General features: G+C 69.5%; 37 protein-coding genes and 1 riboswitch. Of the genes, 18 read left to right on the top strand and 19 right to left on the bottom strand.

Annotated elements, in window-relative coordinates; translation table 11 throughout:
• Positions 1-73: 73 nt before the first annotated feature.
• From AB0I69_RS41375 to AB0I69_RS41350, 6 genes are all read right to left on the bottom strand, one after another.
• Entirely contained in the window at positions 74-1,435 is a 1,362-nt protein-coding gene (locus tag AB0I69_RS41375) for an aminotransferase class V-fold PLP-dependent enzyme (RefSeq protein ID WP_363100953.1), read from the bottom strand.
• Positions 1,436-1,600: 165 nt separating this feature from the next.
• A riboswitch (SAM riboswitch) is annotated at positions 1,601-1,717 on the bottom strand.
• 75 nt (positions 1,718-1,792) lie between these two features.
• A complete protein-coding gene (gene trpD / locus AB0I69_RS41370) occupies positions 1,793-2,857 on the bottom strand; it encodes an anthranilate phosphoribosyltransferase (RefSeq protein ID WP_363100952.1) in 1,065 nt (354 codons plus the stop codon).
• 134 nt (positions 2,858-2,991) lie between these two features.
• A complete protein-coding gene (locus AB0I69_RS41365; RefSeq protein WP_363100951.1) occupies positions 2,992-4,623 on the bottom strand; it encodes a cytochrome bc complex cytochrome b subunit in 1,632 nt (543 codons plus the stop codon).
• Complete coding sequence (locus AB0I69_RS41360) at positions 4,620-5,675, bottom strand: Rieske 2Fe-2S domain-containing protein (protein ID WP_363100950.1); 1,056 nt, start codon at positions 5,673-5,675, stop codon at positions 4,620-4,622. The genes AB0I69_RS41365 and AB0I69_RS41360 overlap by 4 nt, the downstream gene beginning before the upstream one ends.
• Complete coding sequence (locus AB0I69_RS41355; RefSeq protein ID WP_363100949.1) at positions 5,672-6,481, bottom strand: c-type cytochrome; 810 nt, start codon at positions 6,479-6,481, stop codon at positions 5,672-5,674. The genes AB0I69_RS41360 and AB0I69_RS41355 overlap by 4 nt, the downstream gene beginning before the upstream one ends.
• A gap of 80 nt (positions 6,482-6,561) precedes the next feature.
• Positions 6,562-7,182 carry a heme-copper oxidase subunit III gene (locus tag AB0I69_RS41350; RefSeq protein WP_019062389.1) on the bottom strand — a complete coding sequence of 207 codons (621 nt, stop codon included), beginning with the start codon at positions 7,180-7,182 and terminating at the stop codon, positions 6,562-6,564.
• Positions 7,183-7,360: 178 nt separating this feature from the next.
• On the opposite strand from AB0I69_RS41350, the gene AB0I69_RS41345 reads away from it, so the two are divergent.
• Positions 7,361-7,762: a hypothetical protein gene (locus tag AB0I69_RS41345; RefSeq protein ID WP_363100948.1), complete on the top strand. Its 402-nt coding sequence runs from the start codon at positions 7,361-7,363 to the stop codon at positions 7,760-7,762.
• Positions 7,763-7,839: 77 nt separating this feature from the next.
• Here AB0I69_RS41345 and AB0I69_RS41340 read toward each other — a convergent pair whose 3' ends face one another.
• From AB0I69_RS41340 to coxB, 4 genes are all read right to left on the bottom strand, one after another.
• Complete coding sequence (locus AB0I69_RS41340) at positions 7,840-9,105, bottom strand: Ig-like domain-containing protein (protein WP_363100947.1); 1,266 nt, start codon at positions 9,103-9,105, stop codon at positions 7,840-7,842.
• Between the two features lie 130 nt (positions 9,106-9,235).
• Positions 9,236-9,634, bottom strand: a complete 399-nt coding sequence (locus AB0I69_RS41335; RefSeq protein ID WP_363100946.1) for a cytochrome c oxidase subunit 4 — start codon at positions 9,632-9,634, stop codon at positions 9,236-9,238.
• The gene (gene ctaD, locus AB0I69_RS41330) at positions 9,631-11,367 is read right to left on the bottom strand and encodes a cytochrome c oxidase subunit I (RefSeq protein ID WP_363100945.1); all 1,737 of its coding nucleotides are present in this window, start codon (positions 11,365-11,367) and stop codon (positions 9,631-9,633) included. The genes AB0I69_RS41335 and ctaD overlap by 4 nt, the downstream gene beginning before the upstream one ends.
• Complete coding sequence (coxB, locus tag AB0I69_RS41325; protein WP_363100944.1) at positions 11,364-12,323, bottom strand: cytochrome c oxidase subunit II; 960 nt, start codon at positions 12,321-12,323, stop codon at positions 11,364-11,366. Before coxB ends, ctaD begins: the two co-directional genes overlap by 4 nt.
• Positions 12,324-12,610: 287 nt before the next feature.
• Between coxB and AB0I69_RS41320 the strand changes: the two genes are divergently transcribed.
• Positions 12,611-13,993 carry an aminotransferase class V-fold PLP-dependent enzyme gene (locus AB0I69_RS41320; protein WP_363100943.1) on the top strand — a complete coding sequence of 461 codons (1,383 nt, stop codon included), beginning with the start codon at positions 12,611-12,613 and terminating at the stop codon, positions 13,991-13,993.
• A gap of 59 nt (positions 13,994-14,052) precedes the next feature.
• Here the strand turns inward: AB0I69_RS41320 and AB0I69_RS41315 are convergent, their stop codons facing one another.
• Positions 14,053-15,027, bottom strand: coding sequence for a carbohydrate kinase family protein (locus AB0I69_RS41315; RefSeq protein ID WP_363100942.1), 975 nt, complete (start codon positions 15,025-15,027; stop codon positions 14,053-14,055).
• A gap of 131 nt (positions 15,028-15,158) precedes the next feature.
• Between AB0I69_RS41315 and AB0I69_RS41310 the strand changes: the two genes are divergently transcribed.
• A complete protein-coding gene (locus AB0I69_RS41310; protein WP_363100941.1) occupies positions 15,159-15,380 on the top strand; it encodes a hypothetical protein in 222 nt (73 codons plus the stop codon).
• A 186-nt stretch (positions 15,381-15,566) separates the two neighbouring features.
• Positions 15,567-17,522, top strand: coding sequence for a hypothetical protein (locus AB0I69_RS41305; protein WP_363100940.1), 1,956 nt, complete (start codon positions 15,567-15,569; stop codon positions 17,520-17,522).
• 80 nt (positions 17,523-17,602) lie between these two features.
• On the opposite strand, the gene AB0I69_RS41300 is transcribed toward AB0I69_RS41305, so the two are convergent.
• A complete protein-coding gene (locus AB0I69_RS41300; RefSeq protein ID WP_093827773.1) occupies positions 17,603-17,959 on the bottom strand; it encodes an iron-sulfur cluster assembly accessory protein in 357 nt (118 codons plus the stop codon).
• Positions 17,960-18,258: 299 nt separating this feature from the next.
• Between AB0I69_RS41300 and nadA the strand changes: the two genes are divergently transcribed.
• On the top strand, positions 18,259-19,443 hold the full coding sequence (nadA, locus tag AB0I69_RS41295) for a quinolinate synthase NadA (RefSeq protein WP_363100939.1): 1,185 nt from the start codon (positions 18,259-18,261) through the stop codon (positions 19,441-19,443).
• Positions 19,444-19,453: 10 nt separating this feature from the next.
• On the opposite strand, the gene AB0I69_RS41290 is transcribed toward nadA, so the two are convergent.
• The 4 genes from AB0I69_RS41290 to AB0I69_RS41275 all read right to left on the bottom strand — a co-directional run bounded on the left by AB0I69_RS41290 (position 19,454) and on the right by AB0I69_RS41275 (position 22,651).
• Positions 19,454-20,137 (bottom strand): response regulator transcription factor, encoded by a 684-nt coding sequence (locus AB0I69_RS41290; protein WP_033284156.1) that lies wholly within the window; start codon positions 20,135-20,137, stop codon positions 19,454-19,456.
• Positions 20,134-21,354 (bottom strand): sensor histidine kinase, encoded by a 1,221-nt coding sequence (locus AB0I69_RS41285; protein ID WP_363100938.1) that lies wholly within the window; start codon positions 21,352-21,354, stop codon positions 20,134-20,136. Before AB0I69_RS41285 ends, AB0I69_RS41290 begins: the two co-directional genes overlap by 4 nt.
• Positions 21,355-21,555: 201 nt before the next feature.
• Positions 21,556-21,834 (bottom strand): hypothetical protein, encoded by a 279-nt coding sequence (locus AB0I69_RS41280; RefSeq protein WP_363100937.1) that lies wholly within the window; start codon positions 21,832-21,834, stop codon positions 21,556-21,558.
• A 22-nt stretch (positions 21,835-21,856) separates the two neighbouring features.
• Positions 21,857-22,651: a PspA/IM30 family protein gene (locus AB0I69_RS41275; protein ID WP_363100936.1), complete on the bottom strand. Its 795-nt coding sequence runs from the start codon at positions 22,649-22,651 to the stop codon at positions 21,857-21,859.
• 237 nt (positions 22,652-22,888) lie between these two features.
• Between AB0I69_RS41275 and AB0I69_RS41270 the strand changes: the two genes are divergently transcribed.
• The 3 genes from AB0I69_RS41270 (at position 22,889) to AB0I69_RS41260 (ending at position 25,485) form a co-directional block, all read left to right on the top strand.
• A complete protein-coding gene (locus tag AB0I69_RS41270) occupies positions 22,889-23,530 on the top strand; it encodes a DUF3043 domain-containing protein (protein WP_363101026.1) in 642 nt (213 codons plus the stop codon).
• A gap of 83 nt (positions 23,531-23,613) precedes the next feature.
• Positions 23,614-24,315, top strand: coding sequence for a methyltransferase domain-containing protein (locus AB0I69_RS41265; protein WP_363101025.1), 702 nt, complete (start codon positions 23,614-23,616; stop codon positions 24,313-24,315).
• A 78-nt stretch (positions 24,316-24,393) separates the two neighbouring features.
• Positions 24,394-25,485 (top strand): trypsin-like peptidase domain-containing protein, encoded by a 1,092-nt coding sequence (locus AB0I69_RS41260; RefSeq protein WP_363100935.1) that lies wholly within the window; start codon positions 24,394-24,396, stop codon positions 25,483-25,485.
• A 70-nt stretch (positions 25,486-25,555) separates the two neighbouring features.
• On the opposite strand, the gene AB0I69_RS41255 is transcribed toward AB0I69_RS41260, so the two are convergent.
• Positions 25,556-25,768, bottom strand: a complete 213-nt coding sequence (locus tag AB0I69_RS41255) for a hypothetical protein (RefSeq protein ID WP_363100934.1) — start codon at positions 25,766-25,768, stop codon at positions 25,556-25,558.
• Positions 25,769-26,002: 234 nt separating this feature from the next.
• Between AB0I69_RS41255 and AB0I69_RS41250 the strand changes: the two genes are divergently transcribed.
• Positions 26,003-27,205, top strand: a complete 1,203-nt coding sequence (locus AB0I69_RS41250) for a bifunctional adenosylcobinamide kinase/adenosylcobinamide-phosphate guanylyltransferase (protein ID WP_363100933.1) — start codon at positions 26,003-26,005, stop codon at positions 27,203-27,205.
• On the opposite strand, the gene AB0I69_RS41245 is transcribed toward AB0I69_RS41250, so the two are convergent.
• On the bottom strand, positions 27,202-27,723 hold the full coding sequence (locus tag AB0I69_RS41245; RefSeq protein WP_363100932.1) for a methyltransferase domain-containing protein: 522 nt from the start codon (positions 27,721-27,723) through the stop codon (positions 27,202-27,204). The two genes, AB0I69_RS41250 and AB0I69_RS41245, sit on opposite strands and share 4 nt — an antisense overlap.
• Positions 27,724-27,861: 138 nt before the next feature.
• On the opposite strand from AB0I69_RS41245, the gene cobT reads away from it, so the two are divergent.
• The 3 genes from cobT to AB0I69_RS41230 all read left to right on the top strand — a co-directional run bounded on the left by cobT (position 27,862) and on the right by AB0I69_RS41230 (position 31,499).
• On the top strand, positions 27,862-28,989 hold the full coding sequence (gene cobT, locus AB0I69_RS41240) for a nicotinate-nucleotide--dimethylbenzimidazole phosphoribosyltransferase (RefSeq protein ID WP_363100931.1): 1,128 nt from the start codon (positions 27,862-27,864) through the stop codon (positions 28,987-28,989).
• A gap of 81 nt (positions 28,990-29,070) precedes the next feature.
• The gene (locus tag AB0I69_RS41235; protein ID WP_363100930.1) at positions 29,071-30,837 is read left to right on the top strand and encodes a phosphatidylglycerol lysyltransferase domain-containing protein; all 1,767 of its coding nucleotides are present in this window, start codon (positions 29,071-29,073) and stop codon (positions 30,835-30,837) included.
• Positions 30,834-31,499, top strand: coding sequence for a hypothetical protein (locus AB0I69_RS41230; protein WP_363100929.1), 666 nt, complete (start codon positions 30,834-30,836; stop codon positions 31,497-31,499). Before AB0I69_RS41235 ends, AB0I69_RS41230 begins: the two co-directional genes overlap by 4 nt.
• A gap of 16 nt (positions 31,500-31,515) precedes the next feature.
• Here the strand turns inward: AB0I69_RS41230 and AB0I69_RS41225 are convergent, their stop codons facing one another.
• Complete coding sequence (locus AB0I69_RS41225) at positions 31,516-32,283, bottom strand: hypothetical protein (protein WP_363100928.1); 768 nt, start codon at positions 32,281-32,283, stop codon at positions 31,516-31,518.
• A 60-nt stretch (positions 32,284-32,343) separates the two neighbouring features.
• Between AB0I69_RS41225 and AB0I69_RS41220 the strand changes: the two genes are divergently transcribed.
• The 6 genes from AB0I69_RS41220 (at position 32,344) to aceE (ending at position 42,909) form a co-directional block, all read left to right on the top strand.
• Positions 32,344-33,129: an adenosylcobinamide-GDP ribazoletransferase gene (locus AB0I69_RS41220; protein WP_363100927.1), complete on the top strand. Its 786-nt coding sequence runs from the start codon at positions 32,344-32,346 to the stop codon at positions 33,127-33,129.
• 393 nt (positions 33,130-33,522) lie between these two features.
• Positions 33,523-35,046: a leucyl aminopeptidase gene (locus AB0I69_RS41215; RefSeq protein WP_363100926.1), complete on the top strand. Its 1,524-nt coding sequence runs from the start codon at positions 33,523-33,525 to the stop codon at positions 35,044-35,046.
• 304 nt (positions 35,047-35,350) lie between these two features.
• The gene (gene lpdA, locus AB0I69_RS41210; RefSeq protein ID WP_363100925.1) at positions 35,351-36,739 is read left to right on the top strand and encodes a dihydrolipoyl dehydrogenase; all 1,389 of its coding nucleotides are present in this window, start codon (positions 35,351-35,353) and stop codon (positions 36,737-36,739) included.
• A 57-nt stretch (positions 36,740-36,796) separates the two neighbouring features.
• Positions 36,797-38,575, top strand: a complete 1,779-nt coding sequence (gene sucB / locus AB0I69_RS41205) for a 2-oxoglutarate dehydrogenase, E2 component, dihydrolipoamide succinyltransferase (RefSeq protein WP_363100924.1) — start codon at positions 36,797-36,799, stop codon at positions 38,573-38,575.
• 720 nt (positions 38,576-39,295) lie between these two features.
• Entirely contained in the window at positions 39,296-39,919 is a 624-nt protein-coding gene (locus AB0I69_RS41200) for a GntR family transcriptional regulator (RefSeq protein WP_363100923.1), read from the top strand.
• A 287-nt stretch (positions 39,920-40,206) separates the two neighbouring features.
• Positions 40,207-42,909: a pyruvate dehydrogenase (acetyl-transferring), homodimeric type gene (gene aceE / locus AB0I69_RS41195; RefSeq protein WP_363100922.1), complete on the top strand. Its 2,703-nt coding sequence runs from the start codon at positions 40,207-40,209 to the stop codon at positions 42,907-42,909.
• Positions 42,910-43,008: the final 99 nt, after the last annotated feature.

The raw sequence follows: 43,008 nt of genomic DNA, 5'->3' as shown, positions 1-43,008 counted from the left end.
GCCGCAAATCGACACAGCCCCGCGCCCCTGGGTGGACTGCCCCTAAGGCTCGTTACATCTGACCGCGCTTACCTCACACCGCCGGGACGCAGCGGCCGTTCTCCGTGTGGTAGGTCCACTTCGCGCCGTCGGTCACCAGCTCGCGTACCGCCGTCACGAAGCGCTCTACGTGCTCGTCCGGGGTGCCCGCGCCGAAGCTCACGCGGATCGCGTTGAGGGACTTCTCGCCCGGGGCTGCCTCCGGGGCTCCGCACTCGCCCTGGGTCTGGGGGTCGCTGCCCAGGAGGGTGCGGACCAGGGGGTGGGCGCAGAAGAGGCCGTCGCGGACGCCGATGCCGTACTCGGCGGAGAGGGCGGCGGCGAAGTGGGAGCTGTTCCAGCCGTCGACGACGAAGGAGATCACGCCCACTCGCGGGGCGTCGTCGCCGAAGAGGGACAGGACGCGAACCTCCGGGACCTCGGCCAGGCCCGCCCGGACCTTCTCGATCAGGTGCTGCTCGCGGGCGACCAGGGTGTCGAAGCCCGCCTCCGTCAGCGCCTTGCAGGCCGACGCGATGGAGTAGGCGCCGATGACGTTGGGCGAGCCCGCCTCATGCCGGGCCGCGCTGTCGTGCCACTCCACGTCCACTCCCCCGTCCTCGCGCCGGGTGACCTTGCGGCTGGCGCCGCCGCCCGCGAGGTAGGGGTCGGCCGCCTGGAGCCAGTCGGCGCGGCCGGCCAGGACGCCCGAGCCGAAGGGGGCGTACAGCTTGTGGCCGGAGAAGGCGATCCAGTCGACGTCGAGGTCCTGGACGGACACCGGGTGGTGCGGGGCGAGTTGGGCCGCGTCCAGGACGATCCGGGCGCCGTGGGCGTGCGCGGCGGCGGCGAGTTCGCGGACCGGCCACAGCTCGCCGGTGACGTTCGAGGCACCGGTGACACAGACGAGGGCCGGGCCGTACGGGTCGCGGGCGGCGAGGGCCTGCTCCAGGGTCTCGACCGCCTGGGCCGGGGTGCGCGGGGCGTTGAGGTAGGTGACCCGGGCGTCCTTCCAGGGCAGCAGGGACGCGTGATGCTCGGTCTCGAAGACGAAGACCTGGCAGTCGGCGGGGAGGGCCGCGGCGAGGAGGTTGAGGGAGTCCGTCGTGGAGCGGGTGAAGATCAGCTGGTCGTCGGGGCGGCAGTCCAGGAACTCCTCGACCGTCTTGCGGGCGTTCTCGAACAGGTCGGTCGACAGTTGCGAGAGGTAGCCGGCGCCTCGGTGCACGCTGCCGTAGTACGGGGCGTAGGCCGCCACGTCGTCCCAGACGCGCTGGAGGGCGGGGGCGCTGGCCGCGTAGTCGAGCGCCGCGTAGGTGACTTCGCCGCCCGTGACGAGCGGGACGGTGACATCCCGGCCGAGAACGGGCAAAGAGGCACAAATGGTCGTAGCGGCGGCAACGGTGGCAACAGACATGGCGAACTCCCGTGAGAGGCAGGCGAATTCACTGCGCGAGCGGACAGGGCTTCGGCGCAGGAAAGGGTGAAAGGGGATGTGCGGAGTGGGGGCTTCGCGCCCTATCGCATTCGCTTGCTCACAGAGAACTCCCTCGATGACCAGGACCCCTGGTGTCTTTCGAGGGGCCCGCGCTTGCCGCGGACCTCGCTGCCCACGGCCTGGTCTTCACCCGGGGCACCCCGCCACGGACGGAGGGTTGCCGGACAGTCGGCCGGGGCCTCATGACTGTCACTCATGACCTGGTCAGAAAACCTACGTGAGGTGATCGTCGTCCCGCAACCCGTGTCCGGATCGCGGGACGACGACCGACGCCCGTTATGCGTTGGTGGCGGCCGCCCAGCGCTCCAGAGTGCGCTTCGCGGCCCCCGAGTCGACCGACTCCGCGGCCTTCTCCATCCCGGCCCGGATCCGGTCCGCCAGCGGCCCGTCCCCGGCCTCCAGCGCCACCAGGGCCGCCGCCGAGTTCAGCAGTACGGCGTCCCGTACCGGGCCTGTCTCGCCGTCCAGGAGACGGCGGGCCACGTCGGCGTTGTACTCGGGGTCGGCGCCGCGCAGCGCCTCCACGGGGACCAGCGGGAGGCCTACGTCCCGGGGGTCGAAGGCCTCCTCGGTGACCTTGCCCTCGCGGACGATCCACACCCGGGAGGTGGCCGTGGTCGTCAGCTCGTCGAGGCCGTCGTCGCCGCGGAACACCAGCGCGGACGAGCCGCGTTCGGCGAGCACGCCGGCGATGAGCCCGGCCATGCGGGTGTCGAAGCAGCCGACCGCCGAGGTGGTGACCCTGGCCGGGTTGGTGAGCGGGCCGAGGAGGTTGAACGCGGTCGGGATCCCCAGGTCACGCCGGACCGCGCCGGCGAACCGCATCGCGGGGTGGAACTTGGCCGCGAAGCAGAAGGTGATCCCGGCCTCCTCCGCCACCCGCGCCACCTGCTCGGTCGGCAGGTCCAGGTTGATGCCGAGCTTCTCCAGCACGTCGGAGGAGCCGCTCGCCGAGGAGGAGGCGCGGTTGCCGTGCTTGACGACCTTCGCACCGGTCCCGGCGATCACGATCGCGGACATCGTCGAGATGTTCACCGTCTTGGCCCGGTCACCGCCCGTACCGACGATGTCGACGGCCGGCCCCGGGATGTCCAGCGGCTTCGCGTGGGCGTACATCGCCTCGACGAGGCCGGTGATCTCCTCGACCGTCTCGCCCTTGGCCCGCAGCGCCACCAGGAAACCGGCGATCTGGGCGTCCGCGGCCTCCCCGCTCATGATGCGGTCCATCGCCCACGCCGTGTCGGCGGTGTCCAGGTCCTGTCCGGCCAGCAGCGCGCTCAGTACGTCGGGCCAGGAACGGGCCGCCGCGGTGTCGCCTCCAGCGGGGGTCACAGCGCTCATACGGCCGCTCCTGAGTGTCGTAGAAACATGGTTCGAAAGACCTCCCCCACCCTATCCAGCCGCAGGCACGGCGAAGGGCCCCGTCCGGTGTTCGGACGGGGCCCTTCGACTGTGGCGTGGCGACGCCTCAGCGATCAGTGGTGGCCGTGGCCGCTCGTGATCTCCTTGTACTCCTCGACGGTGGGCTTGGCGATCTGGGACTCCTCGCCGTAGTACGCCTCGCTCAGCTTGGCGCGCAGCTTCTCGGAGCCCTTCACCTTGCGCTCGACACCGTTCTCGTCGACCGTCGCGCCGATCGCGGCCGGCACGTACTGCTCGTGCGCGGTGAGCGTGTGCAGCGCGTCCTGGCTGAGCGGCTCGTGGATCTCGACGAACTCACCGTGCGGCAGGCGCTTGATGATGCCCGACTCGCGGCCGTGCAGCACCTTGTCCTTGTCGCGGCGCTGGAGGCCGAGGCAGACCCGCTTGGTGGCGATGAAGACCAGCACCGGCACCACGAAGAAGCCGACGCGCACGAACCAGGTGATCGAGTTGATCGACAGGTGGAAGTGCGTGGCCCAGATGTCGTTGCCGCCACCGATCAGCATCACGAAGTACGCCGCCAGCCAGGCCATACCGAACCCGGTACGGGTCGGGGTGTTGCGCGGCCGGTCGAGGATGTGGTGCTCGCGCTTGTCGCCGGTGACCCAGGACTCGATGAACGGGTAGACGGCGATGGCCACCAGCACCAGCGGGAAGACCACGATGGGGATGAACACACCCAGGACGAGCGTGTGACCCCACAGATTGATCTCCCAGCCCGGCATCACACGCACCAGACCCTCGGCGAAGCCCATGTACCAGTCCGGCTGGGCGCCCGTGGACACCATGTCGGGACGGTAGGGGCCCATCGCCCAGATCGGGTTGATCGAGGCGATCGCCGCGATGGCCGCGATGACACCGAAGACCAGGAAGAAGAAGCCTCCGGCCTTGGCCATGTAGACCGGCAGCAGCGGCATGCCGACGACGTTCTTGTTCGTCTTGCCGGGTCCCGCGAACTGCGTGTGCTTGTGGTAGAAGACCAGGATCAGGTGGCCGACCACCAGGCCGAGCATGATGCCCGGCAGCAACAGGATGTGGACGGCGTAGAACCGCGCCACGAAGTCACCGCCCGGGAACTCCCCGCCGAAGACGAAGAACGAGATGTACGTGCCGACGATCGGGATCGACAGCAGCACGCCCTCGATGAACCGCACGCCGGTACCCGACAGCAGGTCGTCGGGGAGCGAGTAGCCGGTGAAGCCGGTGAACAGCGACAGGACCAGCAGCAGCCAGCCGAACAGCCAGTTGACCTCGCGCGGCTTGCGGAAGGCGCCCGTGAAGAACACGCGCATCATGTGGACCATCATCGCGGCGACGAAGATCAGCGCCGCCCAGTGGTGGATCTGCCGGATCAGCAGACCGCCGCGCACATCGAAGGAGATGTGCATCGTCGAGTTGAACGCCTCCGACATCAGCTGCCCCTGGAGCGGGACATAGCTGCCGTGGTACGTCACCTCGTTCATCGACGGGTGGAAGAACAGCGTCAGATACACACCCGTGAGGATGATGATGATGAAGCTGTAGAGGCAGACCTCGCCCAGCATGAACGACCAGTGGTCGGGGAAGATCTTGCGCATGTTGGACTTGGCCAGGGAGTAGATCCCGAGGCGTCCGTCCGCCCAGTCGGCGACACGCTCGCCGGCCGGTGCTTTGTCGCGCCGCTCATTGTTCTCGTTGGTGCTCATCCGCGCTCCCAGAATGCAGGACCGACGGGCTCCTCGAAGTCGCCGAGCGCTTCGAGGTAACCCTCGTCGCTCACGCCGATGCGCAGCTGCGGCAGGGCGTGACCGGCCGGGCCGAAGATCACTCGGGCACCGTCGGAGAGGTCGAAGGTGGACTGGTGGCACGGGCACAGCACGTGGTGCGTCTGCTGCTCGTACAGGGAGATCGGGCACCCCACGTGGGTGCAGATCTTCGAGAAGGCCACGATGCCCTCGTGCGCCCACTCCAGCTCGCGCTTGTCCTTGATGTTGTCCGGCTGCAGCCGGACGATCATCAGCGCCGACTTGGCGATCTGGGTCTGGAACTCCTCGTCGGTCTCCTCCAGGCCCTCGGGCTTGGCGAAGGTGAGCGAGCCGACAGCCACGTCCGAGGGACGCAGCGGCAGGTTCGTGTTCATGTTGACGAGAAGCTTGCCCTTGGACCACAGGGTGTGGCGGAGCTTCGTCCCCGGCAGCGGGCCCAGGTCGCGCAGCAGCATGACGCCGGAGAGCGGGAACAGGGCCAGCGCGCCGAACATCGTGTTGCGGATCAGCTTGCGACGGCCGAGCGCGGACTCCTTGGCACCCTGCTTGAAGTCGGCCATGACCTTGGCCTTGACCTCGGGGGGCGCCTCGATGGCGTGCCGCTCGTCGGCGATCTCCTCGTCGGACATCAGGGTGCGGGCCCAGTGGACCGCGCCCGCGCCGATGGTGAAGAGCGCCGTACCGAGGGTCAGACCGAGCGCGAAGTTGAGCGCGTTGATGTGACCGATCGGGAAGACGAAGATCGGCTTGTCGTGCGGGATCGCCACGTACGAGGCGATGAAGCCGACGGTGGCCAGCATCGACAGCGTGAACAGGAAGGCGACGACGCGCTCGGACCGCCTGGCGGCCCGCTCGTCGATGTCCTGAACACGGTGCTCGTGCGGCGGCAGGCCGGGGTCGGCGAACGGGTCGTGCTCGTCCGCCACCGACACCGCGCCGTGCGCGTCCTGCTCAGCGGGCAGGTTCTCTTCTGGAATGTCTTGGCTACTCATGACTTCTTGGCCTTTGCGGTCCGAGCGGCGACCCAGACGGCTACCGCGATCAGCGCGCCCAGACCGAAGATCCAGGCGAAGAGACCCTCACTGACCGGACCGAGACCACCCAGCTCAAGACCGCCGGGGCTCTCGGTGTTGTCGCCGTTGACCGCGTTGAGGTACGCGATGATGTCCTTCTTGTTCTTCGACGACAGCGTGGTGTCGGGGAAGGAAGGCATGTTCTGCGGGCCGGTCTGCATGGCCTCGTAGATGTGCTTCGGGGCAACGCCTTCGAGGCTCGGCGCGAACTTGCCGTGCGTCAGCGCGCCGCCCTTGCCGGTGAAGTTGTGGCACTGGGCACAGTTGGTGCGGAACAGCTCGCCACCCTTGGCGATGTCCGAACCGGCGGGCCCGTACTCGTTCTTCGTCGGGATGACCGGGCCGGCGCCCAGCGAGGCGATGTACGCCGCGAGCTGGTCGATCTCGGCCTGGGAGTAGATGACCTTCTTGGCCGGGATCTGAGCGCCCGGCTGCTGGGCCGGCATACGGCCGGTGCCCACCTGGAAGTCGACCGCCGCGGCGCCGACGCCCACGAGGCTCGGCCCGTCGGAGCTGCCCTGACCGCCGGTGCCGTGGCAGCTGGCGCAGCCTACGGCGAAGAGCTTCTTGCCCTCGTCGATGGAAAGGGACTGGGCGGACTCGTCGGCCTGCGCCTTGCTCGCGGGCGCGAACGCGGCGTACAGCCCCCCAGTTGCCGCCAGCGCGAGGAGTAGTACGACGACCGCCGCCAGCGGATGGCGTCGTCGTGTGGAGAGCTTTTTCACGGATTACCCCGGTGTCAGGATCTTCTGCGTCGATGCTTCTGGAATGTGCGCTTCTTGGGCGCGCGCGGGATCGGGCCCGACTACTTGATCAAGTAGATCGTGGCGAAGAGGCCGATCCAGACGACATCGACGAAGTGCCAGTAGTAGGACACGACGATGGCCGCGGTCGCCTGTTCGTGGGTGAACCTCTTCGCCGCGTAGGTGCGGCCGAGGACGAACAGGAAGGCGATGAGGCCGCCCGTCACGTGCATGCCGTGGAAACCGGTGGTCAGGTAGAACACCGAGCCGTACGGGTCGGAGGACAGCGAGATGCCGTCCTTCTTCACCAGCTCCGTGTACTCGAAGATCTGACCGCCGATGAAGATCGCACCCATCACGAACGTGATGATGAACCAGCCCCTGAGCTTCTTCACGTCCCCGCGCTCGGCGGCGAAGACGCCGAGCTGGCAGGTGAGGGAGGAGAGCACCAGGATCGTGGTGTTGGTCGCGGAGAACGGAATGTTGAGATGGCTCGCCATCTCCTTCCAGTGATCCGGACCTGTCACCGATCGCAGGGTGAAGTACATCGCGAAGAGGGCCGCGAAGAACATCAGCTCGGAACTCAGCCAGATGATGGTTCCGACGCTGGTGAGGTTCGGCCGGTTGACCGACGGGTGCGCGTGCCCGGTTTCTACTGTCGTTGCTGTCGCCACGACCGACATTATGTCGGTCGCTTATCCCGCCCTCACTCCGGGGGGTGCCGTTCGGAGTGTTCGCAGCGTGTGTACTGCCCGTATGGCCCATCGCAGGGGTGTTCCAACAGGTGTTGACGGGGTGTTCAAAGGAGTAGCATCCGCCGCACCGGTACCCGAGGTTCCCGACCAACGACGCGGAGGAACAATGCAGCCGACTGCCACGGTGCTCGTCTACAGCGACGACTCCAACACCCGCGAGCAGGTGCGGTTGGCCACCGGCAAGCGGCCGGCTCCGGACGCGCCGTTGGTCGAGTTCCTGGAGTGCGCCACGCCTGCGGCGGTTCTGAAGGAACTGGACCGGGGTGGGATCGATGTCTGTGTGTTCGACGGGGAGTCCTCGCCGATGGGGGGCATGGGGTTGTGCCGCCAGGTGAAGGACGAGGTCTTCAACTGCCCGCCGGTGCTTGTGCTCATCGGGCGACCCCAGGACGCGTGGTTGGCTACGTGGAGCCGCGCTGAGGCCGCTGTGACCCTTCCGGTGGATCCCGTTGAGTTCGCGGCCTCTCTTGCCTCTCTGCTGCGTGAGAAGCGGGCCTTGAGCGCCTAGTGGGGTGGGGCGCTGGGTTCTTGGCGACTGCGGGCCCGTTGTAGCTGGTCGCGCAGTTCCCCGCGCCCCTGGGTGGGTCACACTGACTCGGGACGGAGCCGTGCCGCGTCCTCCGGGCTGGGACCATCCGGGGTTCCGCCCACCAGCGCGCTGCCGCCTCGCCACTTCTTCCAGCCGAGGTTCCAGTCGCCGAAGCCGTTGCCGAAGGGTTCCATGTCGTCGCCGTTCGAGTTGACGACCTTGACGACGTCGCCCTCGTGGATGGTGTCGAAGAACCACTCCGCATTGCTGGTGCTCATGCCGGTGCAGCCGTGGCTGACGTTCTCGGAGCCCTGGGAGCCCACGGACCAGGGGGCGGCGTGGACGTACTCGCCGCTCCAGGTGACGCGGGTCGCGTAGTACACGGGGAGGTCGTACGAGTCCGAGGAGCCCTCGGAGATGCCGACGGTGGTACCGCGCATCCGTACGAAGTACTCCTTGCCCAGTACGACCTTGACGCCGTTTCGGGTCTCGAAGCCGGGCTTGCCGGTGGTGACGGGGATCTCGTTGATCTCCTCGCCGTTCTTGTAGACCGTCATCTCGTGGGACGCGGCGTCCGTCACGGCGATGATCTTGTCGCCCGTGGTGAGCTTGAGGCCCTTTGAACTGCCGCCCCACAGGCGGTCGCTGATCTTCACGCCGTCGAGGTTGCTGTGCACCTGGATGGTGGCGTGGGCGGGCCAGTACTCCTTGGGGCGGTAGTGGAGTTCCTTGTCGTCCACCCAGTGCCAGGCGCCCTCCACGGCGGGCACGGAGTCCACCCTGAGGGCGCGTTCCACGACGGCCCGCTGCGCCTTGTCCTTGACGGGCATGTTCAGCTCGGCGGTGACCGGCTGGCCGACGCCGTACGTGCCCGCGTCCGGACCGAACTTCACCGTCAGGCTCTTCTTGGTGGTCGGCTTGCTGGTGTCGAAGGTGAGGACCTTGCGGCCGGGGGCGCCGTCCTCGTCCTCCGTGCTCACCCGCACCGTGTAGCGGGCGTTGGCGGCCAGCGGGGAGGTGCTGTGCCAGCGAGTGCCGTCGGCGGCGAGTTCGCCCGTGACGTAGCGTCCCGTGGCGTCCATGGCGGTGACGTCCGTGATGCGCCCGTCGTCACCGGAGGCGGTGACCACCAGGGGCTTGTCGGGGTCGGCCTTCTTGCCGTTGCCGGACGGGCCGTTGAAGGAGATCTGCCCCGCCGCGTCGTACGGCTTGGCCGACAGCGGGTTGCCGCCGTCGGACCCGCAGGCGGTGACGCCCGCGCCGAGGGCGATCACCAGCAGGGTGCAGCCGACGACGGTGCGGGTGCGCGGAGAGTGGTTCATGGGGTCACGCTATGAAGCTTCGTCAGCCGCGGCGCGGTGGGTCACTCGGACGAGGGACCGGCACTGCGGCAAAAGCACGAGCCCGGACCCTCCTGACGGAGTGTCCGGGCTCGTGGGCGTTCGGCGCGTGCTACTGGGTGCGGTTCTCACCGCGGTAGTACTCGAAGACCCAGCCGAACAGGCCGAGCATGATGAGCGGCGCCGAGAAGTACAGCAGCCACCAGCCGATGGCCACACCGAGGAAGGCCAGCGCGCCACCGATGCCGAGGGCGAGGGGCTGCCAGCTGTGCGGGCTGAAGAAGCCCACCTCGCCGGCCTCGTCCGCGACGTCGGCCTCCTTGTTGTCCTGCGCCAGCGTGTCGATCCGCCGGGCGGTGAAGCCCAGGTAGAAGCCGACCATGATGCACAGGCCGAAGGCCATGAAGAGGGCCGTGGTACCGGCCGCCTCCTTGGACCACACGCCGTAGACGATCGCCGTGGCGAGCACGAAGACGGCCAGCCACATGAACATCCTGCCCTGGACCTTCACTTGCCCGCCTCCTTGCCGCCAGTGAGGGCCTTGTCGCCGTGGTGCGCGTTCTCAAGCTGGTCGAGAGCGGCGATCTCGGGGTGGTGCAGGTCGAACGCCGGGGATTCGCTGCGGATCCGCGGCAGGGTGAGGAAGTTGTGCCGCGGCGGCGGGCAGGACGTCGCCCATTCGAGCGAACGGCCGTAGCCCCACGGGTCGTCGACCTCGACCTTCTTGCCGTACTTGGCCGTCTTCCACACGTTGTAGAGGAACGGCAGGATCGACAGGCCGAGCAGGAAGGAGCTGATCGTCGAGATCGTGTTCAGGGCGGTGAAGCCGTCGGCCGCGAGGTAGTCCGCGTAACGACGGGGCATGCCCTCGGCACCCAGCCAGTGCTGGACCAGGAAGGTGCCGTGGAAGCCGATGAACAGCGTCCAGAAGGTGATCTTGCCGAGGCGTTCGTCGAGCATCTTGCCGGTCATCTTCGGCCACCAGAAGTGGAAGCCGGAGAACATCGCGAACACGACGGTGCCGAACACCACGTAGTGGAAGTGCGCCACCACGAAGTACGAGTCCGAGACGTGGAAGTCCATCGGCGGCGAGGCCAGGATGACACCGGTCAGACCACCGAAGGTGAAGGTGATCAGGAAGCCGGTGGCCCAGAGCATCGGGGTCTCGAAGGACAAGGACCCCTTCCACATGGTTCCGATCCAGTTGAAGAACTTCACGCCGGTCGGTACGGCGATGAGGAACGTCATGAAGGAGAAGAACGGGAGGAGGACTCCGCCGGTGACGTACATGTGGTGCGCCCACACGGTCACGGACAGGCCGGCGATGGAGATCGTGGCCGCGACCAGTCCCATGTAGCCGAACATCGGCTTGCGGGAGAAGACCGGGATGACCTCGGAGATGATGCCGAAGAACGGCAGGGCGATGATGTACACCTCTGGATGGCCGAAGAACCAGAAGAGGTGTTGCCACAGCAGTGCCCCGCCGTTTGAGGCGTCGAAGACATGTGCCCCGAACTTCCGATCCGCCTCCAGCGCGAACAGCGCGGCGGCGAGAACGGGGAAGGCCAGCAGGACCAGGACTGCGGTCAGCAGCACGTTCCAGCAGAAGATCGGCATGCGGAACATCGTCATGCCCGGTGCGCGCATGCAGATGATCGTGGTGATGAAGTTGACCGAGCCGAGGATCGTGCCGAAGCCGGAGAAGGCCAGACCCATGATCCACATGTCGCCGCCGATGCCCGGCGAATTGACCGCGCTCGACAGCGGCGAGTACGCGAACCAGCCGAAGTCGGCCGCGCCCTCCGGGGTGAGGAAACCGCCCACCGCGATGAGCGAGCCGAACAGGTAGAGCCAGTAGGCGAACATGTTCAGCCGCGGGAACGCCACGTCGGGCGCGCCGATCTGCAGCGGCATGATCCAGTTCGTGAAACCGGCGAACAGTGGCGTCGCGAACATCAGCAGCATGATCGTGCCGTGCATCGTGAACGCCTGGTTGAACTGCTCGTTCGACAGGATCTGCAGACCCGGCCGCGCCAGCTCGGCGCGCATCAGCAGCGCCATGACGCCGCCGATCAGGAAGAACGCGAACGACGTGACCAGATACAGCGTGCCGATCGTCTTGTGGTCCGTGGTGGTGAGCCACTTGATCACGACGTTACCGGGTTGCTTGCGCCTTACCGGCAGCTCGTCCGCGTAGTGGGACTCTGCTGCCGCGGCACCCTGAGGTTCGTTGAGGATGCTCACAGGTTGTTCGTCTCCCGGTTCTTCTCGTGGCTCGTCTGCGCGATGCCGGCGGGAATGTAACCGGTCTGCCCCTTCTTGGCGAGGTCCTTGAGGTGCTGCTGGTAACGCTCCGGCGAGACGACCTTCACGTTGAACAGCATCCGGGAGTGGTCGACGCCGCAGAGCTCGGCGCACTTGCCGAGGTAGGTGCCCTCCTTGTTGGGGGTCACCTGGAAGGAGTTGGTGTGGCCCGGGACGACGTCCATCTTCATCAGGAACGGCACCACCCAGAAGTCGTGGATGACGTCGCGTGAGGTGAGGACGAAGCGGACCGTCTCGCCCTTGGGGAGCCAGAGGGTCGGACCCGGATTGCCGGTCTGCGGGTTCTTCGTGGCGGGCGTACCGACGTCGTAGACTCCGCCGGCGTTCGCCGGGAACTCCTTCTTGAACCGGTCCGGAATGGCGGCCAGGTTCTTGTCGGTCGTCGCGTCGCCACTGACACCGTCGACGTTCTCGATGTAGTTGAAGCCCCAGCTCCACTGGAAGCCCACGACGTTGACCGTCACGTCGGGCTTCTTGTCGAGGCTCAGGAGCTTCGTCTCGTCGCGGGCGGTGAAGTAGAACAACACCGAGACGATGATGAGCGGAACAACCGTGTACAGCGCCTCGATGGGCATGTTGTACCGGGTCTGCGGGGGGATCTCGACCTTGGTGCGGCTGCGCCGGTGGAACATGACGCTCCACATGATCAGGCCCCACACCAGGATGCCGACGGCGAGCGCGGCGGCCCAGGACCCCTGCCAGAGGGAGAGGATCCGCGGACCCTCTTCCGTGGTCGGAGTGGGGAAACCAAGGCGAGGAAAGTCCTTGGATGTGCAACCGGTCGCGGTCGCCAGGACCAGGCCCGCAGTCATTGCCTGCAGCAGCTTCCGCCGCATCGGGCGCCGCGGCGAGCGGTCGGAGCCGTTGGGACTCACGTAGCGCCTTCCCGAGAGTCTCGCCCGCGCGGATTGGCTGCGGCCTGCCTTCACGCGGGTCGGTCGCCGCCCTGCGTCGGGCAGGGGTTTGGATGTTTATGCGGACCAAACCCTAGCCGACGCCCTCCGGGGGTTCGCGGGGAGGGTGGCATACGCGCCGGGGTTTACTCCGGGCGCCTAATAGCTCGGGGGTTGAGGTGGTTTGGGTGAGTGCGGGGTGCGTTGTGGTTGCTCGCGCAGTTCCCCGCGCCCCTGTCGAAAGCACAGGTCCGCTTTAACGTTGCTGTGTGTCCTACTTTGATGCTGCCTCTTCCGCTCCTCTCCATCCCGTCGCCCGGCAGGCCCTGTTGGCGTCTCTGGACGAGGGGTGGGCGGATCCTGCTCGGTTGTATCGGGAGGGACGTAAGGCCCGACTACTGCTGGACGCTGCCCGTGAGGCGGCCGCCGAGGCTGTCGGTTGCCGGGCCGACGAACTCGTCTTCACCTCCTCCGGGACCCGGGCCGTACACACGGGGATCGCGGGGGCGTTGGCGGGGCGGCGGCGCGTCGGACGTCACCTGATCGTGTCAGCGGTTGAACACTCTTCCGTGCTCCATTCGGCCGAGAGCCTGGCGGCGGAGGGTGGTTCGGTCACCGAGGTGCCCGTGGACCGGACGGGGGCGGTGCGCGCGGAGGCCTACGGCGAAGCCCTACGGCCGGACTCCGCGCTGGCCTGTCTCCAGTCGGCCAACCATGAGGTGGGGACGGAGCAGCCGGTCGCCGAGGTGGCCGAGGTGTGCCGGGCGGCCGGGGTGCCGTTGCTGGTCGACGCGGCGCAGTCGCTGGGCTGGGGACGGGTCGACGGCGCGTGGTCGCTGCTCACGGCCAGCGCGCACAAGTGGGGCGGGCCGGCCGGGGTCGGGCTGCTGGCGGTGCGCAAGGGCGTGCGGTTCGCGGCTCAAGGGCCCGTCGACGAGCGGGAGTCGGGGCGGGCCGCCGGCTTCGAGAACATTCCGGCCGTCGTGGCCGCGGCGGCTTCCCTGCGCGCGGTGCGTGCGGAGGCGGCCGAGGAGGCGGTACGGCTACGGGAGCTGACGGAGCGGATCCGCGTGCGGGTACCGCAGTTGGTGCCGGACGTGGACGTGGTCGGCGATCCGGCGCGGCGACTGCCCGGGATCGTCACCTTCTCCTGTCTCTATGTCGATGGAGAGACACTCCTGCACGAACTGGACCGCGCCGGTTTCTCCGTCTCGTCCGGATCGTCCTGCACGAGCAGCACGCTGACGCCCAGCCATGTGCTGAAGGCGATGGGGGTGCTGAGTGAGGGGAATGTGCGGGTGTCGTTGCCACCGGGGACGACGGAAGCGGACATCGAGCGGTTTCTCGCGGTGTTGCCGGGGGCGGTGGCGGGGGTGCGGGAGAAGTTGGGGGCGCCGACGCCGGCGCCCGTGACCGCCGTAGAAGAGGACTCCCTCGTCGTGGACGCCCTCGGGAAGCGGTGCCCGATTCCGGTGATCGAGCTGGCCAAGGTCATCGGGGATGTACCGGTGGGTGGCACGGTCAGGGTCCTGTCCGACGACGAGGCGGCACGGCTGGACATCCCGGCGTGGTGCGAAATGCGGGGCCAGGAGTACGTGGGTGAGGAGAGGGCACCCAAAGGCACGGCGTACCTGATCCGCCGGTTGACCTGAGCCACCTAAGGGGCGCGGGGAACTGCGCGACCAGCCCCCACGCGCCAGCAGACAACAACTCAGCCCAGATGCCCCTGGACCTCACCCGCCGCGTCATGCCCATACGCCTTGGTGAAGCGGTCCATGAAGTGCACCCGCCGCAACTGGTACTCCTGCGTACCCACCGTCTCGATGACAAGCGTCGCCAGCATGCAGCCGACCTGCGCCGCCCGCTCCAGGGAGACCCCCCACGCCAGCCCCGAGAGGAACCCCGCGCGGAACGCGTCGCCGACACCCGTGGGGTCGGCCTTGCGCTCCTCCTCCGCGCAGCCGACCTCGATCGGGTCCATGCCGACGCTCTCGATACGGACGCCGCGCGAGCCGAGCGTGGTGACGCGGTGGCCGACCTTGGAGAGGATCTCCTCGTCGCTCCAGCCCGTCTTGGACTCGATGAGGCCCTTCTCGTACTCGTTCGAGAAGAGGTACGCCGAACCGTCCAGCAGGATGCGGATGTCGTCGCCCTCCATGCGCGCGATCTGCTGGGAGAAGTCAGCGGCGAAGGGGATGGAACGGGTACGGCACTCCTCCGTGTGGCGGAGCATCGCCTCGGGGTCGTCCGCGCCGATCAGGACCAGGTCGAGGCCGCCCACGCGGTCGGCGACGGTCTTCAGCTCGATCTGGCGGGCCTCGCTCATGGCACCGGTGTAGAAGGAGCCGATCTGGTTGTGGTCGGAGTCGGTCGTGCACACGAAACGGGCGGTGTGCAGCGTCTCCGAGATACGGACCGAGTCGGTGTCCACGCCGTGGCGGTCGAGCCAGTCGCGGTACTCGGCGAAGTCGGAGCCGGCGGCGCCGACCAGGATCGGCTTGGTGCCGAGCTGGCCCATGCCGAAGGCGATGTTGGCGCCGACGCCGCCCCGGCGTACGTCGAGGTTGTCGACCAGGAAGGAGAGCGACACCGTGTGCAACTGGTCCGCGACCAGCTGGTCGGCGAAGCGGCCGGGGAAGGTCATGAGGTGGTCGGTGGCGATGGAGCCGGTGACTGCGATGCGCACGGCGAGGACTCTCCTGAGGGAGGCTGCGTTGACAGTTCACGCTACCCGGTCCGCGCGGCGGCTCTGAAGCGGCCAAAACTACCCGATAGTAGATCTTTCTTCGCGAGGTAAAGCGTGTCTACGGTGCCGCTATGACGAACCTCAAAGTCCATGCCCCCGTTCCGGTTCACCTCGAAGGTGAAGGTGAGGCCGATCTGGCGGCGCTGCGCGGCGACTGCGCCCGGATGGCTCCGCACTGGACGGTTCCCGACCGGATCGTTGCCCTTCCGGTGTCCCCGTCACTCATCCACGGCGTGTCCGTGCCCTCGAAGTCCGCGAGGCTGCTGGACGCGATGGGCGAGTACGGCGACTGAGCGGAAGCGGATGGGCTGAGCCGAGGTTCCGGCTCGATCGGCGCGCTCAGGGGAACCGTGCGCTCCCCCGCTGCGTCCCATCGCTGTCCCCCGTAAAGGGGATGCGGGATACGACCCTTCCGCCCGGCCCTTTGACAGGGTCGGGTCAGGGTCAAGGGACAGTTGCGCAGCCGAAGGAGCGATGCGGTGAACACCGAGCGACCCGACAACGACGACGCGTCCGGCGCCCCCGGGGACGTGCGGGGCGTGGGGGACGCCGCTGCAGCGAAGGGTGCCGTGACGGGGCCCGGGGTCGACGACACCAGGGCCGGCGGGGAAGTGGCTGAGGGCGGGGGGTCTCGCCTGGCGAAGGCGGCCGACGCTACGACGTCTGCTGCCGAGGGCGGGGACACGGAGGAGGACGCTGATCCCGAAAAGAGCGGTCGTGCGGCCTCCGGTGCCGGGACCGACCGTAAGGAAGAGGCCAGCTCCACGGCATCTGGCACGGCAGCCGGGCAGCCGGAAGAGACGACACCTGCCGCAACCGGCGCAGAAGCCCGCCGGGCGGACGAGAACGCCCCCGCTGCATCCGCCCTGGAAGAGGCGGGCGTCGCGGCATCCGATGTCGAAGCCGACGGGCCGGAAGGTACCGGTCCCGCGGCACCCGACGCCGACGACCTGCCCCTGGGCGACCACTCCCCCGAAACCGACGGCAGGCGCCCCTCTCGCTCCCGGTCGCCCCTGGTCGTCGCCTCCGTCGCCGCTGCCGTACTGCTGGTGGGGGGTGGCGGGGCGTATCTCGCGTCGTCCTCGTCCGCTTCCGGGGGTTCGGGTGAGGGGACGGGATCCGCGGCGTCCGGTGCGGACGGGACTCCCCCGCCGCTCGCGCTCGACGGGTACTCCTCGGGCGGTACGAACGGGATCGCGTCCGGTGAGCCGAATCCGTACGGCGAGACGTACCGGGCCGCGGGCACTCTGCCCGGTGGGCCGGACTCCGCGGCCGTCTACGCACCGCAGGGCGAGGTCGGCAAGGACGACGTGGCCCGGCTCGCGAAGGCGCTCGGTGTCGTGGGGACGCCGGTGGCCGAGGGGCAGGTCTGGCAGATCGGCGGGCAGGATGGCAGCGGGCCGAGTCTGCAGGTGAACAAGGCCGCGCCGGGCATGTGGACGTTCAACCGCTACGCACCCGGGACCGACAACTGCACCGGCGGCACCCTCAAGTGCACGCACGACCCCGCTTCCCCCGCGGGCGATCCGGTGAGCGTGGCCGTCGCGAAGAAGGCCGCCGCCCCGATCCTCAAGGCCGTCGGCCAGGACGACGCGAAGGTCGACGCGAGCCAGCTCATGGGCGTGCAGCGGGTCGTGAACGCCGATCCCGTCGTCGGCGGACTGCCGACCCACGGGTGGACCACCGGGCTGACCGTCAGCGCCCAGGGTGAAGTGGTCGGCGGGAGCGGGCAGTTGGCCGCGCCGGTGAAGGGTGACGTCTATCCGGTGCTGAGCGCGCGGAAGACGCTGGACCTGATGAACGCGGCGCCGAAGACCGATCACCGCATGGGCATCGGTGGCTGCGCCAGCGCCGTACCGCTGAAGGACCGGCTGGAGGCGCCGTGCGGGTCGTCGACCGGCATCTCCGCCACGCCGACGCAGGCGTCGACCACCGTCGAGCACGCGGTGTTCGGGCTCGCGGTGCACTCCGTGAACGGGAAGCAGACGCTGGTGCCGTCCTGGCTGTTCGAGACGCGGCAGCCGGGCGGGCAGGACAGCTTCACGGTGACGTACCCGGCGATCGATCCGAAGTACCTGACCTCGGCCACCACGCCCACACCCACACCCACGGCGAGTCCGTCGTCGACGTCGGCTCCGCGTGACGTCAAGGTGGACGGCTACACGGCCGACGGGAAGAGCCTCACCGTGGCCTTCACCGGCGGGGTGTGCGCCGACTACAAGACGTCGGCCGTGGAGGGTTCGGACAAGGTGACGGTCACGGTGACCGACACGCCCTGGCCGGACAAGGTCTGCATCATGATCGCCAAGTTCTACCACCAGACCGTGCAGTTGAAGGCGCCGCTCGGCGACCGGAAGGTCGTCGGTTCGGACGGCAAGGAGATCCCGGTGGAGAAGAAGGTGGAGGTGGGGGCAGGACCCTCACTGGCCCGGTAGCGACGGTAAAAGCCCGAAGGCGGCGGCCCTGTCGGAGGGGGCCGCCGCCTTCGTACTGCGTTTCGTACGGGGTTCAGTGATTAGCTGAACGAGTCGCCGCAGGCGCAGGAGCCCGTCGCGTTCGGGTTGTCGATCGTGAAGCCCTGCTTCTCGATGGTGTCGACGAAGTCGATGGAGGCGCCGCCCAGGTACGGAGCGCTCATACGGTCGGTGACGACCTTGACACCGCCGAAGTCCTTGACGACATCGCCGTCGAGGGAACGCTCGTCGAAGAAGAGCTGGTAGCGGAGGCCGGAGCAGCCGCCGGGCTGGACGGCGACGCGCAGGGCCAAATCCTCACGGCCTTCCTGGTCGAGCAGGGCCTTGACCTTCGCCGCGGCGGCGTCGGACAGGATGATGCCGTCGGTGACGGTGCTGGTCTCGTCCGATACGGACATCTACATCTCTCCCGGGTTGTACGGACACTGCTTGCCGACGAGTTCAACCGTCGGGGCCGGGGATTCATTCCGGACCGTGCCCGGTGTCTTTCCCTTGACCCCTCTCTCCATGCTCGCACACGCCCGCAAGGCCCCCCGCCGGGTGCGTACGCGGGTGCGTACCGGGATTGATGTCACATCGACGCTATGGGCATCGTCAAACTGACGTGAAGCAGTTATGATAGATAGCGTCAATTCGACGAAAAGGGCTGTCTTCCCATCGGGACAGCCCAGCCCGCAGAACAGAAAGGGTGCGTGTCGTGACCACCGCCCAGACCCAGGAGCTCGACGTACAGCCGACGCCCCTCGCCCTGCTCCTCCTCGGCCGTGAGGCCGACCCGAAGAGCGAGCGCGGCGTCGAGTGTCCCGGTGACCTGCCCTCGCCGTCCGACCCGGACCTGGTCGAGCGGGCCCGCGCGGCCAAGGAGAAGCTCGGCGACAAGGTCTTCGTGCTCGGCCACCACTACCAGCGCGACGAGGTCATCCAGTTCGCCGACGTCACGGGCGACTCCTTCAAGCTGGCTCGGGACGCGGCCGCGCGCCCGGAGGCCGAGTACATCGTGTTCTGCGGTGTGCACTTCATGGCGGAGTCCGCGGACATCCTGACCGGCGACGACCAGAAGGTCGTCCTGCCCGACCTCGCCGCCGGCTGCTCGATGGCGGACATGGCCACCGCCGAGCAGGTCGCCGAGTGCTGGGACGTGCTGACCGAGGCCGGCATAGCCGAGCAGGTCGTGCCCGTCTCGTACATGAACTCGTCCGCCGACATCAAGGCGTTCACGGGCAAGCACGGCGGCACGATCTGCACCTCGTCGAACGCCGAGCGGGCCCTTGAGTGGGCCTTCGAGCAGGGCGAGAAGGTCCTGTTCCTGCCCGACCAGCACCTGGGCCGCAACACCGCGGTCCGCGACCTCGGCCTGAGCCTCGACGACTGCGTCCTCTACAACCCGCACAAGCCCAACGGGGGCCTCAGCGTTGAGCAGTTGAGGGCCGCGAAGATGATCCTGTGGCGCGGCCACTGCTCGGTGCACGGCCGCTTCTCGCTGGAGTCGGTGGAGGACGTGCGGGCCCGGATCCCGGGTGTCAACGTCCTCGTCCACCCCGAGTGCAAGCACGAGGTCGTGTCCGCGGCGGACTACGTCGGGTCGACGGAGTACATCATCAAGGCACTTGAGGCAGCCCCGGCCGGTTCCAAGTGGGCCATCGGCACCGAGCTGAATCTCGTACGACGCCTCGCGAACCGTTTCGCGCCCGAGGGCAAGGAGATCGTCTTCCTCGACAAGACTGTCTGCTTCTGCTCGACGATGAACCGCATCGACCTCCCCCACCTGGTCTGGACCCTGGAGTCCCTCGCCGAGGGCAACCTGGTCAACCGCATCGAGGTGGACAAGGAGACGGAGGCGTTCGCCAAGCTGGCGCTGGAGCGGATGCTGGCGCTGCCGTAGGCCTGCCGGGTTATTCCACTCGCGGCCGGACCAGGCCCGACTCGTAGGCGATGACGACGAGTTGGGCCCGGTCGCGGGCGCCGAGTTTGGACATGGCGCGGTTGACGTGGGTCTTCACCGTCAGGGGGCTGACCTCCAGGCGTTCGGCGATCTCGTCGTTCGAGAGGCCGCCGGCGACCTGGACGAGGACCTCGCGCTCGCGCACGGTGAGGGCTTCGAGGCGTTCGGCGCGGGCGGGGTCGCGGTCGTCGTCCAGGTCGCCCTGGGCGAGGAAGCGGGCGATCAGGCCCTTGGTCGCGACCGGGGACAGGAGTGCCTCTCCGGCCGCCGCGACCCTGATCGCGCTGAGGAGTTCCTCCGGCTCCGAGCCCTTGCCCAGGAAGCCGGACGCGCCCGCGCGCAGGGACTGGACCACGTAGTCGTCGACCTCGAAGGTCGTCAGTATGACCACGCGGACGTGGGCGAGGGACGGGTCGGCGCTGATCATGCGGGTGGCGGCGAGGCCGTCCGTGCCGGGCATCCGGATGTCCATCAGCACGACGTCGGCCCGCTCCTCCTTCGCCAGCCGTACAGCCTGCGCGCCGTCCGAGGCCTCTCCTACGACCTCCATGTCGGGCTCGGAGTCGACGAGTACGCGGAAGGCGCTGCGCAGCAGGGCCTGGTCGTCGGCGAGCAGGACACGGATCGTCGTCATACGGGCTCCCCCGTGGCGCGTGGGCGGGTCTTGACCGGCAGGATCGCATGGACGCGGAAGCCGCCTCCGTACCGGGGACCGGTGGTGAGGGTGCCGCGCAGGGCGGTGACGCGCTCGCGCATGCCGAGCAGGCCGTGGCCGCCGCCGGAGTCGGGGTCCTGGTCCTCGCCGGAGCCGTTGTCGAGGACGGTGACCTCCACGTTCGGTCCCACACGTACGACGCTCACCTCGGCCTTCGCCTCCGTACCGGCGTGCTTCTGGACGTTGGTGAGGGCTTCCTGGATGACGCGGTAGGCGGCCAGGTCCACGGCGGCGGGGAGCGTCGTGCCGTTGTCGGCTCGGGCCACCTCGACGTGCAGGCCCGCGTTGCGGAAGGTGCCGGCGAGTTCTTCGAGGCGTTCGAGGCCGGGGGCCGGTTCGGTGGGGGCCTCGGGGTCGCCGGACTGGCGCAACAGGCCGACGGTGGCGCGGAGTTCGTTGAGCGCGGAGCGGCTGGCCTCGCGTACATGCGCGAGGGCTTCCTTGGCCTGGTCGGGCCGCTTGTCCATGACGTGGGCGGCGACTCCCGCCTGCACGTTGACCAGGGCGATGTGGTGGGCGACGACGTCGTGCAGGTCGCGGGCGATGCGCAGGCGCTCCTCGGCGACCCGGCGGCGGGCCTCCTCCTCGCGGGTGCGCTCGGCCCGTTCGGCGCGCTCGCGGATGGCGTGCACGAACTCCTTGCGGCTCCGTACGGCGTCACCGGCCGCGGCGGCCATGCCGGTCCAGGCGAAGATGCCGAGGTTCTCCTGGGCGTACCACGGGAGGGGGCCGCCGAGCATCGCGGCGCCGGTCAGCACGATCATCGTGAGCAGGCCCACGCGCCAGGTCGTCGAGCGGTCGGTGGTGACGGCGACGGTGAACAGGGCGACCACGGCACACATCGCGACCGGGGCGCGCGGGTCACTGGTGACGCTCTCGACGAGGGAGGCGGTGCCGGTGACGGCGAGGACCATCATGGGGGCGCGACGGCGGAAGACGAGCGCGGCGGCGCCGACCGCCATCAGGATCAGGCTGAGGGGGTCCGGGGTGCGGATGCCCCAGCTGACGCCGTGCCCTCCGTGCGGGTCCACGAACGACCCGGCGACCATGCACACGAGCACCGCGGCGGCGAGGGCCGCGTCCAGCGCGGAGGGGTGCGCCTTCGCTTGGCAGCGGGCTCGGTCGAGAGCACTCATTCTCGCAACGGTACGGCGTCCCTGCCGGGGGCGGAACGGGGGTCAGCTGTACGTTCCCTGTGCCTGTTCGGGGTGTTGTGGTGGGCGTAGCTGGGGGCTGCCGCCCCCAGACCCCCGCTTCGGCCCTGAACGGGCCTCGTCCTCAAACGCCGGACGGGCTGAGAATTGACCGGCGCTGAAAAGGAAACCGCGAAAAAGCTCTCAGCCCGGGATCAAGCCGTCGTCGCTCAACAGGTCCCGGACCTCCTCCAGGGTCGCGTCCGGGGACGGGAGGATCAGCTCGGACGGCTCCAGGGAGTCGTCCGGCAGAGGCTCGCCCAGTTCGCGGACCTTTGCCAGGAGTGCCTGGAGGGTCTGGCGGAAGGCGGGGCCGTCGCCGTTCTGGACCTCCGTCAGGAGTACGTCGTCCAACTTGTTCAGCTCGGTGAGGTGGCCGTCGGCCAGCCTCACCTGCCCCTCCCCCATGATCCGTACGATCATGTCGCCCTCCTCAGGCGTGGGCCTACTGCTTGTCGAAGCGCGGAGTGTCCTGCGGCTGCTGGGGCTGCGCCTTGTCGGTGCCGCCCTCGATCGCCTGCTGCTGAGCGGACGAACCGCCGGCCAGCTCCGCCTTCATGCGCTGGAGTTCCAGCTCTACATCCGTACCACCGGACAGGCGTTCCAGCTCGGCCTGGATGTCGTCCTTGGCCATGCCGGTCGGGTCGTCGAGGGCACCGGAGGCGAGCAGTTCGTCGATGGCGCCGGCGCGGGCCTGGAGCTGCTGGGTCTTGTCCTCGGCGCGCTGGATGGCAAGCCCGACATCGCCCATCTCCTCGGAGATGCCGCTGAACGCCTCGCCGATCCGGGTCTGTGCCTGGGCCGCGGTGTACGTGGCCTTGATGGTCTCCTTCTTCGTGCGGAAGGCGTCCACCTTGGCCTGGAGGCGCTGGGCCGCGAGGGTGAGCTTCTCCTCCTCGCCCTGGAGAGTGGTGTGCTGCGTCTCCAGGTCCGTCACCTGCTGCTGGAGCGCGGCGCGGCGCGAGAGCGCCTCGCGGGCCAGGTCCTCACGGCCGAGGGCGAGCGCCTTGCGGCCCTGGTCCTCCAGCTTCGAGGACTGCGACTGCAGCTGGTTGAGCTGGAGCTCCAGACGCTTGCGTGACGTGGCGACGTCGGCCACACCACGGCGCACCTTCTGAAGCAGCTCCAGCTGCTTCTGGTACGAGTAATCGAGGGTTTCGCGCGGGTCCTCGGCCCGGTCAAGGGCCTTGTTCGCCTTCGCGCGGAAGATCATCCCCATACGCTTCATGACACCGCTCATGGGCTTCGCGCGCCCCCTTCTGACGGACTCCAGCTCCAGCGACTGCAACAAAACCCACAGTACGGGCCCTGCATCCATTACCGCACTGTTCGGGGACGGATGCGCTCATCCCCAAGGACGACTGACCCCGGTTCTGCTCCGGCGTAAGGAGTAGGTGCTCCCCTGGCAGAACCCGTCCCTGACGTCCTTCTCTGTCCCCTACAGACGACTGGTGTTGCCGGATCGTTCCCCACCGGACTGGGGTCCAACCCCTTCCACCCCTTACCCTTGGGTTTTGTGTTCCGAAGCCGTTCCAAGGAAGAGAAGGCAGCCTCCACCGACAAGGTGTCGCTGACCGACTCCACGCAGCCCCGAGACCCTCAGGCCCCGAAGGGTCGGCCCACGCCCAAGCGCAGTGAGTCACAGACTCAGCGCCGCAGCGTCGCCAACACTTCGATGACGCGGAAGGACGCCTCCAAGCGTCAGCGCGACGAGCGGCGGGTCCAGATGGACAAGCAGCGCCAGGCGCTGGCCGGCCGCGGTAACGAGCGGGATCTGCCCGCCCGCGACCGAGGCCCGGTCCGCAAGTACGCCCGCGACTACGTGGACGCGCGCTTCAACGTCGCCGAGTTCTTCCTCCCGCTGGCCGTGGTGATCCTCGTGCTCAGCGTGGTGCAGGTGCCCGCGCTGCAGAACATCGCGCTGCTGCTGTGGCTCGTGGTGATCGTCCTGATCCTGGTCGACTCGTTCTGGAACGTGTTCCGGCTGCGCAAGCAGCTCGCCGAGCGCTTCCCCGGCGAGAGCACGAAGGGCGCGGTGGCCTACGCGCTGATGCGTTCCCTACAGATGCGTCGACTCCGGCTGCCGAAGCCGCTGGTCAAGCGCGGAGAGCGGCCCTGAGCGCGGACTCCTTCTCCGGCGGCGCGGTGGATGCCTGGCTGGACAAGCTGGGCGGCCTGCGGGATGTCGTACGACAGGAGCTGGTGGCCCGGCAGCTCGACGAGCAGATAGTCGGCCGGTATCCCGTCGGGCAGCGGCTGCGGGTGCTCGACGTCGGGATGGGCCAGGGCACGCAGGCGCTGCGGCTGGCCCGGGCCGGGCACCAGGTGACCGGGCTCGAACAGGAGCCGAAGATGATCGCCGCGGCCCGTGAGGCGCTGTCGGGTGAGCCCGAGGGCATCCGGGAGCGGGTGCGCATCATCGAGGGCGACGGCCGGGACACGGGTGTGCACTTCCTGCCGGGCAGCTTCGACGTCGTGCTCTGTCACGGCGTCCTGATGTACGTGTCCGAGCCCGACCCGCTGCTCGCGGGGCTGGCGCGGATGCTGGCGCCGGGCGGCCTGCTGTCGCTGCTCGTACGGAACGCCGACGCGCTGGCGATGCGGCCCGGGCTGTCCTGGGACTGGGCGGCCACGGCGACCGCGTTCGACTCGACGGCGTACCGCAACCGGCTGGGCCTCGATGTGCGGGCGGACCGGCTGAGCACCCTGACGGCGACGCTGGCGGGGATCGGGGCGCCGCTGCAGTCCTGGTACGGCGTGCGGGTCTTCACCGACACGGCTCCGGAAGGTGCCGAGATCCCGGCGGACGTCGCGTCGCTGCTGGCCGCCGAGGAGCGGGCCGGGCGGACGGATCCGTATCGCTCGGTGGCCGCGCTGCTGCATCTGTGCGGCGTGCGGGGCTGAGCGCGCGCCCCTCCCCCTAGGGGCCCGTTCGGGTCAGCAGCACAAGCCTGACATTCACCCCAAAGAGACACTCGGCGTGTGGACTTTCCCCGTACCCATACCCGTACCCGTGCCCTGCGGCCGGTCGCTCTTCTCGCCGGTCTCGCCTGTTCGCTCGCGCTGGTCACCGGATGTTCCGACTCCGGGTCCGCGTCGAAGAAGGACACCTCGACCGCACAGGCCGCGCAGGCCGCCGTGCCGATGTCGAGCGACGACCTGCAGAGCGACTACCAGAAGGTGATCAAGGAGGTCCTGCCGTCGGTCGTGCAGATCCAGGCCAGCAATGATCTGGGATCGGGGGTCGTGTACGACGACCAGGGGCACATCGTCACCAACGCGCACGTCGTCGGGAACGAGAAGACCTTCAAGGTGACCACCGCGAACAGCGAGGACGTGCTCACCGCCAAGCTCGTCTACTCGTATCCCGCGCAGGACCTGGCCGTCGTCAAGCTGGACAAGGTGCCGGACGGGCTGAAGGCAGCGACGTTCGCCGACTCGTCCAAGGTCGAGGTGGGGCAGATCGTCCTCGCCATGGGCTCGCCGCTGGGACTGTCGTCCAGCGTGACGCAGGGCATCGTGTCGGCGACCGGACGGACCGTCAGCGAGGGCAGTACCGGGGGCGGTACGGGCGCGACGATCGCCAACATGGTGCAGACCTCGGCCGCGATCAACCCCGGCAACAGCGGGGGCGCGCTGGTGAATCTGGACGGGCAGGTCATCGGTATCCCGACCCTTGCCGCCACCGATCCCGACCTCGGGGGCAGCGCGGCGCCGGGGATCGGGTTCGCGATTCCCTCCTCGATGGTGAAGACGGTCGCCGACCAGATCGTCAAGGACGGCAAGGTCACCGACTCGGGGCGGGCGGCCCTCGGCATCACCGGACGTACGGTCGTCGACGCCGGTTACCAGGCCGCCGGGGTGGCCGTGGTCGCGGTGAAGAGCGGCGGGGCCGCCGACAAGGCCGGCATCGAGGCCGGCGACATCGTCACCAAGCTCGGCGACACGGGCATCACCACGATCACCTCACTGTCGGAGGCCCTCGCCGCCGACAAGCCGGGGCAGAAGACGACGGTGACGTACACGCGGAACGGGGCGTCCAAGAAGGTCGACGTGACGCTGGGCGAGCAGTAGCCCTCCGGGGAACGAGGTGGGGGCGGCCGGTGTTTCTCCGGCCGCCCCCCTCGCTCTGAGCTACGACGGGTTACGCGTCCTCGGCGTGCAGGCTCATCGGACCGTAGATCTGTGTGCCGTCCTCGAAGAGGAACACCTGGTCCGCGCCGCCGGCGACGAGGTCCTTCCAGATCTCGCCGAGCCAGGACTCGGCGTCCCCCTGTGTGGTGAACTCCTCCGGCGTGACCGCGGGTTCGACCTCGGTCCCGTCGGACTTCTCGAACCGCCAGATCCATGCCGCCATGTACGCCTCCAAGGTCTCAGCGCATGCAGAGCAGAAGCCGGATCTTGGTCCGGCTTCTGCTGAGCAGCCTATTCGCTCCGCTGGGTTAGTGGGGGGTGAGCTGCGGATATTCGGTCGGGTGCGGGTCGGTGGGGGCTGGGCGCGCCCCGCGGCGGAGCCGCAAACGTCACAGCCCCGCGCCCCTAAGGGCGTCCAGGATGGGCATGTTCATCAGTGAGCGGTGAAAATCGGTTCGTGGAACTCACTCTGCTCGGCACCGGTGCCCCCGCTGGACTCCCCCGCCTCGACTGCCCCTGTGCGGCCTGTGCCGTTTCGCTCGGCGTGGATGCTCGGGCTGCTACCGCCGTGCTCGTTGACGGGACGTTGTTGCTCGATCTGACGCCCGGGGCCGCCTTTGCCGCGGCTCGGGCGGGGCACTCGCTCGGCGGTGTGCGGCAGGTGCTGTTGTCGCATCCGCATGACGGGCCCGCGGTGGAGGTGCCGGTGGGGCTGCCGCAGCCGGGGCGGGTGCCGGACGGGCGGGAGCTGGCGCTGTTGACGGGGCATCGGGTGCGGGCGGTGGCGATGGACGCGCCCGGTACGGGGTACGCCGTCACCGGGCCGGACGGGCAACGGGTGCTGTATCTGCCGCCGGGGGGCGCGCCGGCCGGGCTTGAGGAGGGGGCTGTCCCGTCGTACGACATGGTGCTCGCCGATGTCGTGGGGCGGCCGGATGCTCTTGCGAAGTTGCGGGCGGTGGGGGCTATGGGGCCCGCGACCGATGTCATCGCCGTACATCTGGATCACGATGTGGCGCCGGGGGCCGAGTTGGCGCGGCGGCTGGCTGCCGTGGGGGCGCGGGCCGTGCCGGACGGGACGACCTTGACCGTGGGGGTGTACGAGGACGTGCCCGATGTGCCGCGGCGGACGCTGGTGCTGGGCGGGGCGCGGTCGGGGAAGTCCGTGGAGGCCGAGCGGCGGCTGGAGGCGTTTCCCGATGTGCTGTATGTCGCGACCGGCGGCTCGCGCAACGGGGACACCGAGTGGGCCGCCCGCGTCTCCACGCACCGGGAGCGGCGGCCGGGGTCGTGGCGTACGGCGGAGACGTGCGACCTGGTGCCGTTGCTGGCGCAGGACGGGCCGCCGCTGCTCATCGACTGTCTGTCGCTGTGGCTGACGGACGCCATGGACTCCGTGGGGGCCTGGGACGACACGGAGTGGGGGGACGGCGGGGAGAAGCAACTCCGGGAGCGTGTACGGGAGTTGACCGCTGCTGTGCGTGCCACGCGGCGGACCCTGGTCGCCGTGTCCAACGAGGTGGGCTCGGGGATCGTGCCGGCGACCGCGTCCGGGCGGCGGTACCGGGACGAGCTGGGGCGGTTGAACGCGGCGGTCGCCGGTGAGTGCGAGCACGTGTTGTTGGTGGTCGCCGGGCAGGCGCTGGCCTTGCGCGGCTAGGGCTGTTGTTTGCTGCGGGCGATCAGGCGTCGCGGGGGCGGGAAGCGGTCCGGGACCCGGCGCGCTTCCGTGACGAACTCGCAGTCGTGGGGCTCCAGTTGGGCGCGCAGGTCGTCCGGTCGTCCTTCCATCAGGAGGAGGCCGCCGGGGCGCAGGACCGTGAGGGCGGCACGGAGTTCGGCTTCGGGGTCGGGGGCGGGTGAGCGGTCGCGGAGGAGGGTGACGACGTCGTAGCGGGCCTGGAGGGCGGTGGTGATGTGGGGGTCCGCGAGGTGGCCGGCGTAGGCCTCCTCGATGCGTTCGGCCGCGCGGGCCCGGACGGCTCGGGGGGTGGGGTCCAGGCCGTCGAAGGACGTGTACGGGAAGAGTTCCTTCGCCGTCGCGGGGAAGCGGGCGTCGCCCGTGCCGACGTCCAGCCAGCTCTCCGGTTCGGGGAGGAGCCTCAGGACCGCGCGGGCCACCGCCCGGTGACGGCGTCGCTCGTCGAGGGCGCTGACGCGGGTGCGCAGGCTGTTCATGGGCGACTCCCGGAGACGTACGACAATACGGTGCAAAACGATACGTACGGGATCCGGATCTTGAGGGCAAGGACGTCGGGGGCGCGTGGTGGCCATGTGGCTCTGTCAGGTTCGATCGCTGCCGGTACTGTTCGGCGAATGAGCTCGCTTAATCTCGACGACTTCACCGATCTGATCGAGCGCCCCGACGGCGGTGTGCGCCGTGACGCCGAGGCGCGGCGCGAACGTCAGATCGTGCCGCCCGGGTCGCTGGGCCGACTCGACGACCTGGGTGAGTGGTTGGCGGCGGCGCAGGGCGCCGTTCCGGTGCGGCCGGTCGAACGACCGCGTGTGGTGTTGTTCGCGGGCGACCACGGGATCGCCGAACTCGGCGTGTCCGCGCGCCCGGCGGGCACCGCCGACCAGTTGGTGCGGTCGGTGCTGGAGGGCGCGAGCCCGGCCGCGGTACTGGCCCGGCGGCTCGGCGTCCCGGTGCGGATCGTGGACATGGGCCTGGACTGCGAGCCGGACTCGCTGCCCGACGAGGTCGTGAAGCACCGCGTACGGCGGGGCAGCGGGCGGATCGACATCGAGGACGCGCTGACGCCGGAGGAGGCGGAGGCCGCATTCCTGGCCGGTGTCGCCGTCGCCGACGAGGAGGCCGACTCCGGTACGGATCTGGTGGTCCTCGGCGATGTGAGCGTCGGCGGTACGACACCAGCCTCGGTGCTGATCGCCGCGCTGTGCGGGACCGACGCGTCCGTGGTCACCGGGCGGGGCGGTCTCGCGATCGACGACCTGGCGTGGATGCGCAAGTGCGCGGCGATCCGGGACGCGCTGCGGCGGGCCCGGCCGGTGCTCGGGGACCAGTTGCAGCTCCTCGCGGCGGTGGGCGGCGCCGACCTCGCCGCGATGACCGGGTTCCTGCTGCAGAGTGCCGTACGGAAGCTGCCGGTGATCCTGGACGGGGTGGTGGCCGCCGCCTGTGCGCTGGTGGGTCAGCGGGTCGCGTTCCGGGCGCCGGACTGGTGGCTGGCCGGGCAGAACAGCGGGGAGCCGGGGCAGGCGAAGGCGCTGGACCGGATGGCCCTGGAGCCGCTGCTCGACCACGGCGTGACCGTCGGGGAGGGCGCGGGCGCGCTGCTCGCGCTGCCGCTGGTGCAGGCCGCGGCGGCGCTGGCGGCCGAACTCCCGCTCAAGCCGGAGGAGTCGACCGAGGAGCCCTCTGTCGAACCCGGGGAGCCGACGGAGTCCGTCGAGCCGGAAGAGGCCGAGAAGCCCGAGTGACGTCGGCGGGAACGGGTGGGGACGGGTTGCGGCGACGGAAAAGAGCTGTTCGCCGCAACAACGCCCATATGATCCTCCTTCATGGGAGATGTCCGGGTCGGGCCCGTTCAGGAACGTCATAGCTCAGGCGCCTCGCGGCGGGCCGCGGCCTTCGCCGTCTGGTATCTGCGGGCCGTCGCGTTCATCAACTTCCTCAGCGCGGCGTGGGTTTCGCTGGGGCAGGACGTACGACGGCACAACCAGGAGAACTTCTTCACGCCGTACCTGCTGACGGCCGGTTTCGCGTCCGGGGTGTTCACGGCGTTCCTCGCCATCACCATGCGGCGCCGCAAGCGGGCCGCGTGGATTCTGAACCTGGTGGTCAGCGGGCTGTTTCTGCTGCTGTTCGGATTCGCCATGTCGTTCCAGGAGATCCGCCAGTACGCGCAGAACTGGATCTCCCTGGGACTGACCGCCGCGTTCGTCGCCGCGCTGGTGGTGGGGCGGCGGGAGTTCTACGCCAAGGGCGACCGGTCCAACCCCCGGCTGGCCGCCGTCGTCGCCGTCGCCGGCACCCTGGCCGCCTCGCTGCTGGCCGCGCTGCTGGTGACGGTCACCAACCAGGCGCACGACGCGTCCCGTTCGACGTTCCTGGAGCGCTGGCACTACGGCTCGTTCCGGCTGGTGTCCATCGCCGCCACGGAGAATCGCTTCCCCGGCATCTGGACCCCGAACTGGGCCAACGTCACCATCAACGTGCTCAGTACGGTCCTGGTCCTCGCCGTGTTCTACGCCGCGTTCCGCTCCCGGCGTGCCGTCGACCCGCTCACCGAGGACGACGAGAAGAACCTGCGGGCGCTCCTCGAACGGCAGGGCGAGCGGGACTCGCTCGGGTACTTCGCGCTGCGCCGGGAGAAGAGCGTGGTGTGGTCGCCGACCGGCAAGGCGGCCGTCGCGTACCGGGTCGTGGGCGGGGTGTCGCTGGCCTCCGGCGACCCGATCGGCGACCCCGAGGCGTGGCCCGGCGCGATCGAGCCGTGGCTCGCGGAGGCGCGGGTTCACGGATGGATTCCGGCCGTCATGGGCGCGAGCGAGGAGGCGGGGACCGTCTACGCGCGGCACGGGCTCGACGCCCTCGAACTCGGGGACGAAGCCCTCGTCGAGGTGGCCGAGTTCACCCTCGAAGGGCGTGCCATGCGGACCGTACGGCAGGCCTACAACCGGGTGAAGCGGGCCGGTTACACCGTGCGCATCCGCCGGCACGAGGACATTCCGGCCGAGGAGATGGCGTACCTGCTGAAGCGGGCCGACGACTGGCGGGACGGGGCCACGGAGCGCGGGTTCAGCATGGCGCTCGGGCGGCTCGGGGACCCGGACGACGGGCGGTGCGTGATGCTCGAATGCACCGACGGGGACGGTGAGTTGAGAGCGGTGCTGTCCTTCGTGCCGTGGGGCCCGCACGGGTTGTCCCTGGACCTGATGCGCCGGGACCGCGACTCCGACAACGGGCTCATGGAGTTCATGGTGATCGAACTCCTCCGCCGCGCCCAGGAGATCGGGATCACCCAGGTCTCGCTCAACTTCGCCATGTTCCGCTCGGTCTTCGAAAGGGGGGCGCGGATCGGCGCCGGGCCGGTGCTGCGGCTGTGGAGGTCACTCCTCAGCTTCTTCTCGCGCTGGTGGCAGATCGAGTCGTTGTACCGCGCCAACGCCAAGTACCGGCCCATCTGGGAACCTCGGTTCCTGCTCTTCGAGAAGAGCGCGGACCTGCTGCGCATCGGCCTCGCGGCGGCGCGCGCGGAAGGGTTTCTGGAGGCACCGGGACTGCCTAAGTGGCTGCACCGCAAGCACCTGGAGACGCACAGATGAACCGCCTCGCCCGCTGGACCCGCGCCGAATGGGGACTGCTCTACGTCACCGTGCGCGAGCCGCTGCTGAAGCGGCGGCACTGGCGGGCGATCCCGATGACGATCGGGGCGGTGCTGCTGACCGCGGTGCTCCAGTTCGTCCAGAACCAGTCGTGGGGCTACCAGTTCGTGCAGGACACGGGCGCGGTACGGGCCGAGGACCCGCTGTGGCTGGCGCTCCTTCGCACACCACTGTCTCTTTTCGTGCCGGCGCTGGACCTGCCGGTGTGGGGCGCCCTGGCCCAGATCCTCTTCGTGTTCGGCATCGCGGAGATCTGCCTCGGCCGGTGGCGCACGCTGGTCATCGCGTACGCCGCGACCCTCGCCGGCACGCTGTACGCCCGCCTCGGCATCTGGCTCGGCTTCGACAACCCGTTCGGGCTGCCCAGCTCGGACCGGCTGGTCGTGGACACGGGCCCCTCGGCCGCGGTGGTCGGCCTCGCGGTGTTCGTCGCGTGGCGCTACGGCGCGTATGCGACGGCGCTCGCGGTGACCGGGGCGATGGCGATCGAGGTGATGCTGAAGGGCAACCTCGCGGGCAAGGAGCATCTGGCGGCGATCATCGCGGTGGGGTTGCTGTGCCTGACTTCGGCGGTACGGCACCGGCGGCTGCGCGTGCGGTAGGCGGGGCAGGGGACCGTCACTGCCGACCGGGAATCCGTACCGGCTCCGGGTCCGGTTTCCCGCCGAGCCAGTCCTGGACGGCTCGGCGCGGGCCCGCCCAGCGGCGGTCGTGGTGGTAGGCGCGGAGGGTGGAGCGGGCTCGGGCCCGGTGACGGCGCTTGCGGTAGAAGCGCTTGGCCCAGGGGGAACCCGGGCGGGCCAGCCGGATCGCGCCGACGACGGCGACCAGCGGGACCAGGACACCGAAGACCGCCGTGCGGGCCTTGCCCTTGCTCAGGGCGATGAGCGAGAAGAGGAAGTTGACCCCGACACTGACGATCACTCCGGCGCGGTCGTGGAGTTCGGCGGCGGTGAGGTCGTTGACGCCGAAGGGCGAGAAGCCGGCGAGGACGAAGCCGACCAGGGCCGCCGTGAGCACCACCGCCTCGACGCTCTTGCGGCCCGCCTCGGTCCAGTACACGTCGTCGAGGTAGAGGATCAGCGCGAACTCGTCCAGCACCAGGCCCGCGCCGATCCCGAAGACGATCGCGAAGAGCGCCGAGCCGACGCCGTAGCGGGTGCTGGCCACGGCGCCGAAGCCGCCGAGGATGCTGAGGACCACGCCGGGGACGACGTGGTGGATGTGCACGTCGCCCGCCTTGATGTTGCCGAAGGGGCCCTTGCCGGCGCGGATCAGGCGGGTGATGACCCGGGTGATGAGGAAGGTCAGGACGAAGGCGGTGAGCGCGAGGAGGAGCGGGAGTTTGCCCGGCTCGACGATGTTGCGGTGCAGCCAATGTCCCATATGTGCACTTTAGCTACGGCCGCAGGGGGCGCCCTCCTGACCGCCGGGTAATCTGCGCCGGTGTCCAAGACCCCGGCTCTCGGCAGCCTCCGCTTCGCGTTCGGCACCCTGACGGTTCTCCCGGTCAGGGTCACCCGCTGGGACCGGGAGGCCGCGCGTGCCGGAATGATGGCCGCTCCGGTCGTCGGGACGGTCGTCGGTGTGTGCTCGGCGGGGTTCGGGCTGTTGCTGCTGTTCCTGGGCGCGGGCACGCTGCTCGCCGCCGTCGGCACGGTCGCCGTGCCCGCCGTCCTCACCCGCGGCCTGCACCTGGACGGGCTCGCGGACACCGCCGACGGGCTCGGGAGCGGGAAGCCGGCCGAGGATGCGCTGCGGATCATGAAGCAGTCGGACATCGGGCCGTTCGGGGTGCTCAGCCTCGTCTTCGTTCTGCTGGCTCAGGTGGCTGTGCTGGCGCAGCTCTACGGGGAGTCGTGGGCGCGGGGGGCGGCTGCGGCGATCGTCTCGGCGATCGCCGCGCGGCTCGCGTTGACCTGGGCTGCTCGTGCGGGAGTGCCTGCGGCTCGGCCGGAGGGGCTGGGGGCGGCGGTTGCCGGGGTTGTGCCGGTGGGGGGCGCGGTGGCTGTGACCTTGTCCTACTTGGTGATCTCCGCGGCGCTCGGGGCGATTTTCGGGGTGCATGGGAGGGTGCGGGCGGTTGTTGCCGTTGTCGTGGCGCTGGTTGTCGCCGAGATTCTTCTGCGGCACTGTCGGCGGCGGTTCGGTGGGGTCACGGGAGACGTGTTCGGGGGGCTTGCGGAAACTGCGGGCACCGTCGCGCTTGTGGTGCTTTCGCTGGGTGGGTGAGTGCCGGATCGTCGTGGCTGGTCGCGCCCGCGCGGCGGAGCCGCACATGTCACAGCCCCGCGCCCCTTGGGTGGGTCGCCGTCCAGCATGTTTCAACAGGACCGGCGCCGTGCGCCAGCCGTTCGACGATGCCGCGCGCCAACACCCGGACCCGCTCCTGGTGTTGGTTGCGGATCGCGGGGTGGCCGGAGTCGTCGAGGTCACTCCGCTTCCGGCAGGTGAACCCCCGCGGGAATGAGCCATCACGCACACGCGCGTAGGCTCGTCCCGGGCGCTCACCAGCCCCCTATGCCCACCGCCGCCGCAGGTCGGAATTAGGGTCGGCTGTCGGGCCCGGTCGACCCACCCCGTTCGACCACAGGAACTTCACTTCGGAAGCGAGAATTCACCACTGTGACTGCTCTCACTCTCAGCACCGCCGCGGCGCCCGGCCTGCGGGCCGACGCGATCGTGATCGGTGTCGCCAAGGGCGGCAAGGGCCCGGTCGTCGCACCGGGCGCCGAGGCCGTGGACAAGGCGTACGACGGCAGGCTCGCCGGCGTCCTGGAGACCCTCGGTGCCTCCGGTGCCGAGGGCGAGATCACGAAGCTGCCCGCACCGGCCGGCTTCAAGGCTCCGCTCGTGCTCGCGGTGGGGCTCGGTGCCGAGCCCGCGGACGGCGACGCGTACGACGCCGAGGCGCTGCGCCGGGCCGCCGGCGTCGCCGCCCGCTCCCTGACCGGCGCCAAGAAGGCCGCCTTCGCGCTCCCCCTCACGGACGCCGCCGACGCCGGCGCGATCGGCGAGGGCGCGCTGCTCGGCGCGTACTCCTTCGACGCGTACAAGGGCAACGGCAAGGACGCGAAGGCGGGCGGCAAGGCCCCCCTCGCCGAGGTCGCCCTGCTCGGCGGCAAGCCCCGCGACAAGGACTACAAGGCGGCCGTGGAGCGCGCTCTCGCGGTCACCGAGGAGCTGAACCGCGCCCGCGACCTGATCAACACCCCGCCGAACGACCTGGACCCGGAGGCCTTCGCCGCCGTCGCGCAGACCGCGGCCAAGGAGCACGGCATCAAGGTCGAGGTGCTCGACGTGAAGGCCCTGGAGAAGGGCGGCTACGGCGGGATCCTCGGCGTCGGCGCCGGTTCCGCGGCCGGTCCGCGCCTGGTGAAGCTGTCGTACACGCACGCTGCCGCGACCAAGCACCTGGCCTTCGTCGGCAAGGGCATCACCTACGACTCGGGCGGCATCTCGCTCAAGCCGGCCGGGCACAACGAGACGATGAAGTGCGACATGAGCGGTGCCGCCGCCGTGTTCGCGGCCGTGGTCTCCGCCGCCCGTCTGGGTCTTGAGGTCAACGTGACCGGCTGGCTGGCGCTCGCCGAGAACATGCCGTCCGGTTCCGCGACCCGTCCCGGTGACGTGCTGCGCATGTACAGCGGCAAGACCGTCGAGGTCCTCAACACGGACGCGGAGGGCCGCCTTGTCCTCGCGGACGCGCTGTGGGCGGCGTCGGCGGAGAAGCCGGACGCGATCGTGGACGTGGCGACGCTGACCGGGGCGATGGTCTTGGCTCTCGGGAACCGTACGTTTGGCGTGATGGCCAACGACGATGCCTTCCGTGCGGCGATCGTGGACGCGGCCGAGGAGGTCGGCGAGCCGTCCTGGCCGATGCCGTTGCCGGAGCACCTGCGCAAGGGCATGGACTCCCCCACCGCCGACATCGCGAACATGGGTGAGCGGATGGGGGGCGGGCTGGTTGCCGGGCTGTTCCTGCGCGAGTTCGTCGGCGAGGGGATCACCTGGGCCCACGTCGACATCGCTGGACCGGCGTTCAACGAGGGCGGGCCGTTCGGTTATACGCCCAAGGGTGGGACGGGGTCTGCGGTGCGGACGCTCGTGCGGCTTGCGGAGCTGACTGCGGCTGGGGATCTGGGCTGACGTTCTGCGCCTCATAGCTCGATGCCTTGGGTGCGTGGGCGACTGCGGGCCGGTTTGTGGCCGGTCGCGCAGTTCCCCGCGCCCCTAGGGGTCGCACCCAGGTGTCTCACCAATTCAGCGTCTCTCAAGTGAGCGTGTGGCGTCTCACACCCGGGCCCGGCGTCTCGTTGGGCCTCGACAAGTGCGAAGATGGGCTCGGCAGGACAGGGCCCCCACCACAGGGCCGAAGAAAGAGCGGCCGGACACCAGCCGCCGCGCGGTCACTGAAGACCGGCGTACGGCGCACATGCATGGAGGACGTGACGTGGCGAACGACGCCAGCACCGTTTTCGACCTAGTGATCCTCGGCGGTGGCAGTGGCGGTTACGCCGCGGCGCTGCGCGGGGCCCAGCTGGGACTGGACGTCGCCCTGATCGAGAAGGACAAGGTCGGCGGCACCTGCCTGCACCGAGGATGCATCCCCACCAAGGCCCTGCTGCACGCGGGCGAGATCGCCGACCAGGCCCGCGAGAGCGAGCAGTTCGGTGTCAAGGCCACCTTCGAGGGCATCGACGTACCGGCCGTCCACAAGTACAAGGACGGCGTGATCTCGGGCCTGTACAAGGGTCTCCAGGGTCTGATCGCATCCCGCAAGGTGCACTACATCGAGGGTGAGGGGCGCCTCTCCTCCCCCACCTCCGTCGACGTGAACGGCCAGCGCATCCAGGGCCGCCACGTCCTGCTGGCGACCGGCTCCGTGCCGAAGTCGCTGCCGGGCCTGGAGATCGACGGCAACCGCATCATCTCCTCGGACCACGCCCTCGTCCTGGACCGGGTCCCGCAGTCCGCGATCATCCTGGGCGGCGGTGTCATCGGCGTGGAGTTCGCCTCCGCGTGGAAGTCCTTCGGCGCCGACGTGACGATCATCGAGGGCCTCAAGCACCTCGCCCCCCTTGAGGACGAGAACTCCTCCAAGCTTCTTGAGCGCGCGTTCCGCAAGCGCGGCATCAAGTTCAACCTGGGCACCTTCTTCTCGAAGGCCGAGTACACCGAGAGCGGCGTCAAGGTCACCCTCGCCGACGGCAAGGAGTTCGAGGCCGAGCTCCTGCTGGTCGCGGTGGGCCGCGGCCCGGTCTCCGCCGGTCTCGGCTACGAGGAGCAGGGCGTCGCGATCGACCGCGGCTATGTCCTGGTCGACGAGTACATGCGGACGAACGTCCCGACCATCTCCGCCGTCGGTGACCTGGTCCCGACGCTCCAGCTCGCGCACGTCGGCTTCGCCGAGGGCATCCTGGTGGCGGAGCGTCTGGCCGGTCTGAAGACCGTTCCGATCGACTACGACGGTGTCCCCCGGGTGACGTACTGCCACCCCGAGGTCGCCTCCGTGGGCATCACCGAGGCCAAGGCCAAGGAGATCTACGGCGCGGACAAGGTCGTCGCTCTGAAGTACAACCTCGCGGGCAACGGCAAGAGCAAGATCCTCAACACCTCGGGCGAGATCAAGCTCGTCCAGGTGAAGGACGGTGCCGTGGTCGGCGTCCACATGGTCGGCGACCGCATGGGCGAGCAGGTCGGCGAAGCCCAGCTGATCTACAACTGGGAAGCGCTGCCCGCCGAGGTCGCGCAGCTGATCCACGCCCACCCGACGCAGAACGAGGCGCTCGGCGAGGCCCACCTGGCACTGGCCGGCAAGCCTCTCCACTCCCACGACTGACCCCCTCGGTCGGACGACGACACAGACTTCCGCAATTCGTAAGGAGCAACCGAAACCATGGCGGTTTCCGTAACCCTTCCGGCGCTCGGTGAAAGCGTCACCGAGGGCACTGTCACCCGCTGGCTGAAGGCCGAGGGCGAGCGAGTAGAGGCCGACGAGCCGCTGCTCGAAGTGTCGACCGACAAGGTCGACACCGAGATCCCCTCGCCGGTCGCCGGTGTGCTGGCCTCCATCAAGGTGGCCGAGGACGAGACCGTCGAGGTCGGCGCCGAGCTGGCCGTGATCGACGACGGTACGGGCGCGCCTGTCGCCGCCCCGGCTCCGGCCGCGGAGCCGGCTCCCGTGGCCGCTCCGGCTCCGGTCGCCGAGGCCCCCGCGGCTCCGGCTCCCGCCCCGGCGGCCCCCGTTGCCGCTCCCGCCGCTCCGGCCGGCGGCGCCTCCGGTACCGACGTCGTACTGCCCGCACTGGGCGAGTCGGTCACCGAGGGCACCGTCACCCGCTGGCTGAAGGAGGTCGGCGAGGAGGTCGCGGAGGACGAGCCCCTCCTTGAGGTCTCCACGGACAAGGTCGACACCGAGATCCCGTCGCCGGTCGCCGGCGTACTGCTGGAGATCCTGGTCGGCGAGGACGAGACCGCCGAGGTCGGCGCCAAGCTCGCCGTCGTCGGCGCCCCGGGTGCCGCTCCGGCGGCTGCCCCGGCTCCGGCCGCCCCTGCGCCCGCTGCCGCTCCGGCTCCGGCCCCCGCGCCGGTGGCCCCCGCGGCTCCGGTCGCACCGCCCGCCCCGGTCGCCGCAGCTCCGGTCGCCCCCGCCGCCCCGGCCCCCGCGCCGGTCGCGGCTCCGGCTCCGGTCGCCCCGGCCGCTCCGGCGCCCGCCGCCGCGCAGGCCACGGACGACGGCGCCTACGTCACCCCGCTGGTGCGCAAGCTCGCGTCCGAGAACGGCGTGGACCTGTCCACCGTCAAGGGCACCGGCGTCGGCGGCCGTATCCGCAAGCAGGACGTCATCGCCGCCGCCGAGGCCGCGAAGGCCGCCGCGGCCGCTCCGGCGCCCGTCGCCGCCGCCGCTGCTCCGGTCGCCGCTGCCAAGAAGGCCCCCGTCCTGGAGGCCTCCCCGCTCCGCGGCCAGACCGTCAAGATGCCCCGCATCCGCAAGGTCATCGGCGACAACATGGTCAAGGCGCTGCACGAGCAGGCGCAGCTGTCCTCGGTCGTCGAGGTCGACGTCACGCGGCTGATGCGACTGCGCGCCCAGGCCAAGGACTCCTTCGCCGCGCGCGAGGGCGTCAAGCTGTCCCCGATGCCGTTCTACGTCAAGGCGGCGGCCCAGGCGCTGAAGGCCCACCCGGCCGTCAACGCCCGGATCAACGTCGAAGAGGGCACGATCACCTACTTCGACACCGAGAGCGTCGGTATCGCGGTGGACTCCGAGAAGGGCCTGATGACCCCGGTCATCAAGCACGCGGGCGACCTGAACATCGCCGGTATCGCCAAGGCCACCGCCGAGCTCGCGGGCAAGGTCCGGGCGAACAAGATCACCCCGGACGAGCTGTCCGGCGCGACCTTCACCATCTCCAACACCGGTTCGCGCGGCGCCCTCTTCGACACGATCATCGTGCCGCCGAACCAGGTCGCGATCCTCGGCATCGGCGCCACGGTCAAGCGCCCGGCCGTCATCGAGACGGAGGAGGGCACGGTCATCGGCGTCCGCGACATGACGTACCTGACCCTCTCCTACGACCACCGCCTGGTCGACGGCGCCGACGCGGCCCGTTACCTGACGGCCGTCAAGGCGATCCTTGAGGCGGGCGAGTTCGAGGTCGAGCTCGGCCTGTAGTCAGCGGCCAGCTGGTTCGTTGTTTGTACGGTGCCCCCGTTCCGGAGCTTTCCGGGCGGGGGCACCGCGCGTTTCCCACCCGGGCAGCAGGTCGTACGTCGCGTCCAGGCAGCCCTGTGAGGTGGGTCCCCCGGCCCTCGGGGCGACGCCGGTGAGGAAGGCCCGGCGCTCCACCTGCCGGACCACGGCCCCGGGCGGCGCCCACGTCGCTCGTAGAGGGTGCGTGCCCGGGACATGCGGTCAAGCATCCCGGCGTACGATCCCGTCGAGTGCCGGGCGCCGATGTCGCCGCCGGGCTGTGTGCGCAGCACGGTGACGGCGCCGTGCTCCCGCTCATCCGTGCCGAGGAAGTGGAAGCCCCTGCCGACACGGCCGAACTCCTGGGCGCCGTCCGGTCTCACGAAGACGCGGGCGCCGCCGGGGCCGCAGCGCCGGCCGAGTTCCGCCGCCGTGCGGCGGCCGACGGGCCGTTCGCCGCGATGGACGTCGGCCGAGACCCGGTCGCCCCTCATGGCCGACTCCGCCACGGCCACCAGTCCGACCCCGCACCCCCGAACTCCGCTGCTCACCGCATCCCCCGACGTGCCGAAGGCCGACCGCGTCGTCCGCCCCACCAGCGTGTAAGTCTCGTCTCACCTGCAGGAAAGCACCCCCTTGCGCCCCGCCCGAGCGGGTGTGCGGCCTTATTGTCTAAACGTCAAACGCCCTTAAGGAGCTCTCATGACCGCGCCCGTCGTCCACTCGCTGCGCGAACAGATCCGCGAGCACATCGTGGAGGGGATCGTGAGCGGCCGTTGGAAGCCGGGCGAGCGGATCGTGGAGCGACGGATCGCGACCGAGCTGGAGGTCAGCCAGACGCCGGTGCGTGAGGCGCTGCGCGAGCTGGAGTCGCTGCGGCTGATCGAGTCGGCGCCGAACAAGGGCGTACGCGTCCGGAACCTGACCGCGGCCGACCTGGAGGAGAGCTACCCGGTGCGAGCCGGTCTTGAGGCCATCGCGGCGGAGCTGGCGGCCGGGAAGCTGGCCGAGGACTGCTCGGCGCTCGAACCGCATGTCGCCGCGCTGTACGAGGCCGACCGGAACGCGGACGGGACGGGCCAGGTCCGGCACACCGTCGGTTTCCACCGCGAGCTGGTCCGCGCCGCCGGCAACTCGGTGCTGCTGCACACCTGGGAGGGCCTCGGCATCGAGGTGTTCACGGCGCTGTCGATCCGTTGGCTGGGGACGGTGCAGCAGTCGTACGCGGAGGAGCACGAGGAGTTGGTGGCCGCGTTCCGGCGCCGGGATCCGCGGATCGCGGAGCTGGTGAAGGCGCACGTTCTCGGGTGCGCCCCGCGCCCTTGACGCGGTCGGGCACGCAGCCGAGCGCAGCTATGCTCACCTGCGGAAACTCCCTGGAAAACGGCGAAAATCACGGCACCCGGTGCCCCCGCAAAAGGCACGCCGTGCCGACTTTCTCGTAATCAAGATATTTTGCCCGGGAACCTTTGATCGATCATCGATCAGGGAGTTACAGTCACCGACGGGCTCCCACCACAGAGCCCGCCGCCCTGTCCTGCCAAAGACCAAGGGCACCCCCGGATACCCCTTGCCGACGAGGGAACCCCCCTTCGACTGAGGAAGGCGGCGACATGACCGACCCCTACGCCATCCAGCCGAGCGAGCTCGACCAGCTCCCGGACCGCGACCCCGAGGAGACCGCCGAATGGCAGGCCTCCCTGGACGCCGTCACGAAGGCTGCGGGCCCGCACCGCGCCGCGTACCTGATGCGCCGCACGCTGGAGCGCGCGGAGGGCAACGGCCTCGCGCTGCCCAAGCTGCTTGAGACGGACTACGTCAACACCATCCCGACCGCCGCCGAGCCGTCCGCGCCCGGCGACGAGGCGCTGGAGCGCCGGATCACCGCGTGGAACCGCTGGAACGCGGCGGCGATGGTGACCCGCGGCGCGAAACACGGCGTCGGCGGCCACATCGCGACCTTCGCGTCCGCGGCCTGGCTGTACGAGACCGGCTTCAACCACTTCTTCAAGGGCAAGGAGGCGGACGGCTCCGGCGACCAGCTCTACATCCAGGGCCACGCCTCCCCCGGCATCTACGCCCGCGCCTTCCTCGACGGCCGCCTCACCGAGGCGCACCTCGACAACTTCCGCCAGGAGGCGGGCGGCAACGGCCTCCCGTCGTACCCGCACCCCCGCCGCCTGCCCTGGCTCTGGGAGTTCCCGACGGTGTCGATGGGCCTCGGCCCGCTGTCGGCGATCTACCAGGCGCGCTTCAACCGCTACCTCACCGCGCGCGGCATCAAGGACGTCTCCGAGTCGCACGTCTGGGCGTTCCTCGGCGACGGCGAGATGGACGAGCCCGAGTCGACGGCCGCCCTCGCACTCGCTTCCCGCGAGGGTCTGGACAACCTCACCTTCGTCATCAACTGCAACCTCCAGCGCCTCGACGGCCCGGTCCGCGCGAACTTCAAGATCGTGCAGGAGCTGGAGGCCCAGTTCCGCGGCGCCGGCTGGAACGTCATCAAGTCGCTGTGGGGCAACGCCTGGGACGAGCTGTTCCAGCTCGACACCACGGGCGCGCTCGTACGACGCCTGCGCGAGGTACCGGACGCCCAGGTGCAGACGTACCAGACGCGGGGCGCCGCCTACATCCGCGAGGACTTCTTCGGCAAGGACCCGGCGCTCGTCGAGCTGGCGAAGCTGCTGAGCGACGACAAGATCCTTGAGTGTTTCCACCTCTCGCGCGGTGGCCACGAGGCGAGCAAGGTGTACGCCGCGTACAAGGCGGCCGTAGAGCACAAGGGCGGCCCGACGGTCATCCTGGCGCAGACGGTCAAGGGCCACACGCTCGGCGAGGGCTTCGCGTCGAAGAACGCCAACCACCAGATGAAGAAGCTGTCGACGGACGAGTTCAAGCAGATGCGTGACCTGCTCGAACTCCCCATCAAGGACAGCGACTTCATCGACGGGGTCGTGCCCTACGGCCACCCCGGCGCCGACTCCCCCGAGGTCCGCTACCTCCAGGAGCGCCGCGCTGCCCTCGGCGGCCCGGCTCCGGCCCGCCGCACGCACGCGCTCGCTCCGCTGCCCTCCGCTTCGGAGAAGGCGTTCGCGGCCTTCGACAAGGGGTCGGGCAGCCAGAACGTCGCTACGACGATGGCGTTCGTCCGGCTCGTCAAGGACCTGGTCCGCGACAAGGAGACGGGCAAGCGCTGGGTGCCGATCGTGCCGGACGAGGCACGCACCTTCGGCATGGAATCGCTGTTCCCGTCGCTCGGGATCTACTCCCCCAAGGGCCAGACGTACGAGCCCGTCGACCGCGACCAGCTCATGTACTACAAGGAAGCCAAGAACGGCCAGATCCTCAACGAGGGGATCACCGAGGCGGGCTCCATGGCGGACTTCATCGCCGCGTCGACGTCGTACGCGACGCACGGCGAAGCGATGATCCCCTTCTACATCTTCTACTCGATGTTCGGCTGGCAGCGCACGGCCGATCAGATGTGGCAGCTCGGCGACCAGCTCGGCCGCGGCTTCCTGGTCGGTGCGACGGCGGGCCGTACGACGCTGACGGGCGAGGGTCTGCAGCACGCGGACGGTCACTCGCCGGTGATCGCGGCGACGAACCCGGCGGCGCTGTCGTACGACCCGGCGTTCGCGTACGAGGTCGCGGCGATCGTGCGTGACGGCATCCGCCGGATGTACGGCGAGGCGGCACCGGGTGAGGACTCGAACGTCTTCTACTACCTCACCGTCTACAACGAGCCGATCCCGCAGCCCGCCAAGCCGGCCGGGCTCGGTATCGACGAGGGCATCGTCAAGGGCCTGTACCGCTTCAACACGGCGGAATCTGCCGGGCTTTCGCCGACTGCCAACGCGGCTCGTATTCAGCTGTTGGGCTCCGGTACTGCGATCCACTGGGCGTTGAAGGCGCAGCAGTTGCTTGCCGAGGAGTGGGGTGTGGCGGCCGATGTGTGGTCGGCCACGTCCTGGACCGAGCTGCGGCGCGATGCGCTGGACGCGGATGCGGCGCTGCTGCGGGGCGAGGAGCGGGTGCCGTATGTCCGGCAGGCGCTGCATGGTGCCGAGGGGCCGGTGCTCGCGGTCTCCGACTACATGCGGCAGGTTCCCGACCAGATCGCGCAGTGGGTCGAGCAGGACTACTCGTCGCTGGGCGCGGACGGATTCGGTCTGTCGGACACGCGTGACGCGGCTCGGCGTTACTTCGGCGTCGACGCGGAGTCGATCGTCGTCGCGGCGTTGGCGCAGCTGGCGCGGCGTGGGGAAGTGAAGGCGACGGCGGTGAAGGAGGCGCGGGAGCGCTACGGCCTGTAGGGGAGTTTTTCGCCCCCGCCGCCCCTACCCGTCCCGTCCCTGGGGGCTGCCGCCCCCAGACCCCCGCTTCGGCCCTGAAGGGGCCTCGTCCTCAAACGC

It is taken from the genome of Streptomyces sp. NPDC050508, assembly GCF_040655155.1.
Classification (GTDB): domain Bacteria; phylum Actinomycetota; class Actinomycetes; order Streptomycetales; family Streptomycetaceae; genus Streptomyces.
Note: the sequence above shows the minus strand (reverse complement) of the source record. Positions and strands in the feature narration are given on the sequence as shown.

What these genes read in the sequence shown, in the direction of transcription:
- AB0I69_RS41375 (WP_363100953.1), bottom strand. Translation starts at nt 1,435, where the DNA reads ATGTCTGTTGCCACCGTTGCCGCCGCTACGACCATTTGTGCCTCTTTG.
- trpD (WP_363100952.1), bottom strand. Translation starts at nt 2,857, where the DNA reads ATGAGCGCTGTGACCCCCGCTGGAGGCGACACCGCGGCGGCCCGTTCC.
- AB0I69_RS41365 (WP_363100951.1), bottom strand. Translation starts at nt 4,623, where the DNA reads ATGAGCACCAACGAGAACAATGAGCGGCGCGACAAAGCACCGGCCGGC.
- AB0I69_RS41360 (WP_363100950.1), bottom strand. Translation starts at nt 5,675, where the DNA reads ATGAGTAGCCAAGACATTCCAGAAGAGAACCTGCCCGCTGAGCAGGAC.
- AB0I69_RS41350 (WP_019062389.1), bottom strand. Translation starts at nt 7,182, where the DNA reads ATGTCGGTCGTGGCGACAGCAACGACAGTAGAAACCGGGCACGCGCAC.
- AB0I69_RS41345 (WP_363100948.1), top strand. Translation starts at nt 7,361, where the DNA reads ATGCAGCCGACTGCCACGGTGCTCGTCTACAGCGACGACTCCAACACC.
- AB0I69_RS41340 (WP_363100947.1), bottom strand. Translation starts at nt 9,105, where the DNA reads ATGAACCACTCTCCGCGCACCCGCACCGTCGTCGGCTGCACCCTGCTG.
- AB0I69_RS41310 (WP_363100941.1), top strand. Translation starts at nt 15,159, where the DNA reads ATGACGAACCTCAAAGTCCATGCCCCCGTTCCGGTTCACCTCGAAGGT.
- AB0I69_RS41300 (WP_093827773.1), bottom strand. Translation starts at nt 17,959, where the DNA reads ATGTCCGTATCGGACGAGACCAGCACCGTCACCGACGGCATCATCCTG.
- AB0I69_RS41290 (WP_033284156.1), bottom strand. Translation starts at nt 20,137, where the DNA reads ATGACGACGATCCGTGTCCTGCTCGCCGACGACCAGGCCCTGCTGCGC.
- AB0I69_RS41285 (WP_363100938.1), bottom strand. Translation starts at nt 21,354, where the DNA reads ATGAGTGCTCTCGACCGAGCCCGCTGCCAAGCGAAGGCGCACCCCTCC.
- AB0I69_RS41280 (WP_363100937.1), bottom strand. Translation starts at nt 21,834, where the DNA reads ATGATCGTACGGATCATGGGGGAGGGGCAGGTGAGGCTGGCCGACGGC.
- AB0I69_RS41275 (WP_363100936.1), bottom strand. Translation starts at nt 22,651, where the DNA reads ATGAGCGGTGTCATGAAGCGTATGGGGATGATCTTCCGCGCGAAGGCG.
- AB0I69_RS41255 (WP_363100934.1), bottom strand. Translation starts at nt 25,768, where the DNA reads ATGGCGGCATGGATCTGGCGGTTCGAGAAGTCCGACGGGACCGAGGTC.
- AB0I69_RS41245 (WP_363100932.1), bottom strand. Translation starts at nt 27,723, where the DNA reads ATGAACAGCCTGCGCACCCGCGTCAGCGCCCTCGACGAGCGACGCCGT.
- cobT (WP_363100931.1), top strand. Translation starts at nt 27,862, where the DNA reads ATGAGCTCGCTTAATCTCGACGACTTCACCGATCTGATCGAGCGCCCC.
- AB0I69_RS41235 (WP_363100930.1), top strand. Translation starts at nt 29,071, where the DNA reads ATGGGAGATGTCCGGGTCGGGCCCGTTCAGGAACGTCATAGCTCAGGC.
- AB0I69_RS41230 (WP_363100929.1), top strand. Translation starts at nt 30,834, where the DNA reads ATGAACCGCCTCGCCCGCTGGACCCGCGCCGAATGGGGACTGCTCTAC.
- AB0I69_RS41225 (WP_363100928.1), bottom strand. Translation starts at nt 32,283, where the DNA reads ATGGGACATTGGCTGCACCGCAACATCGTCGAGCCGGGCAAACTCCCG.
- sucB (WP_363100924.1), top strand. Translation starts at nt 36,797, where the DNA reads ATGGCGGTTTCCGTAACCCTTCCGGCGCTCGGTGAAAGCGTCACCGAG.
- AB0I69_RS41200 (WP_363100923.1), top strand. Translation starts at nt 39,296, where the DNA reads ATGACCGCGCCCGTCGTCCACTCGCTGCGCGAACAGATCCGCGAGCAC.
- aceE (WP_363100922.1), top strand. Translation starts at nt 40,207, where the DNA reads ATGACCGACCCCTACGCCATCCAGCCGAGCGAGCTCGACCAGCTCCCG.